This is a genomic window from Bradyrhizobium sp. HKCCYLRH2060 (assembly GCF_051168135.1).
GTDB lineage: Bacteria > Pseudomonadota > Alphaproteobacteria > Rhizobiales > Xanthobacteraceae > Bradyrhizobium.
This window is the reverse complement of record NZ_JBNPUK010000001.1, coordinates 284571-340942: the sequence shown is the minus strand read 5'-3', so window position 1 is coordinate 340942 and position 56372 is coordinate 284571. Positions and strand designations below refer to the sequence as shown.

The 56372-nt window shown below is 65.8% G+C and carries 53 protein-coding genes and 1 tRNA gene (1 of these 54 only partly in view); 29 read left to right on the top strand and 25 right to left on the bottom strand.

What is annotated here, in order from left to right:
• Positions 1-68: 68 nt before the first annotated feature.
• The gene (gene dnaA / locus ACQR10_RS01425; protein ID WP_315803887.1) at positions 69-1508 is read right to left on the bottom strand and encodes a chromosomal replication initiator protein DnaA; all 1440 of its coding nucleotides are present in this window, start codon (positions 1506-1508) and stop codon (positions 69-71) included.
• A gap of 496 nt (positions 1509-2004) precedes the next feature.
• Between dnaA and ACQR10_RS01420 the strand changes: the two genes are divergently transcribed.
• Positions 2005-2325, top strand: coding sequence for a hypothetical protein (locus tag ACQR10_RS01420; protein WP_434911753.1), 321 nt, complete (start codon positions 2005-2007; stop codon positions 2323-2325).
• Between the two features lie 501 nt (positions 2326-2826).
• On the opposite strand, the gene rpsT is transcribed toward ACQR10_RS01420, so the two are convergent.
• Positions 2827-3093 carry a 30S ribosomal protein S20 gene (gene rpsT, locus ACQR10_RS01415; RefSeq protein ID WP_012047584.1) on the bottom strand — a complete coding sequence of 89 codons (267 nt, stop codon included), beginning with the start codon at positions 3091-3093 and terminating at the stop codon, positions 2827-2829.
• Between the two features lie 357 nt (positions 3094-3450).
• On the opposite strand from rpsT, the gene ACQR10_RS01410 reads away from it, so the two are divergent.
• The 3 genes from ACQR10_RS01410 (at position 3451) to ACQR10_RS01400 (ending at position 5501) form a co-directional block, all read left to right on the top strand.
• A complete protein-coding gene (locus ACQR10_RS01410) occupies positions 3451-3768 on the top strand; it encodes a hypothetical protein (RefSeq protein ID WP_315715027.1) in 318 nt (105 codons plus the stop codon).
• Positions 3769-3945: 177 nt separating this feature from the next.
• A complete protein-coding gene (gene msrA / locus ACQR10_RS01405; protein ID WP_315803885.1) occupies positions 3946-4602 on the top strand; it encodes a peptide-methionine (S)-S-oxide reductase MsrA in 657 nt (218 codons plus the stop codon).
• 182 nt (positions 4603-4784) lie between these two features.
• Positions 4785-5501 (top strand): polysaccharide biosynthesis/export family protein, encoded by a 717-nt coding sequence (locus tag ACQR10_RS01400; RefSeq protein WP_315803884.1) that lies wholly within the window; start codon positions 4785-4787, stop codon positions 5499-5501.
• Between the two features lie 194 nt (positions 5502-5695).
• On the opposite strand, the gene ACQR10_RS01395 is transcribed toward ACQR10_RS01400, so the two are convergent.
• The gene (locus ACQR10_RS01395) at positions 5696-6367 is read right to left on the bottom strand and encodes a dienelactone hydrolase family protein (RefSeq protein ID WP_434888071.1); all 672 of its coding nucleotides are present in this window, start codon (positions 6365-6367) and stop codon (positions 5696-5698) included.
• Positions 6368-6399: 32 nt separating this feature from the next.
• Entirely contained in the window at positions 6400-6714 is a 315-nt protein-coding gene (locus tag ACQR10_RS01390; RefSeq protein WP_410051940.1) for a hypothetical protein, read from the bottom strand.
• A 298-nt stretch (positions 6715-7012) separates the two neighbouring features.
• On the opposite strand from ACQR10_RS01390, the gene ACQR10_RS01385 reads away from it, so the two are divergent.
• The 4 genes from ACQR10_RS01385 (at position 7013) to ACQR10_RS01370 (ending at position 12523) form a co-directional block, all read left to right on the top strand.
• Positions 7013-7501 carry a (2Fe-2S)-binding protein gene (locus tag ACQR10_RS01385; protein ID WP_315735504.1) on the top strand — a complete coding sequence of 163 codons (489 nt, stop codon included), beginning with the start codon at positions 7013-7015 and terminating at the stop codon, positions 7499-7501.
• Complete coding sequence (locus ACQR10_RS01380) at positions 7498-9780, top strand: xanthine dehydrogenase family protein molybdopterin-binding subunit (protein ID WP_316215338.1); 2283 nt, start codon at positions 7498-7500, stop codon at positions 9778-9780. Before ACQR10_RS01385 ends, ACQR10_RS01380 begins: the two co-directional genes overlap by 4 nt.
• A 218-nt stretch (positions 9781-9998) precedes the next feature.
• Entirely contained in the window at positions 9999-11108 is a 1110-nt protein-coding gene (locus ACQR10_RS01375) for an HD-GYP domain-containing protein (RefSeq protein ID WP_315803881.1), read from the top strand.
• A gap of 113 nt (positions 11109-11221) precedes the next feature.
• On the top strand, positions 11222-12523 hold the full coding sequence (locus tag ACQR10_RS01370) for a cytochrome P450 (protein WP_434885002.1): 1302 nt from the start codon (positions 11222-11224) through the stop codon (positions 12521-12523).
• Positions 12524-12544: 21 nt separating this feature from the next.
• Here the strand turns inward: ACQR10_RS01370 and ACQR10_RS01365 are convergent, their stop codons facing one another.
• Positions 12545-14119, bottom strand: a complete 1575-nt coding sequence (locus ACQR10_RS01365) for an AMP-binding protein (protein WP_434885003.1) — start codon at positions 14117-14119, stop codon at positions 12545-12547.
• Positions 14120-14274: 155 nt separating this feature from the next.
• Between ACQR10_RS01365 and ACQR10_RS01360 the strand changes: the two genes are divergently transcribed.
• Positions 14275-15099, top strand: coding sequence for an RnfABCDGE type electron transport complex subunit D (locus tag ACQR10_RS01360; RefSeq protein WP_434885004.1), 825 nt, complete (start codon positions 14275-14277; stop codon positions 15097-15099).
• Positions 15096-16421: a DUF2330 domain-containing protein gene (locus ACQR10_RS01355; RefSeq protein ID WP_434885005.1), complete on the top strand. Its 1326-nt coding sequence runs from the start codon at positions 15096-15098 to the stop codon at positions 16419-16421. The genes ACQR10_RS01360 and ACQR10_RS01355 overlap by 4 nt, the downstream gene beginning before the upstream one ends.
• A gap of 18 nt (positions 16422-16439) precedes the next feature.
• Here the strand turns inward: ACQR10_RS01355 and ACQR10_RS01350 are convergent, their stop codons facing one another.
• Complete coding sequence (locus ACQR10_RS01350; protein ID WP_315803876.1) at positions 16440-16850, bottom strand: VOC family protein; 411 nt, start codon at positions 16848-16850, stop codon at positions 16440-16442.
• 123 nt (positions 16851-16973) lie between these two features.
• Here ACQR10_RS01350 and ACQR10_RS01345 point away from each other — a divergent pair, with 123 nt between their 5' ends.
• The 6 genes from ACQR10_RS01345 (at position 16974) to ACQR10_RS01320 (ending at position 22358) form a co-directional block, all read left to right on the top strand.
• Positions 16974-17948 carry a Bug family tripartite tricarboxylate transporter substrate binding protein gene (locus ACQR10_RS01345; protein WP_434911752.1) on the top strand — a complete coding sequence of 325 codons (975 nt, stop codon included), beginning with the start codon at positions 16974-16976 and terminating at the stop codon, positions 17946-17948.
• A gap of 208 nt (positions 17949-18156) precedes the next feature.
• A complete protein-coding gene (locus ACQR10_RS01340; protein ID WP_315803874.1) occupies positions 18157-18450 on the top strand; it encodes a DUF3551 domain-containing protein in 294 nt (97 codons plus the stop codon).
• Positions 18451-18596: 146 nt separating this feature from the next.
• Positions 18597-19214, top strand: a complete 618-nt coding sequence (locus ACQR10_RS01335) for a hypothetical protein (protein ID WP_315715042.1) — start codon at positions 18597-18599, stop codon at positions 19212-19214.
• Positions 19201-19581: a winged helix-turn-helix domain-containing protein gene (locus ACQR10_RS01330; protein WP_315735483.1), complete on the top strand. Its 381-nt coding sequence runs from the start codon at positions 19201-19203 to the stop codon at positions 19579-19581. The genes ACQR10_RS01335 and ACQR10_RS01330 overlap by 14 nt, the downstream gene beginning before the upstream one ends.
• Positions 19582-19619: 38 nt before the next feature.
• Positions 19620-20363 (top strand): di-trans,poly-cis-decaprenylcistransferase, encoded by a 744-nt coding sequence (locus ACQR10_RS01325; RefSeq protein ID WP_316179114.1) that lies wholly within the window; start codon positions 19620-19622, stop codon positions 20361-20363.
• Positions 20364-20432: 69 nt separating this feature from the next.
• The gene (locus ACQR10_RS01320) at positions 20433-22358 is read left to right on the top strand and encodes a tetratricopeptide repeat protein (protein WP_434911751.1); all 1926 of its coding nucleotides are present in this window, start codon (positions 20433-20435) and stop codon (positions 22356-22358) included.
• On the opposite strand, the gene ACQR10_RS01315 is transcribed toward ACQR10_RS01320, so the two are convergent.
• Both ACQR10_RS01315 and ACQR10_RS01310 read right to left on the bottom strand, forming a co-directional pair.
• On the bottom strand, positions 22355-23569 hold the full coding sequence (locus tag ACQR10_RS01315; RefSeq protein ID WP_434911750.1) for a helix-turn-helix transcriptional regulator: 1215 nt from the start codon (positions 23567-23569) through the stop codon (positions 22355-22357). The two genes, ACQR10_RS01320 and ACQR10_RS01315, sit on opposite strands and share 4 nt — an antisense overlap.
• Positions 23570-23917: 348 nt before the next feature.
• The gene (locus ACQR10_RS01310; RefSeq protein ID WP_315803869.1) at positions 23918-24340 is read right to left on the bottom strand and encodes a GFA family protein; all 423 of its coding nucleotides are present in this window, start codon (positions 24338-24340) and stop codon (positions 23918-23920) included.
• Between the two features lie 243 nt (positions 24341-24583).
• Here ACQR10_RS01310 and ACQR10_RS01305 point away from each other — a divergent pair, with 243 nt between their 5' ends.
• The 5 genes from ACQR10_RS01305 (at position 24584) to ACQR10_RS01285 (ending at position 30913) form a co-directional block, all read left to right on the top strand.
• Positions 24584-25603: a helix-turn-helix domain-containing protein gene (locus ACQR10_RS01305; RefSeq protein WP_316179119.1), complete on the top strand. Its 1020-nt coding sequence runs from the start codon at positions 24584-24586 to the stop codon at positions 25601-25603.
• Positions 25600-25812, top strand: a complete 213-nt coding sequence (locus ACQR10_RS01300; protein WP_316179121.1) for a hypothetical protein — start codon at positions 25600-25602, stop codon at positions 25810-25812. The genes ACQR10_RS01305 and ACQR10_RS01300 overlap by 4 nt, the downstream gene beginning before the upstream one ends.
• A gap of 116 nt (positions 25813-25928) precedes the next feature.
• Positions 25929-27029: an HlyD family secretion protein gene (locus ACQR10_RS01295; RefSeq protein ID WP_410051937.1), complete on the top strand. Its 1101-nt coding sequence runs from the start codon at positions 25929-25931 to the stop codon at positions 27027-27029.
• 8 nt (positions 27030-27037) lie between these two features.
• The gene (rbbA, locus tag ACQR10_RS01290) at positions 27038-29785 is read left to right on the top strand and encodes a ribosome-associated ATPase/putative transporter RbbA (protein WP_434911787.1); all 2748 of its coding nucleotides are present in this window, start codon (positions 27038-27040) and stop codon (positions 29783-29785) included.
• Between the two features lie 3 nt (positions 29786-29788).
• Positions 29789-30913, top strand: a complete 1125-nt coding sequence (locus ACQR10_RS01285) for an ABC transporter permease (protein WP_434839951.1) — start codon at positions 29789-29791, stop codon at positions 30911-30913.
• Positions 30914-30995: 82 nt separating this feature from the next.
• Here the strand turns inward: ACQR10_RS01285 and ACQR10_RS01280 are convergent, their stop codons facing one another.
• Positions 30996-31817, bottom strand: a complete 822-nt coding sequence (locus ACQR10_RS01280) for an outer membrane protein (protein ID WP_316215328.1) — start codon at positions 31815-31817, stop codon at positions 30996-30998.
• Between the two features lie 342 nt (positions 31818-32159).
• Here ACQR10_RS01280 and ACQR10_RS01275 point away from each other — a divergent pair, with 342 nt between their 5' ends.
• Positions 32160-32429 (top strand): hypothetical protein, encoded by a 270-nt coding sequence (locus ACQR10_RS01275; protein WP_316215327.1) that lies wholly within the window; start codon positions 32160-32162, stop codon positions 32427-32429.
• Positions 32430-32489: 60 nt separating this feature from the next.
• Here the strand turns inward: ACQR10_RS01275 and ACQR10_RS01270 are convergent, their stop codons facing one another.
• Complete coding sequence (locus tag ACQR10_RS01270) at positions 32490-33050, bottom strand: hypothetical protein (protein ID WP_316215326.1); 561 nt, start codon at positions 33048-33050, stop codon at positions 32490-32492.
• A gap of 95 nt (positions 33051-33145) precedes the next feature.
• Positions 33146-34735 carry an ATP-binding protein gene (locus ACQR10_RS01265; RefSeq protein WP_316215325.1) on the bottom strand — a complete coding sequence of 530 codons (1590 nt, stop codon included), beginning with the start codon at positions 34733-34735 and terminating at the stop codon, positions 33146-33148.
• 277 nt (positions 34736-35012) lie between these two features.
• On the opposite strand from ACQR10_RS01265, the gene ACQR10_RS01260 reads away from it, so the two are divergent.
• The 4 genes from ACQR10_RS01260 (at position 35013) to ACQR10_RS01245 (ending at position 38489) form a co-directional block, all read left to right on the top strand.
• A complete protein-coding gene (locus ACQR10_RS01260) occupies positions 35013-35474 on the top strand; it encodes a nuclear transport factor 2 family protein (protein ID WP_315803861.1) in 462 nt (153 codons plus the stop codon).
• 13 nt (positions 35475-35487) lie between these two features.
• Positions 35488-36051, top strand: coding sequence for a TetR/AcrR family transcriptional regulator (locus tag ACQR10_RS01255; RefSeq protein ID WP_316215324.1), 564 nt, complete (start codon positions 35488-35490; stop codon positions 36049-36051).
• A 132-nt stretch (positions 36052-36183) separates the two neighbouring features.
• The gene (locus ACQR10_RS01250; RefSeq protein WP_316215323.1) at positions 36184-37197 is read left to right on the top strand and encodes a formamidase; all 1014 of its coding nucleotides are present in this window, start codon (positions 36184-36186) and stop codon (positions 37195-37197) included.
• Between the two features lie 95 nt (positions 37198-37292).
• A complete protein-coding gene (locus ACQR10_RS01245; RefSeq protein ID WP_316215322.1) occupies positions 37293-38489 on the top strand; it encodes an acyl-CoA dehydrogenase family protein in 1197 nt (398 codons plus the stop codon).
• Positions 38490-38519: 30 nt separating this feature from the next.
• Here ACQR10_RS01245 and ACQR10_RS01240 read toward each other — a convergent pair.
• From ACQR10_RS01240 to ACQR10_RS01195, 10 genes are all read right to left on the bottom strand, one after another.
• A tRNA-Arg gene (locus tag ACQR10_RS01240) sits at positions 38520-38596 on the bottom strand.
• A gap of 134 nt (positions 38597-38730) precedes the next feature.
• Positions 38731-39135, bottom strand: coding sequence for a YccF domain-containing protein (locus tag ACQR10_RS01235; RefSeq protein WP_315756821.1), 405 nt, complete (start codon positions 39133-39135; stop codon positions 38731-38733).
• Between the two features lie 146 nt (positions 39136-39281).
• On the bottom strand, positions 39282-42380 hold the full coding sequence (locus ACQR10_RS01230) for a bifunctional diguanylate cyclase/phosphodiesterase (RefSeq protein WP_316215321.1): 3099 nt from the start codon (positions 42378-42380) through the stop codon (positions 39282-39284).
• Between the two features lie 204 nt (positions 42381-42584).
• On the bottom strand, positions 42585-43655 hold the full coding sequence (locus ACQR10_RS01225) for a branched-chain amino acid ABC transporter permease (RefSeq protein ID WP_316215320.1): 1071 nt from the start codon (positions 43653-43655) through the stop codon (positions 42585-42587).
• A complete protein-coding gene (locus tag ACQR10_RS01220; RefSeq protein ID WP_315803853.1) occupies positions 43652-44662 on the bottom strand; it encodes a branched-chain amino acid ABC transporter permease in 1011 nt (336 codons plus the stop codon). Before ACQR10_RS01220 ends, ACQR10_RS01225 begins: the two co-directional genes overlap by 4 nt.
• Positions 44659-45381 (bottom strand): ABC transporter ATP-binding protein, encoded by a 723-nt coding sequence (locus ACQR10_RS01215; RefSeq protein WP_316179138.1) that lies wholly within the window; start codon positions 45379-45381, stop codon positions 44659-44661. Before ACQR10_RS01215 ends, ACQR10_RS01220 begins: the two co-directional genes overlap by 4 nt.
• The gene (locus ACQR10_RS01210) at positions 45378-46142 is read right to left on the bottom strand and encodes an ABC transporter ATP-binding protein (RefSeq protein WP_316179140.1); all 765 of its coding nucleotides are present in this window, start codon (positions 46140-46142) and stop codon (positions 45378-45380) included. Before ACQR10_RS01210 ends, ACQR10_RS01215 begins: the two co-directional genes overlap by 4 nt.
• A 66-nt stretch (positions 46143-46208) precedes the next feature.
• Positions 46209-47402, bottom strand: a complete 1194-nt coding sequence (locus ACQR10_RS01205) for a substrate-binding domain-containing protein (RefSeq protein WP_315715117.1) — start codon at positions 47400-47402, stop codon at positions 46209-46211.
• A 132-nt stretch (positions 47403-47534) separates the two neighbouring features.
• A complete protein-coding gene (locus tag ACQR10_RS01200) occupies positions 47535-49313 on the bottom strand; it encodes a putative bifunctional diguanylate cyclase/phosphodiesterase (protein ID WP_315803850.1) in 1779 nt (592 codons plus the stop codon).
• Between the two features lie 191 nt (positions 49314-49504).
• Positions 49505-50473 carry a sensor histidine kinase gene (locus ACQR10_RS01195; protein ID WP_316179143.1) on the bottom strand — a complete coding sequence of 323 codons (969 nt, stop codon included), beginning with the start codon at positions 50471-50473 and terminating at the stop codon, positions 49505-49507.
• A gap of 181 nt (positions 50474-50654) precedes the next feature.
• On the opposite strand from ACQR10_RS01195, the gene ACQR10_RS01190 reads away from it, so the two are divergent.
• Complete coding sequence (locus tag ACQR10_RS01190; protein WP_315803848.1) at positions 50655-51497, top strand: SDR family NAD(P)-dependent oxidoreductase; 843 nt, start codon at positions 50655-50657, stop codon at positions 51495-51497.
• A 212-nt stretch (positions 51498-51709) separates the two neighbouring features.
• On the opposite strand, the gene ACQR10_RS01185 is transcribed toward ACQR10_RS01190, so the two are convergent.
• The 3 genes from ACQR10_RS01185 to ACQR10_RS01175 form a co-directional block, all read right to left on the bottom strand.
• The gene (locus ACQR10_RS01185) at positions 51710-53086 is read right to left on the bottom strand and encodes a cytochrome P450 (protein ID WP_434911749.1); all 1377 of its coding nucleotides are present in this window, start codon (positions 53084-53086) and stop codon (positions 51710-51712) included.
• 897 nt (positions 53087-53983) lie between these two features.
• A complete protein-coding gene (locus tag ACQR10_RS01180) occupies positions 53984-54142 on the bottom strand; it encodes a hypothetical protein (RefSeq protein ID WP_315803846.1) in 159 nt (52 codons plus the stop codon).
• A gap of 373 nt (positions 54143-54515) precedes the next feature.
• Entirely contained in the window at positions 54516-55298 is a 783-nt protein-coding gene (locus tag ACQR10_RS01175) for an outer membrane protein (protein WP_434911748.1), read from the bottom strand.
• Between ACQR10_RS01175 and ACQR10_RS01170 the strand changes: the two genes are divergently transcribed.
• Both ACQR10_RS01170 and ACQR10_RS01165 read left to right on the top strand, forming a co-directional pair.
• The gene (locus tag ACQR10_RS01170) at positions 55288-55647 is read left to right on the top strand and encodes a hypothetical protein (protein WP_434911747.1); all 360 of its coding nucleotides are present in this window, start codon (positions 55288-55290) and stop codon (positions 55645-55647) included. The two genes, ACQR10_RS01175 and ACQR10_RS01170, sit on opposite strands and share 11 nt — an antisense overlap.
• A 47-nt stretch (positions 55648-55694) precedes the next feature.
• A complete protein-coding gene (locus ACQR10_RS01165) occupies positions 55695-56105 on the top strand; it encodes a response regulator (RefSeq protein ID WP_434911746.1) in 411 nt (136 codons plus the stop codon).
• A gap of 135 nt (positions 56106-56240) precedes the next feature.
• Here the strand turns inward: ACQR10_RS01165 and ACQR10_RS01160 are convergent, their stop codons facing one another.
• Positions 56241-56372, bottom strand: the 3' portion of a protein-coding gene (locus tag ACQR10_RS01160) for an LLM class flavin-dependent oxidoreductase (RefSeq protein WP_434911745.1). Its footprint extends 1107 nt past the window's final position; only the last 132 of its 1239 coding nucleotides appear in the window; the start codon falls outside the window, past its right edge; it ends in the stop codon at positions 56241-56243.

Sequence of the window (56372 nt, the reverse complement as noted above, 5' to 3'; positions counted from 1 at the left end):
CGAGCCGCCGGGACAATGGCCCGGCTGGGGGCGAACCTTCTGTCCGCTCCCCTGGCCGTGCGTGCCCTCTAATCCTGCAGCTGGCGCTTCAGCGACTCGACTTCGTCGTTCAGCGTGACGTCCTTGCCGACCAGCGCCTCGATCTTGCGCACGGCGTGCAGCACGGTGGTGTGGTCGCGCCCGCCGAAGCGGCGGCCGATCTCGGGCAGCGAGCGCAGGGTCAGCGTCTTGGCGAGATACATCGCGACCTGGCGCGGGCGCACCACGTTGGCGGTGCGGCGCGACGACAACAGGTCGGAGCGGCTGACGTTGTACTGCCGCGCCACGACGCGCTGGATGTCCTCGATCTTGATCCGCTTCGGCTCCTGCGGGCGGACCAGGTCGCGCACCTCGCGCTCGGCCATGTCGAGCGTGACCGGCTGATTGTTGAGCTTGGAATGCGCCAGCAGGCGGTTGATCGCGCCTTCGAGATCACGGCCGTTATGGGTGATGGAGCGGGCGAGATAGTCGAGCACCGGCTCCGGCACGTCGAAGCTCGCATGATGGGCGCGGGCCGCCGCGACGCGCGACTTGAGAATGCCGAGGCGGAGATCCTCGCCCAAAGTTGCCATCTCGACGACGAGGCCGCCGGCAAGCCGCGAGCGGACGCGATCATCGAGGCTTTCGAGGTCGGACGGCGGCCGGTCGGCTGCGATCACCACCTGGCGCCCCGCGTCGATCAGCGCATTCAGCGTATGGCAGAACTCCGCCTGGGTGGATTTGCCCTGCAGGAACTGCAGGTCGTCGATCACCAGCACGTCGATGCCGCGCAGTGCTTCCTTGAACGCCAGCGCGGTCTGCGATTTCAGCGCCGCGACGAAGCCGTACATGAACTTCTCGGCGGTGAGGTACAGCACCTTGCGCTCGCCGCCGGCGTTGCCGGCCCAGGTGACGGCCTGGAGCAGGTGCGTCTTGCCCAGCCCGACGCCGGCATGGATGTAGAGCGGGTTGAACATCACGGGATCGCCGCGGCGACCGTCGGCGACCTGGCGCGCCGCCGCATGGGCCAGCGTGTTGGCGCGGCCGACGACGAAGCTGGCGAAGGTCAGCCGCGGATCGAGCGGCGAGCCGCCGAGCGCGTCATGGCTGGTGGCGAGCGAAGCCGCAGCCGACGCCGTTCGCGTGTCGGCGCTGGTCGCCGGCTTGGCGTCGCTGCGCTCGGCGCGGCGGGCTTCGACGGCGACGGGGGCTTCCTTGACCGGCGTCGCGCAGCGCATCGCGGTGCGAACGGACAGATCGATACGGTGCACCTCCGGCATCTCGGCCTGCCAGCACGACAGCACGCGCTCGGCGTAGTGCGCCTGGATCCAGCTCTTCAGGAAACGCGTCGGCACCGACAGATGAACGCTTTCGTCCTGGACGGCTTCGAGGTCCATCCGCGCAAACCAGCTCGTATAGACATCCTCGCCGACGGTCGAGCGCAGCCGACCCTTCACGCGAGACCAGCGTTCCTGTTCCGAATTTGTCATGGCAGTCGCAACTTTTCGAATTGAGTGGTGGTGTCGTGTGATCGCCGGGCAGGCGTCCCGTGGAAGGACGCGTCTCCCGCAGCGAGACCTCGAGCGGAGGCTCAACTCCAGACATGGCTTGCCGTTCGGCGCGAGCGCCGTTGGGCTGATCAATGCTGGTGAAGAAAACTACTCCGCGAGGTCAGCGCATACTCGGACGAGCGGGAGGGCCGATGGCCGTGCTGGCGATGGCCGTGCTGGTCGTACCGGTCACTTCAGTGCCGACCGCCAAAGTGCCGACCGCCAAGGGTGCGTGATCCGGAACCAGCTTATGGTGTGTGCCCGCAATTTGTCCGTAAAGCATGCAACCTCCCCGCCCTGCCGTGATTGCTCACGGCAAGTTGTCATCCCAATGCCGCCGCGTCCGAACCCCAAGATTCAGCCGCACCGCCGTACATCCCGTCCAACTTGTCCACTCGGTGAGCGAAGCCGCCACGAGCTCCGGCCGGGTCGACCGATGTCGTATTTCTCTTGTTCAAAGCGGCGCAACGATGATGCTGCGCCCGAGAAATTTCGACAAAGTTCGGTCCTTCCCCATATTGCTATGGGTACAGATCCGGCCATCGCTTTGGAAAGCGTCGCCAACGCGCACACCGCCGCCGATTTGCACGTCCGCCCCGTTTCTAAAACCGCGCTGGTCTCAAGATCGTGGGCGCCGCGAGTGATTAAAGAAATACACGATGCGTCGGGACTCGCAATCCATAAGATCGGAGCACGCGTGACGAGTCTTCGCAGCGGTTGCGACGCGGTGTTGCGCGTTAAGAAAGCAACGTTTTGAATCATCGCGAGGAATCTCGGATGTGACAAACAACATCGTCTGCCCAAAATTTCTTCATAATTTTTTTATGTTTCGACCGGCCTCACCCGCTTTTCCAATCACTTGGTCGCGCTATGCGCTTAAGTCATTTTCGAGACGATGTTTTTCGCGATTGCCGGACGCGGGTAACTCCCGCGATGCGCGGTGCGTGACGTGAACGACGCGCCGCGCTCACTTGACATCGCTGCGCAAGCGCGACGCGCAGAGTCTTCGCTGTTTCAGGTGAGACAATATTGTCACCGCGTAAAACTACGGAACGTCACGTAGGACTACGGAACAATGTCAGGCGCGTATGACGTCGCGCATCCTCCAACACGCGCAGATCGCATTCGCGACGCGATATCGCCATCAAATAGAAGGCGCGGCGAGGAACGAATGTGCTCCGGCGCAATGCGCAAAAAGAAAAGCCCGGCGCGAGCCGGGCTGTTTGCATCTTGATAGTTCGCCAGTGGCGCGGTCGCGTTACTTCGCGAGCTTGGCGATCTGATGCGTGAGGCGCGACACTTTGCGGCTCGCGTTGTTCTTGTGAATGATGTTGCGCTGCGCGGCGCGCATCAGCTGCGGCTCGGCGTTGGCCATCGCCTTCAGCGCAGCCTCGCGGTCGCCCTTCTTGATCGCGTCCTCGACGGAGCGAACGGCGCCGCGCATCTGGGTGCGGCGCGACTTGTTGATGATGGTGCGGCGGGCAATCTTGCGCGTCGCTTTCTTCGCGGAGGTCGTGTTGGCCATGCTCTCAAATATCCTTCGGCGGCGAGCAGTCGCCGCTCTTGCGGGTACGCGCGCGGCCCGCTTGACGCGGCCCCATCGACGCGGTGGGTTGTTCGGACGCCTCTCTGAGAATGCCATGACCGGAGCGGATGCTCGGCGGATCGGCGCTGCTCAAAGAACAGCGGCGGCGGGATTGCGCCCACCGCCAATGGCGACCTTATAGGGGCAGGCCTGCCGAGCGTCAACGGTCTCGGAGCGCCCGCGGCGGCCGGAATCGACCAAAACCCGGTTCTAAGCCCCTGACGAGGTTGAATTTCTGCGGGGGCCCCGCTATGGCCTTGCTGCCCGCAAGGGCGTGCGAGAGAGGGCAGGTGAGGCATGATCCGCGGTTTTTTCCGTCTGGTAGGGCTGTTGCTGCTGGCCGGAAGCTTCATCTTCCTGGTCTATGACGGCGCGCGCTGGGTGGCCGACCAGACCCTTCAGTTCACCCGTTTCGGCCAGCTCTGGAACGACGTCCACCAGGCGAGCCAGGCCGCCTTCAAGGCCTGGATCGAGGCCAAGGCCCCGTTCTTGTGGGAGTGGATCGTCAAGGTGTTTTTGGACCAGCCGGTGTTTGCGGTGCTTGGACTGCTTGGAATCCTGCTGATGCTGCTGTTCCGGCCGCGCAAGCCGCTGATCGGCTATGGACGCGACTGAGCGCGGCGGTTCGTCTCGCTGCGCCGGCAGCTGTATGCTGGCAGCATGCCGCGGGAACCGCTGGCGCGGCGTAACAGCGCTACTGCTGGACCCGTAGAGCCCTATATATTCCCCCTGAGGAGAGGTCATCGTGCCGTGGGCCGTCCCGCGGGCGCTGGCCATGAGCGGAGACATCCCATGTTCTTCATGCGCAAAGCCCCTGTCATGCCGTCTGCCGCCGAGGCGCTGCCCGGCCGCACTCAGCCGATCCCGACCGCCGCCACGCATTTCGTCAACGGTCGCCGCCTGTTGCCGCCCTATCCCGACGGCCTCGCGCAGGCCGTGTTCGGGCTCGGCTGCTTCTGGGGCGCGGAGCGCAAGTTCTGGCAGCTCGGCGACGGCATCCACGTCACCGCCGTCGGCTATGCCGGCGGCCATACGCCGAACCCGACCTACGAGGAGGTGTGCTCGGGGCAGACGGCGCACACGGAGGTCGTGCTGGTGGTGTTCGATCCCAAGGTCATGTCCTACGAGCGGCTCCTGAAGACGTTCTGGGAGAGCCATGACCCGACTCAGGGCATGCGCCAGGGCAACGACGTCGGCACGCAATATCGCTCGGCGATCTACACGTTCAGCGATGCGCAGCGCGAGGCCGCCGAGGCGTCGAAGACGGCCTACGAGTCGGCGCTGCGTGCCAAGGGGCTCGGCGCGATCACGACCGAGATTGCTCCGGCGGGGCCATTCTATTTCGCCGAGGATTATCATCAGCAGTACCTCGCGAAGAATCCGGCCGGCTATTGCGGCCTCGGCGGCACCGGGGTCGCGTGCCCGATCGGTGTCGGCGTGAGCGCCTAGGCCAGCCGCGCGCCGGATCGCGCCGAATATTCTCGGGTCCCTCTCCCACGCGGTGGGAGGGGGATTTTTTTCGAACCGCCTTCACCGCGGCGCGCTTGCGGATGCACGGACTGCACGCGCCAACGGTTTGTTAACCTTAACCGCGCATGACTAACGCACATCCTCATTCAAGGATTGTTCGAGTGCGCGCGTTGTTTGTTCCGGTCATTGCCGTCCTGTCCGCGATCCTGTTGTCGGGCTGCATGCAGACGATCTCCCCCGTCGCTGCCGTCCAGCCGCAGAGCGATCTCGACGCGATGGCCTATGGAACGCCTTCCTCCGGCCCGGTTGCCGCCACCGGGCAGGGCGGGGCGATCCCGGCGCTGCGCAACTCGTTCGCTGCCGCCACTCGCGCGGGCGCCTATGTCGTTCCCGCCGGCTACGTGCCGGCGCGGCGCGACTCCGCCTATCATCTCGACGCCGGCGACAAGCTGCGCGTCGTCGTCTACGGCCAGGAGGGCCTGACCAACACCTATGCGATCGACGCGTCCGGATCGATCACGATGCCGCTGATCGGCAGCGTGCCGGCGCGTGGCCGCACCACCGCCGGCCTCGCCGCCGAGATCACCGCCAAGCTCCGCAACGGCTACATCCGCGAGCCATCGGTGGCGGTCGAGATCGAGGCCTATCGCCCGTTCTTCATCCTCGGCGAGGTGCAGGCGCCCGGCCAATACCCTTACGTGCCCAACATGACGGTGGAGAGCGCAATCGCGATCGCCGGCGGCTTCTCGCCTCGGGCGCGGCGCGACATCGTCACCCTGACGCATACCGATGCGTCCGGAGTCGCGCGCTACGAGGTTCCGCTCGGGACCTCGCTCAAGCCGGGAGATACGATCCAGGTCGGCGAGCGCTGGTTCTGATATCAGCACGTCTCGCCCGGCTACAGGGATACATTGCCGCCGAGTGGCGCGCTGCTCCATCCGCCGTCATTGCGAGCCAACGGGTCCGCGCACATGCGCGGCCCGATGACAGGCTTCCGCGAAGCAATCCAGAGCGTCACGCGCGACTCTGGATTGCTTCGTCGCTTCGCTCCTCGCAATGACGGTGGTGAGGTTCAGCGCAAATGCGTTCCGAGGAACGCGAGGCTACGGGTCCACGCCAGATCCGCGCTCGGCTTGTCGTAGCTCGCACGCTCGTCGCAGCCGAAGCCGTGCTGTGCGCCGGGATAGACGAAGATCTCGACGTCCGGCCGCTTGGCCTTGATGGTCTCGACGTCGCTCAGGGGGATGCCCGCGTCCTTCTCGCCGAAATGGAGCTGGGTCGGCACCGTCGGCTTGTCGTCGGCGAAGCGGACGATGGCGCCGCCGTAGTAGCCGACCGCGGCCTTCAGCCCGGTGAGCTTGGTCGCAGCCGCATAGGCGATGCTGCCGCCGAGGCAGAAACCGATGATGCCGACCGGCCCGACATTCCTCACGCCGTCGATTGCGGCCTGGGTGTCGCGCAAAAAGGCCGCCCAATCCGGATTGGCGACGAACTTGCGCGCGACCGCGATCTCGTCAGGCGAATAGCCCGAGGTGAAGCCGGGCTCGACGCGGTCGAAGATCGCCGGCGCGATGGCAACGTAACCTTCGGCGGCGAGGCGGTCGCAGACGTTACGGATGTGATGGTTGACACCGAAGATCTCCTGGATGACGACCAGCGCGCCCTTTGCAGTTCCCGTCGGATCGACGCGATAGGCGCCGAGCTGGAACCCGTCCGATGCCGTCAGCTTGATGTCCTGTCCCACGTTATGTCCTCTTTGCGGTCGTCAGGCGCCTGTCAGCGCCACATCCAGTTGGTGCCGTAGTCCTCTTTCCAGCCTGTCAGCCGTCCCCTGCGGAATTTCAGGTAGAGGCGGTGATGGTGCGGGACCAGTCCGCTGCCGCCGAGATTGCGCAGTGCCAAAAAGGTCTCGTTGCCGGGCGTGCCGTTCAGATAGATCAACGGCTGCTCCAGCACGCGCGATGTCTCACCGACATCCATGCCGAAGGCAAGCGGCGTGACATTGAATAACGTCGCTGTGAAAGGCGCGTCAGCGACGCCGGGCGTCTGCCCTGCCGCAGAAGGGGTTACGGCCGACAGGCTCGGCAGCATGGCCGCAGCCAGGCACCGCGTCATGCGTATGGATGGTCTCATGGGCTGAAATCTCTTCTCGCTGTCGGCGTTGGCTGCATCTCTTCTTAGCGTGCGCGGCGTCACGAGCCCAGCATCGTTCGCGCTGCACAACGCAAATGCCGTTTCATTTCGCAAGCCGGCGCTCAAATCCCGTTGCGTCGCCGTGGCAACGCGATCATTCTTATGATGGCTGGCATCTATCCGGTGGGTTCCAGCGAATCGATAAAACCGAACTTCGCCGTAAGCGAAGTCGCACGCCGGGCGGGGAAGAAACCACATGCCCAATCTCACCATCAACGGGCGGACCATGTCCGTCGACGCGGCGCACGATACGCCGCTGCTATGGGTCATCCGCGAGCAGTTGCAGATGACCGGCACCAAGTTCGGCTGCGGCGCCGGGCTGTGCGGCGCCTGCACCGTGCATGTCAACGGCGAGGCCGTGCGCTCGTGCCAGACCATGGTCGGCGACGTCGCGAACAAGAAGATCACCACCATCGAGGGGCTGTCGCAGAAGGGCGATCATCCCCTGCAGAAGGCGTGGATCGCCGAGCAGGTGCCGCAATGCGGCTACTGCCAGTCCGGCCAGATCATGCAGGCGGCCTCGCTGCTCGCCAAGACCACGAGCCCGACCAAGGAGGAGATCGTCGCACATATGGACGGCAATCTCTGCCGCTGCATGACCTATTCGCGGATCCAGAAGGCGATCCAGCGCGCCGCGTCCGAGATGCGCACCGCGTCGAACACCAGCGACCGGAGGGCGACATGAACCAGCACGTGAAAGCAGCGCCTTCGATGGCCCCCGATCTCAGCCGCCGCTCGTTCCTGGTCGGCACCGCCGCGACCGGCCTCGTGCTCGGTTACGCCGGCCTCGCCGACAGCGCACTCGCCGCCGCGGCGCCTGCAAACTTCGAGCCCAGCGTGTGGTACGCGATTGCGCCGGACGGCATCGTGACCGTGACCTGCGGCAAGGCCGACATGGGCCAGCACATTGCGTCCACCATGGCGCAGATCGTTTGCGAGGAGCTCGGCGCCGCCTGGAAGGACATGCGGGTCCAGCTCGCCTCCAACGATCCGAAGTTCAACGATCCCGTGCTCGGCGCCCAGATCACCGGCGGCAGCTGGAGCACGATGATGAACTTCGATGCCATGAGCCGCGCCGGCGCAGCTGGCCGCATCGCGCTCACCGAGGCGGCTGCGACCGCGATGGGCGTGCCGGCCAAGGAGCTGGTCGTGCGCGACAGCGTCGTGATGCATCCGAAGTCCAAGAAGCAGATGAGCTATGCCGAGATCGTCAAGAGCGGCAAGATCACCAAGAGCTTCACGGCCGACGAGCTCAAGGCGCTGACGCTCAAGACGCCCGATCAGTACACCATGATCGGCGTCTCGGTGCCGCAGCTCGACATTCCTTCCAAGACCAACGGCACGGCGAAATACGGCATCGATACGATGCTGCCGGGCATGGTCTACGGCAAGGTCGTCACGCCGCCGGTGCGCTTCGGCGCCACGGTCACGGCGGTCGACGATTCCGAGGCCAAGAAGGTGCCGGGCTTCATCAAGGCGGTGACGCTCGACGACAAGACCGGTTCGACCTCGGGCTGGGTGGTGGCGGTCGCCAACACCTATGCCAACGCCAGGAAGGCGGCGGACGCGCTCAAGATCAGCTACGACAAAGGCCCCTACGCCAATGTCAGCACCGACACCATCATCACCGAGGCGATGCGGCTGCAGGCGCAGGACGATGCCGGGCAGTTCTTCGTCAAGGATGGCGATCCCATTGCAGCGCTATCGGGCGCGGCCAAGGTGCTGGAGGCGGAGTACACCACCAGCATCAACATCCATGCGCCGCTGGAGCCGATGAACGCGACCGCCGAGTTCAAGGGCGATATCCTGCACATCTACTCCGGCAATCAGTTCGCGACCCGCTCCGGCGCGATCGCGGCGGGTGCTGCCGGGATCGATCCGAAATATGTCGTGATGCACCAGGCCTGGCTCGGCGGCGGCTTCGGCCGCAGGCTCGACGCCGACATGATGGTGCCGGCGGTGCAGGCGGCCAAGGCCGTGGGCAAGCCGGTCAAGGTGATCTACTCCCGCGAGAACGACATGACGATGGACTACTCGCGGCCGCTCACCTACCAGAAGGTCAAGGCCGGGCTCGACAGCAACGGCAAGCTGATCGCGCTCAGCCACGACGTCGTCTCGGCCTGGCCGACGGCGCGCTGGGGCATCCCGGACTTCCTGTCGCCCTCGGTCGACAAGAAGGGCCCGCTCGACTCGTTCACGGTCAACGGCGCCGACTTCTTCTACACCGTGCCCAACCACCATGTGCGCGCGATCAAGAACGAGCTCGCGCACAATGCGACGCCGTCCGGGCAATTGCGCTCGGTGGCGCCGGGTTGGACGTTCTGGGCGGTCGAGAGCATGATCGACGAGATCGCCGTGGCCTCGGGACAGGACCCGGCGCAGTTCCGCATCGCGCTGCTCGACGGCAAGGGCAAGAACGACGGCGGCGCACAGCGGCTGCGTAACACGCTGCTGGCGGCGATGGGCCTGTCCGGCTACGGCGCGAAGAAGCTGCCGAAGGGCGAGGGCATGGGCGTGTCCTGCGTGTCGTCGCAGGAGCGGGCGACCGCGAGCTGGACGGCGTGCGTCGCCCATGTCGCGGTGGCTGACGACGGCGCGGTCACGGTGAAGAAGCTCACCGTGGCGACCGACGTCGGCACCCAGGTGCATCCCGACAACATCCGCGCCCAGGTCGAGGGCGCGGCGCTGTGGGGGCTGTCGCTGGCGATGTACGAGAAGGCGACGTTGAAGGATGGCGGCATCGAGCAGACCAACTTCGACAGCTACACGCCGCTGCGGATGAGCCAGGTGCCGGAGGTCGCGATCGCCGTGATCGCCAATGGCGAGAAGGCGACCGGCGTCGGCGAGCCCGCGGTGACCGTGGTCGCGCCGGCGCTCGGCAACGCCATCTACAACGCCTGCGGCGCGCGGCTGCGCTCGCTGCCGATCACGTCGGCGGCGGTCAAGGCGGCGATGAAGGCCTAGCATCGTCGCGCGGCCAGCGCCGTATCTGGGAACCGCCGGAGCCAGTCTCCGGCGGTTGCTTTTTGCGCTGCGGTCAGGTCTCCGCGCCGGACGATTTGACCAATTCCCTTAACCTCTCGCTCACCTGAAACGATACAGCTTGAATGATCGGCTTAAGCCGCGACGAACCCGTATCCCGGTAACTTGCATGAGCAGCAAACCGCAGGGGGCGAGCACGTATGAGCGCGACAGCCAAGCAGACCGTGACCCAGACCGCGAACAGGCGCCACCTCCTGCTCGCGTCGGATCGCGGTGACCAGAGCAGCGAGCTGGCGCGCATCCTGCGCTCGGTCGGCGACGTCGACATGATGCCGACCACCGAAATCCCCGAGAACCCCGGCAACCGCTTCTCCGGCGTGATCGTCGACATCAACCTGCGCTCGCCGGAGAGCGTGCAGCGGGTGCGCAAGAAGCTGTCGTCGCGCGCCTATAGCGAGGTGCCCCGGCTGTTCGTGCTGGCCGAGGCGCTGCACCACGCCACCATGCAGGCGTGGGCGCTGGGCGCCACCGACACCATCGCGCGGCCGTTCAGCCCCGCCGATGTGCTGCAGCGCATCCGCTCGGCGCTCCCCGCCGACGACGGCTATGACGAGACTGATCGCGGCAAGCTGCTCAATCGCGGCGTCGAGGCCGCGCAGGCCATCATGGTCAAGATCTTCGAGAAGCTGCCCACCGGCGCGCATCTGACGATGGAGGACATCGTCGCGGCCGAGAACAAGATCCTGAAGGCGATCAAGCACTCGTCCTTGCGCGAATGGATGACCGTGGTCGGCTGTCACCACAACGACACCTACCGGCATTGCCTGTTCGTGACCGGGCTTGCGGTCGGCTTCTCGATTCATCTGGGCATGCGCGACGACGATCAGCGCCGGCTGGTCCGCGCGGCGCTGCTGCACGACGTCGGCAAGGCGTTCATTCCGGTCGCGATCCTCGACAAGCAGGGCAAGCTGACGGCGGAGGAGATCGCGCTGCTGCGCCAGCATCCGCGCCGCGGCTACGAGGCGCTGTGGCGGCAGGGCGGCTTCCCGCCGGAGATGCTCGACGTCATCCTGCATCACCACGAGTTCCTCGACGGCTCCGGATACCCTGACGGGCTGCACAACGAGCAGATCAGCGACATCGTGCGCCTCACCACGATCGTCGATATCTACGCTGCGCTGATCGAGCACCGCGCCTATCGGCCGGCCTTCACCCATGCCCGTGCGTTCCAGATCATGGAGAACATGGGCCCGAAGCTCGACCAGCAACTGCTGCAGGCGTTTCGCCCGGTCGCGATGGGCGCGCATTGACGCGATCGCGCTGAGAGCGCATCCATCGTCCGGCGGTAGCCGCTCGACGCAAGTGCATCTCTGCGGAGGCGCACTATCCTACCCACCAATCGATGAAAGGCGGGAGGAGCAGCATGGGCGCAGCCGAACAGGCCGGCGAGGTCATTCCCGGGCCCATCGCCGCCGCGCTGGTCGATCCGGCCTGCTACGCCGACCACCGCATCCATGATGCCTATCGCTGGCTGCGCGCCAACAACCCGCTCGGGCGGGCCGAGCTCGATGCGTTCGATCCGTTCTGGGTGGTGACGCGGCACGCTGACATTCTCGCCATCAGCCGTCAGAACGATCTGTTCCACAATGCCGACCGTGCGACCACGCTGACCAACAAGGCGGTGCTGGAGCGCGTTCACAAGATTACCGGCCAGCCCAATCTCGTGCGTTCGCTGGTGCAGATGGATGCGCCGGACCATCCGAAATATCGCGCGCTGACGCAGGGCTGGTTCATGCCGGCCAACATCGCCAAATTCGAGCCGCGCATTCGCCAGATCGCGCGTGCGACCGTCGACCGCATGGCGGCGAAGGCCGCGGCCAATGGCGGCGTCTGCGATTTCGTCGCGGACGTCGCGCTCGGCTATCCGCTGCATGTGATCATGGAGATCCTCGGCGTGCCGGAAGAAGATGAGCCGCGCATGCTCAAGCTGACGCAGGAGCTGTTCGGCCCGCAGGATCCGGACACCGCGCGGGTGCGCGAGGCGCTGTCGGCGGAGGTGTTCGCGGCCATGCTGCAGGCCGTGGTCGCGGATTTCGCCGCCTACTTCCAGCGCATCACCGACGACCGCAGGGCCAATCCGCGCGACGATCTCGCCACCGTCATCGCCAATGCCAGGATCAACGGCGAGGACATGCCGCTGCATGACCGCACCAGCTACTACATGATCGTTGCGACCGCAGGCCACGACACGACGTCGTCGTCGACCGCCGGCGCGATCTGGGCGCTGGCGGAAGACCCCGAACAATTCGCGCGCGTCAAGGCCGATCCCGCGCTGATCCCCGGGCTCGTCGACGAGGCGATCCGCTGGATGACGCCGGTCAAGCACTTCATGCGCAGCGCCACCGCCGACACCGAGCTCGGCGGCCGCCATATCGCGAAGGGCGACTGGCTCATGCTGTGCTACGCGTCAGGCAATCGCGACGAAGCCGTGTTCAACGAGCCCGACACGTTCCGTTGCGACCGCAAGCCGAACCGGCACGTCGCCTTCGGCTATGGCGCGCATCTCTGCCTCGGCCAGCATCTCGCCAGGCTCGAGATGCGCATCCTGTTCGAGGAGTTGCTGCCGCGCCTCGCGTCGCTGTCGCCGGCGGGCCCGGTGAAGATGACGCGGGCGACCTTCGTCAACGGGCCGAAGAAGCTGCCGATCCACGTGGAGATGTCTTGAGGTCGAGCCGCTCGATCCTCCTCAATCCAGCAGCTTGCGCAGCTCGGCCTTTGCGACCTTCTCCAGGGTCGAGCGCGGCATCTCGTCGACGAGCTTCACCTCGCGCGGCACCTTGAAGTCGGCGAGGCCGGCGCGGCAGGCGGCCAGCACCTTCCCGGGAAGTTCGTCGCGCGCGATCCCGGGCTGCGGGATCACGAATGCGACCGGCACCTCGTCCAGCATCGGATGCTTCCTGGCGACGACGGCGGTCTCGCGCACGCCGGGCACGGTGATGATCACCTGCTCGATCTCGGACGCCGCGACGTTCTCGCCGCCGACCTTGAGCATGTCCTTGGTGCGATCGCCGAACTTGATGAAGCCGCCGGCCAGGCGCGTGACGCGGTCGCCGGTGAGGAAGAAGCCGTCGGCATCGTAGCTCGTGCGGGTCGCTTCGGCGTTGTAGAGATACTCGGCGAACAGCGACAGGCCGGGCACGCCCTTGATGGCGAGGTTGCCGGTGGCGCCGACCTCGGTGGGCCGGCCGTCATCGTCGGTGATGCGGATGGTGTATTCCGGTGCGGCCCGGCCGATCGACATCGGCGCGTTGGGCTGGTCGATCTCGCCGACGATGCCGTGGGTGATGGTCTCGGTCATGCCCCACCAGCCGATGATCTTGATGCCGAACCTGGCAAACGCAGGCGGCTCGGATACCGCCGTGCCCCACAGCCGGAACTTGTGATGCTTCGGCACCTCCTGGTCGAGCAGCGCCTTCATGCAGAACGGGATGGTCGAGGTCCAGGTGCAGCCATGCTCGAGCGCGACGCTCCAGAAGCGGCTCGCGGAGAAGCGCGGCTGGATCACGCAGGTCGCGCCGACCCAGAGCGTGGCCAGCATCGAATAGGCCAGCGCGTTGGTGTGGAACAGCGGCAGATAGGTCTGGTGCACGTCGCCTTGATGAAGGTCCTCGTGCACGGCATTGACCTTGGCGCCCCATAGCGCGTTGGCATGCGTCCACAGCACCGCCTTCGGCCGCGACGTCGTGCCCGAGGTGTATTGCACGCTGCAAGGCGCCAGCGGGTCGGCCGGCCGCCGCGGCCGGTCGGCACTGTCGGCAAACAGCGCTTCGAAGCGCTGGTCGCGTCCGACGGCCGGCGCCTCCGCCTGACCGGGATCGTGCGAGATCACGGCCATCCACTTGAGACCGCGGCAATGCGCTGCGATCATCTCGGCATAGGCCGGCTGGGTGATCGCCGCCACCGCGCGACAGTGCTCGGCGAAGTAGCTCATTTCGGCGGCTGCCGAGCGCGTGTTGGTCGTGACGGCGAGTGCGCCGAGTTCGACACAGGCGAACCAGGCGAGCATCGCCTCGACGCAATTGTCGAGATGGATCAGCACGGCATCGCCAGGCCGGACGCCGCGCTTGACCAGCCCTGCGGCCAAGGCGCCGACACGGTCGTGAAAGGCGCCATAGGTCCAGCGGCGCGCCGGCGCATCGAATGGGGCGGAGATCAGGAACGGATGGTCGCGCCGGGTCTCGCTGCGCAGCTTCAACAGCCAGGGCACGTCCATGCCGTCGAACGGCGTCACCGTGCCCGCTGCCATCGTCGTTCCGTTCATCTTCGCTCCCGCCATTCTTGAGTACGGCCTGTCTCCGGCCGCTTCGTTCTTGTCGTCATCTTTTGCCACCTCGCGCCGCCGCGATCAAATCGGGATTGAACCCGTCTCCGTCTGCGGGCGACCAATGGCGCGGCAAGACACGCCCGGAGGTTTGCATGCAGGCCGAGCCACGACCATGGCGGCTGCCCGATGCGCGCTATTTCCAGATCGCGGCATTGGCGACGCTGCTGGCGATCAATTTCGCCGCGATCGATTTCGGCGCGCGTCCCGCCGCGAGCGTGATCGCGGTCACCATGGCGCTGCTCACGCAGGTGGTCTGCTGCCGCATCGCCGGCGTGCCGCTCGATCTCAAATCGCCGCTGATCACCGGCCTCTCGCTCAGCCTGCTGTTGCGCGCCGATGCGCTGTGGCTGCATGCGGCGGCGGCCATGATCGCGATCGGCTCCAAATTCGTGCTGCGCATCAACGGCAAGCACATGTTCAACCCGGCCGGGCTCGCGATCGTGGGGCTGCTGCTCGGCTCCAAGAGCGTGTGGATCTCGCCGGGCCAATGGGGTACGGAGATCTGGTTCGCGAGCCTCGCCGGCTTCTTCGCGATCCTCGTGCTCAGCGCGTCCCGCCGGGTGGATATCGCGCTGTATTTCTTCGCAAGTCACGCCGCGCTCCTGCTGCTGCGCGCCGCCTGGCTCGGCGATCCCCTGGCGATTCCGCTGCATCAGCTGCAGAGCGGCTCGCTGCTGATCTTCACCTTCTTCATGATCTCCGACCCGCGCACCTCGCCGGACTCGCGCGTCGGCCGGCTGCTGTTCGCGCTGAGCATTGCGGTCGCGGCGCACTACCTCACCTTCGCCCTGCAGATGCGGCCGGCGCTCTATGTGGCGCTGATCGCGCTGTCGCCGCTCACGCTGCTGCTCGATCGGCTCGTCCCTGAGACCCGCTTTTCCTGGCGTTCATCCGTTCCCGAAGGAGTGTCGACATGACCCCGCGTGACAACAAGCTCTTCCGCACCGGCGTCGCGGCTACCGCGATCCTGGCCAACGCGGCGATGGCGCCGGCGAATGCCTTCTGCGGCTTCTATGTCGCCCAGGCGGATGCAAAACTGTTCAACCAGTCGTCGAAGGTCGTGCTGGCCCGCGACGGCGAGCAGACCGCGATCACGATGGCCAGCGACTTCGAGGGCGACGTGAAGGAGTTCGCGGTCGTCGTTCCCGTGCCGACCTTCATCGAGCGCAAGCAGATCGGTGTGGTCGAGCCGAAGACGATCGATCATCTCGACAAATACACCGCGCCGCGGCTGGTTGAATATCATGATGCCGACCCTTGCGCGCCGGTCGTCGTTGCGGCGCGGGCCATGTCCGCGGCGCCAATGATGGCAGGCGCCGTCTACGAGATGGCCCGGCGGAACTATGGCGTCACCGTCGAGGCCAGCTACGACGTCGCCGAATACGACGTGCTGATCCTGTCGGCGCAGGAGAGCGACGGTCTGACCCGCTGGCTGACCGACAACGACTATCGCATCCCGGCGGGCGCGGAGTCCGTGCTCGGCAGCTACATCAGGCAGGGCATGCGGTTCTTCGTCGCCAAGGTCAATGTCGAGCGGATGAAGGGACTGGGGAACGGCCAGCTCCGGCCCCTGCAGGTACGCTACCGGAGCGCCAAGTTCATGGTGCCGCTGCGGCTCGGCACGGTCAATGCCAGGGGACCGCAGGACCTCATCATCTATGCCCTGACGAGGAGCGGCCGCATCGAGGCGGCCAATTATCGCACGGTGAAGATCCCATCCGATATCGATGTCCCGCTCTATGTGAAGGACGAGTTCGGGCCGTTCTACAAGGCGCTGTTCGAGCGCGCCGTCGCGCGTGAGAACATGCAGGCGGTGTTCGTCGAATATGCCTGGGACATGGGATGGTGCGACCCCTGCGCCGCCGATCCGATGAGCAACAGGGAGCTGGTCGAGCTCGGCGCGCGCTGGATCGGCAGCGACGACGACGCCTCGTTCCGCACCACGCGCCGTGGCGGCTCCGATGCCTACGCGACCCGGCTGCACGTGCGCTACGATGCCAAGACGTTCCCCGAGGACATCGTGTTCATCGAGACCAAGGACCGCAGCAATTTCCAGGGCCGCTATGTCCAGCACCACCCCTGGCGGGGCGAGGCGTCCTGTCCAGCGGCGAAGACCTACCGGGACAATCTCGCCGCACGCTTCGCCAGGGAGGCGACGGATCTCGCGCAACTGACCGGATGGTCGCGCAGGGAGATCGCCGCCAAAATGGAGAAGAGCGGCGAGACCGCGAGGCAATGACCTCGGCGTGGCCCCGGCTCAATCCTGATACGACGAGATCTCGATCAGGCTGCCGTCGGGGTCGCGGCAATACACCGAGCGCAGGGTGCCGCGCGCGCCCTGCTTGGCGACCGGGCCTTCCTCGATGGCGACGCCGAGCGCCCTGAGATGCGCCACAACCTCGTCGGGGGTGCTGGTGGTGAGGAAGCAGAGGTCGTCGCTGCCGGCCACGACGTGGTCGGCCGTGAACCAGTCGACCTTGTCCGCGTCCTTCGGTCGCACGTTGATCTTCTGGTTCCCGAACAGCAGCGACGTGCGCCTCGCCTTGCCTTGTCCGGGATCAAACACCTGGACCGTCATGCCCAGCACTGCTTGATACCACGCAGTCGTGCGCTCGACGTCGGCGACATTGATGACCAGATGATCGAGCGCATCGACCTTGACCGGCATGGGCTCTTCCCTCCTGATGGGACATCGATCTCGCCGCCATCGCGGCACTCTGTTACAATCGATGTTACAATAGATCCTGGCGGCTCGTTGACCGCCGCCCAACGATAATGCCTGAGGAAACGCATGATTTCACGTCGTACCGCGCTTGGTCTGATCGCCTCCGCCGTCCCGTCCATCGCTGCTGTTCGCAACGCCTCCGCGGCCGACTATCCCACCCGTCCCGTCCGCTTCGTGGTGGGGTATCCTCCGGGCGGCGCGACCGACATCCTGGCGCGGCTGATCGGCCAGCGGCTGTCCGAGACGCTCGGTCAGCAGTTCATCGTCGAGAACAAGCCGGGAGCCGGCAACAATATCGGCACCGATGCCGTGGTGAACGCGGCGGCGGACGGCTACACCGTGTTGCTCGTCAATCCGGCCAACTACATCAATGCCAGCCTCTACACCAATCTCAAATTCAACTTCGTCCGCGATATCGCGCCGGTGGCCTCGTTCAACCGCGTCCCCAACGTGATGACCGTCAACAAGGACATCGAGGCCAAGACCGTCGCCGAGTTCATCGCCTATCTCAAGGCGAACCCCGGCAAGGTGAACATGGCCTCGTCCGGCAACGGCACCTCGGTGCATCTGTCGGGCGAGATGTTCATGGCGATGACCGGAACCAAGATGCAGCACGTGCCCTATCGCGGCGCGGCGCCGGCGATCACCGACATGCTCGGCGGCCAGGTGCAGGTCATCTTCGACAACATGCCCTCCATCATCCAGCACATCCGCTCCGGCTCGTTGCGGGCGCTCGGCGTCACCACCCAGCAGCGCTCACCGCAATTGCCGGACGTCCGGGCCGTCGCCGAGACCGTACCCGGTTACGAGGCGAGCGCGCTGTTCGGTATCGGCGCGCCGAAGAACACGCCCAAGGAGATCATCGAGAAGCTCAACAAGCAGGTCAACACCATCCTGGCCGAGCCCGAGATCAAGGCCCGTCTCGTCGATCTCGGCGGCGAGCCGCTGATCCAGTCGCCGGAGCAGTTCGGCGCCCAGATCGTCGCCGAGACCGAGAAGTGGAAGAAGGTCGTCGAGTTCGCCGGCCTGAAGGTCGAATGAGACGACCAGGCGACGCCGCAATCGCTGGTCCGCGCGCCGCAACAGGTCCGCGTTGAGGCGCCAGCCCGCCCGACGGGTGTCGAGGGCTGAAGGTGACGTGCCGCGCATGCGACACGTCACTGCCTTGGTTGGTGATCCGTTCCGCCGATTTGTCGTTTTTTGACCATGCCGGTGTGGTGCAACCCTCCGGCCAGAAGAGGAACAGATCATGCGCAAGGTTATGATGATGGCAGCCGGCCTCGTCGGCGTTGCACTTGGTGGCGGTATCGCGCCGGCCTCCGCAGGCGGTTACGACTATCCCTGGTGTGTGCAGGGCCGAGGCGTCGGTTACCCCGGTGACTGCTCCTACCAGACCTTCGAGCAATGCCGGGCGAGTGCCTCCGGGCGCAATGCAGGCTGCGGCATCAATCCGCGCGTCGCGTTCGATCCTGCCCGCCGCCGCCCCTCGGTCTATGTCGATATGCCGCCGCCGCGCCGCGTGCACCGCTATCAGTATTACTGACACCCTCGACCGAGTGGGTCGGCGTGCGCGACCGATCGGCTGACGCAGGCGCGCTTCCGGGATCGCGCGGGCTTGCATCGACTTTGCGTTCGTATATACTTTGTACCGCAAAGTTAAACGAGTCGGTCACCGGCTTCAGGTGAGACATGCGCGATCTCGATAAGGCGCTGGCGGACATCATCGCGATCCGCAGCCAGCTTGCGGCGGGCACGGCATTTCGCGGCTACGGGCCGGCGACGATGGCCGCGACCTCGGCCGTCGCGCTGGTCACTGCGCTGCTTCAGCAGCTGTTTCTGCGCGACCCGACGGCCGACGCGTGGACGTTCCTGCTCGGATGGGCGGCGGCAGCCTGCGTGTCGCTGACCATGATCTGGTTCGAGATGCGGGCGCGATCGCGCCGGCATCATTCCGGCCTTGCAGATGCGATGATCCATCAGGCGGTCGAGCAGTTCCTGCCAGCGGGCATCGCCGGCGTGCTGCTCGCGGTGCTCTTGTGGAAGTTCGCGCCGGAGGCGCTGTGGATGCTGCCGGGCCTGTGGCAGATCCTGATGTCGCTCGGCGTGTTCGCGTCGGTGCGCTCGCTGCCGCGCACGGTAGCGCTTGCCGGGGCGTTCTATTTCATGGCCGGCTTCGCCGTGTTGCTGGTCGGCAGCGCCACGCATGCGCTGTCGCCGTGGACGATGGGGCTTCCGTTCGCGATCGGACAGGGGCTGATGGCGGGCATTCTGTATTTTGCGACCGGAGAGTCCGATGTCGAAGACTGATGGCAGCGCGCCGTTCTCCTATGACGGCCTCGATCGCGTCATCCACGAGAAGGCAAGGCTCGGCCTGCTCACCTCGCTGATGGCGCACCCGAAGGGTCTCGCCTTTGCCGACCTCAAGCAGCTCTGTGGGCTGACCGACGGCAATCTGTCGCGGCATCTGCAGGTGCTGCAGGAGGCCGGTCTCGTCGAGGTCACCAAGGGCTATGAGGGCAATCGCCCGCATACCACCTGCCGGCTGACGAAGGCGGGACGCCGCCGCTTCCTCGACTATCTCGCCGTGCTCGAGCGCCTCGTCCGCGACGCCGCGGCCGCTGCCGGCAAGGAGCACACGCCATCGTCGGTCGGCCTGATCCCGGGCCGCGTCTGACTCTCGCATCGCGTTTATTTTTGACCTGGAGCTTTGCAATGCAAAGTAGTCTGCAACCTCAATCGCCTGCTGTGGTGGATGGCCTGCATGTTGGCATCATCATGGATGGCAATGGCCGCTGGGCGACGCGCAAGGGCCTGTCGCGGCTGCGCGGGCACGAGGCGGGCGTCGAGGCGATTCGGCGCGTCGTCGAAGCCGCGCCCGACCAGGGCATCGGCACGCTGACGCTGTATGCGTTCTCCAGCGACAATTGGCGACGCCCGCGGGCCGAGGTCGCAGCCCTGATGGCGCTGCTGCGGATCTATCTCGCCAGCGAGGTGGAGGCGCTGGTGCGCAATGGCGTCCGCCTCACCGTGATCGGCCGTCGCGACCGGCTGCCCGGCGGCATCGCCGACGCGATCGGCCGGGCCGAAGCGGCCACCCGCGACGGCAGCACCCTGCATCTGCGCATCGCCGTCGACTATTCGGCGCGCGACGCCATCCTCGCGGCGGCGGCGAAGGCCCGCGACATCGACGGCCTGACGCGTGCGGCGTTCTCCGACCTCGTGACCGGCCAAGCCGGCTTGCGCGACGTCGACCTGATCATCCGCACCTCCGGCGAGCAGCGCCTGTCCGACTTCCTGCTCTGGGAAGGTGCCTATGCCGAGCTGCATTTCACCCAGCGCATGTGGCCCGATTTCGATGCCGCCGATCTGGCCCAGGCGCTCGCCTCCTTCCGCGGCCGCGAGCGCCGCTTCGGCGGCCTCGAGGCGGCGCCGCTGGCACCGGCGCCGGTCGCCTGACGACGGCGCAATCTTTCCGCGCATCGGGGAATCATCTACCGCTTGCAGCACGAGCGCAGAGATCCCCTGATGAAGCACAAGCCCCCGGCCAAATCCGGATCGATGGGCCACAGCGATACGCCTGATGCGCTGTGTGCCGCGGCCTTGCGGCTGCTGCGCGCCGGACAGCTCGCGCAGGCCGAGGATGCGTGCCGCCGCGCGCTGACGCTGGACGCAGCCTCGCTCGACGCGCTGCGTGCGATGGGACAGGTCTGCCTGGCGCTCAAGCGCGCCGATGATGCGATTGAGTGGTTCGCCCGCGCCGTTCGGCAGGACATGTCGGCCGCGGAGTCCTTCGTCGGCCTTGCGCAGGCGCTGCGGCTCGCCGGCCGCACCGATGAAGCGATCAAGGCTTACGATCGCGCGCTGCAGCTGCAGCCGGATGCGGTCGAGAGCTGGGATGCGCTCGGCGAACTGCTGCAGGCGAAGCAACGGCACGCCGAGGCGGCGCTGGCCTGCGATCGGCTGCTGCAGCTCGCGCCCGATCGCGCCGCGACGTGGTTTCGTCTCGGCGAGGTGCTGGAAGCGCAGGGGCGGCGCGACGAGGCGGCCCTGGCCTTCGATCAGGTGGCGCAGCTCAGGCCTGACCACCTCGAGGCGGCCAACAAGGCCGGCGCGCTGCATTTCGATGCCGGTCACTATGAGCAGGCCATCACGCGCTTTGGGCAGTCGCTGGGGCTGATGCCCGATCAGGCGGGCGTGCTGTATCTGAAGGCAATCGCGCTGCGGCGGCTGCGCCGCTACCAGGAAGCCGAGACGTTCGGCCGCCGTGCGCAGGCGCTGGCGCCTGACGATCCCGACGTCGCCAATGGCTATGGCTGCATCCTGCAGAACCTCGGCCGTCACGATGACGCCGTCGCCATGTTCGACAAGGCGATCGCGCTCCGGCCGCAGACCGCGGATTTCCATAATCATCGCGGCACGTCGCTGGCCGAATTGCATCGTTTCGCCGAGGCGTTCGACAGCTTCGATCGCGCCGTCGCGCTGAAGCCGGACCTCGCCGATGCGCATTGGAACGCGGCGCTGTTCCGGCTGCTGACCGGCGACTTCGCCCGTGGCTGGGCGGCGCGCGAATGGGGACGCAAATGTCGCGCCGTCGGCTTCGTCGAGCGCAGCTTCGAGGCGCCGCTGTGGCTTGCCGATGCGCCGCTGGCCGGCAAAACGATCCTGCTGCACAGCGACGAGGGGCTCGGCGACACCGTCCAGTTTTCGCGCTACGCCACCCTGGTGGCGGCGCAGGGCGCGCGCGTTGTGCTCGAGGTCGACGCGCCGCTGCAGCCGCTGTTGTCCGGCCTGGATGGCGTGGCGCAGTGCCTTGCCCGCGGCATCGATGCGCTGCCTTCCATCGACTATCACTGCCCGCTGTCGAGCCTGCCGCTCGCCTTCGCCACCCGGCTCGACACCATCCCTGCCGCGCCGTGCTATCTGCCGCGCCCTCCCGAGGCGCGCCGGGCGATCTGGGAGCAGCGATTAGGTCCGCATGACCGCTTGCGGGTCGGGCTCGTCTGGTCCGGCAACCCCGCGCATCTCAACGATCACAACCGTTCGATTCCGCTGCTGGCGCTCGCGCCGCTGCTCAAGATTGGGGCGCGGTTCGTCAGTCTGCAGAAGGAGCCGCGGCCGTCCGACAAGGCCGCGCTCGCCGCGCGCGACGACATTCTCGATCTCACCGCCGACATCCGTGACTTCGTCGACACGGCTGCGCTGATCGACAGTCTCGACCTCGTCCTCACCGTCGATACCAGCGTGGCGCATCTGGCCGGCGCGCTGGGCAAGCCGACCTGGATCATGCTGCCCTTCACGCCGGACTATCGCTGGCTGCTCGGCCGTGACGACAGTCCCTGGTATCCGAGCGTGCGGCTGTTCCGCCAGGACGCGCAACGTGACTATGCCGACGTCGTCGTGCGCGTGCGCGATGCGCTGGCGCAGCAGGTCGCGGCGTTTTCCGCGACTTAAGGATCGGCATTCAGCAGCCCGATCGAGATCTCGTGGATGCGCCGCGTCAGCTCGGCGACGCTGCGCCATCCCGTCTTCTCCCGGGTGCGCTTGAGATGCGTGTAGACCGTCGTGACCTTGATGCCGCGATGCGCGGCATATTCGACCGCAGTCATGCCGGTACTCAGCGCACAGGCCAGTTGCGCCTCCGCCCTGGTCAGACCATGAAGGTCCTGAAGCAGATGCGCCGCCGGGCTGTCCCGCATCGGATCACGCACCAGCATCACCACCATCGCAGCGGGCCAATCCGAACGGGGGTGTCGTTTGTGCAGGGAGCGCAGCGATATCGTGCAAGGCGGCAAGCCGCCTGGACGAGGCGCCAGGAAATCGAGCGCAGCATCCGTGCCGATCAGGCCGTCGGTACGCGTCGCCGCGCTGAGCGCGCGCGCATAGCGATTGCGCAGATCGGCCGAGGCGAAGGCGATGCCGCGCCTCTCGATCCGGAACATGGCGCCGTCTGCCGAGATGGCTTGCAGGCTCGGATTGAGGTAGACGATCTCGCCTCTCGGATCGAGCAGTGCGACGCCGTCCTTCAGCACATCGAGTGCGGTCGTGCCGATATCGTTGCCATAGGCTGTGACGAGGCTGTTTCGCATTCTAAGTGCGCGCTGCAGATGGGGCGTGAGGCGGTGCATCAGGGCGATGTCGGCCTTGCCGACATGGCCCTGCCGCGGCGTTCGCTGCAGGGTCAGGGCGACCATCCGCTGCGGCGACCGCTCCAGCACCGCTGAGAGGAAATAGCGAAGCCCGGCGCGCGGCAGGAACTCTGCATAGAACGGATCGCGGTTCATGGCGCTCTCGTCCATGACCTGATAGTCCCAGGCCAGTTCGCCGCGCTGTTGGTTCAGCGCCATGCGCAGGCGCGGATTGCGGGGCGCGAAGTAGGCGAGGTAGTCGTCGCCCTCGGCCGCAGCAACACCGCTGCTGTGAAAGGTCAGGGGCTGCCGGACGATCGGGTCGATGACCTCGAAGGTGGCACCCTCGGACCTCGTCAGTTCCCGGACGCAATCCAGTGCGTCCGTGATGCCATCCGGTTCCGCAAAGCCCTGATAGATGGCGTCCAACGCCCGCGAATAGAACTCGCTCTGCACGGTGACCTCGCTGCCATGACCGGGAAAGGGTGCGCCGGTCTGAATAATCAACCCGGGCGCGTGGACGATATTCCCCTTCATGGGTCGGCATGCGGCGCGTGAGGTTCATCGCGCAACGGTCGCGCGAAGCCGCGAGATTGGCAGGCCTGCCCAGGCCGTCGGCTGAGGAGTGGCGCACGATCGGAGCTTCACTTGGCCGGAGATGAGTGATGAGGATCCCTGTGCCGCGCGTGCGGCGACAGTCGCACAGAATTCGACGTCGGATGCGCCGGATGGCGCGGGCCGTGCTCGCCGCGCTTCAGGAGTCGCGGTTGTGCACCGCGCGCCGATTGATCCACGATCATCGGCATCTGCTCGACTGATGAGATATGAGAAGGACGCCGGCCGAGCCCCGGAGCCTGTCATGCTCCGGGGCTCGGCATCGCCAGGCTACTCAGCGACGGCGTCGCCCGAGCCGCCGAACTCGCGCGGAAAGTCCTTCAGCTTCGGCAGGCCGTCGCGCATCGGCAGCACGGTCTCGGCATAGTTCACGTGCACGGCCGGCTTGAAATCGAGATCCGGAAGCGTTGCCGCGAACACGTCGACCAGCCCGAGCGGCGGATGAGTGGTCATCAAATGTCCACCGCATTTGGCGCAGTACTGCCGCTGGCTCAACGGCGTCTTCTGGAACATCGCCACGTGCTCGGTGCCGGCTGCGATCCTGACCGCGTCCGGCTTCCACAGGCTGAAGGCGTTGACAGGGCCGCCCGACCACGAGCGGCACGACCGGCAGTGACAATAGCCCATCGCCTCTGGCGCCCCGGACACCTCGACTTCGACCGCTCCGCAAAAACATCGTCCAGTGAGTGTCATCCTCGTCCTCGTTGGTTGTAAGGCCGCAGACGGCATCACTCCCGAAGCCCTGTGTCTTGGCGCGCGGCGACGATCGGCAGGGCTGGCACGACCGCGCGTGACCCAGTTCACATTCGGCCATCCTCCGACAGGCGACATCCTCTGATCGGAGGACGCCGCGTTTGCGGCGATGACGCTATCGATTCCGCCTTGGATGGAGCGCGCGGCTCCAGGTTTCAGTTTCGGATTGTCTCGGGTGATCGCATGTCAGGTTTCAATTCGCGCATCGTCGAATTCTCGACCGACAACATTCCGGAACCGGAGCGCGCGGCGTTCTGGCGCGAACACTACGGCCAGGTCATGCTGCGTGTCGATTTCGAGCCCGCGCCGGATCTCGCGTTCAAGGCGCGCAATCGGGCCCTGACCCTGCCAGGGCTGCAACTGCTCGATGCCTGGGCCACGCCGGCGCGCATCTCGCGGTCCGGCCGCTATCTTGCCGACGGTGCGGACAATGTGATCCTCGCGATCAATCGCCAGGGAACCGCGTTCGTCGAGTCCGCCGGGCAGATCCGCGAGCTGCGCGAAGGCGAGGCGGCGATCCTCAGCGGCGCCGATGCGAGCGCGTTCCATCGCACCAGCAATGGTCGATCGTTCACGCTGCTGATGCCGCGCGTGATGGTCGAAGCCGCGGATGTCAGCATCGCGGATGCCTTGATGCGGCCGATGCCGGTCGATCGCGGCGCATTGCAGCTGCTCGACCATTATGCGGGCTGGCTCATGGCCAGCAGCGGCGCGATCGATGCGCAACTGCTCAATCTGTCGGTACGCCACGTCCAGGACCTGCTCGCGCTGTCGATCGGGCCGGCCGCCGACCTCGCCGAGACGATGCGCGCGAGAGGATTGCGCGCGGCGCGGCTGAAGCTCGCAAAATCGTTCCTCATCGCCAACAGCCGGCGCCGCGACATGTCGGTGGCGACGATCGCGGCGAAATTGAACGTCACGCCACGCTACGTGCAGCGCCTGTTCGAGATCGACGGCACCACCTTCTCCGCGTTCCTGTCCGGCGTGCGGCTTGCGAACGCGCATCGCATGCTCTGCGACCCGGCCCATGGCCAGCTTGCGATTGCCAGCATCGCCTATGATGTCGGCTTCGGCGATCTCTCGCACTTCAATCGCTCGTTCCGACGCCAGTACGGGCTGACCCCGCGGGAGGTCCGGGGCGATTGCGGAGGCAGCCGCGGGCAGCCGACCGCGCGCGTGTCCTTAACGGGGAGCACGCCATGACGTCCAAGACGATCGTGTTGAGGATCCTCGATGGCATCTTCGTCGCGGCAACCGGCCTTCTCCTGCTCATGCTCGCCGGTCTGCCGATCGAGTGGATGCTCGTCCTGCTCGATATGTCGCCACGTGAATTCCAGGCGTTCGCCTTGTTCGTCATCTTCAGCAGTCTGCTGCTGATCCATGCCATCGCGACGTCGGATTCCGCGCCGTAACCCAAACGTGATCGCAGGCTTCGGCGGCATGCGCGGGGCTGGTTGAGCTGTGTCAACGGATTCTCCCGCGCCTATGGCAAACGAGCGCCATGCTTCAGCGGAGAAGGTTTTTCGGAATGGATCCACAGGACACGCAACTCGCCGGCGACGAACGGCCCGTTCAGCGCGTCCGTGCTGAAACCGCAGCCGTCGTTCCCACGCCGGCGATGCCGGTTCCTGTGTCCCATCAGCCGCGGCGCAGGTGGGCAGTGTGGCCGCTTCTCGTGCTCCTCCTTGCCGTCGGGGCGGCCGGTGGTGGCGGCTACGTCTGGTGGCAGCGGCTGCATCCGCCGCTGCCCCTCGGCATCAGCGTCAGCAATGGCCGCATCGAGGCTGACGAGATCGACATCGCGACCAAATATGCCGGCCGTGTCGCCGAGCTGCGCGCCGATATCGGCGATCGCGTCGAGGCCGGGCAGATCGTGGCGCGGATGGACACGAAGGAGCTGCAGCAGTCGCTGTCGAAGGCGCAGGCCCAGGCCGAGCAGGCGCAGCACGTGGTCGATCAGGCCCGTGCCAATCTCGCGCAACTGCAGGCGCAGAAGACGCTCGCCGAGCAGGAGATGGAGCGCACCCGCAGCCTGCTGCAGAGCGGCTGGACCACACGGGAGCTGGCCGATCAGCGCCAGCAGGCGCTCGACACTGCGACCGCCGGCCTTGCCGGCGCGCAGGCGCGGATTTTCGAAGCCGAACGCGGGCTCGAAGCGGTCCGTCACGACGTCGCGCTCTACACCGTTCAGATCGCCGACAACTCACTGATCGCGCCAAAGCCCGGCCGTATTCAATATCGTCTCGCCAATGTCGGCGAAGTCCTCGCCGCGGGCGGCAAGATCTTCACCATGCTCGACATCGGTTATGTCTACATGGACGTGTTCCTGCCGACCGAGGAGGTCGGCAAGGTCAAGATCGGCACCGACGCGCGGATCGTGCTCGATGCCTATCCGGATCGTCCGATCCCGGCGAAAGTGTCGTTCGTGGCGAGCCAGGCGCAGTTCACGCCGAAGACCGTCGAGACCCGCAGCGAGCGCGACAAGCTGATGTTTCGCATCCGTGTGCGCGTCGATCAGGACAGGCTGGCCGCACATGCCGATGCCGTGAGGAGCGGATTGCCCGGCGTGGCGTATGTCCGGTGGAATCCCGACGTCGCATGGCCGGCGCGCCTGCAAGCAGCGCCATGATGGCCGACATGATCGGCGATGCGTCTCCGGTCGCGATGGTCAGGGACGTCTCGCAGCGCTATCGCGACGTGGTCGCGCTCGACAACGTCTCGATCGACATTCCCGCAGGCCGCGTGGTCGGTCTCATCGGCCCGGACGGCGTCGGCAAGTCGTCGCTGCTGTCGATCCTGGCCGGCGCGCGCGCGATCCAGGACGGGCAGGCGCGCGTGCTCGGCGCCGACATGGCCGACCGGCGCGCCCGCACGCAAGTGTGTCCGCGGATCGCCTACATGCCGCAGGGCCTCGGCAAGAATCTCTATCCCGATCTCAGCGTGCGCGAGAACATCGCGTTCTTCGCCCGGCTGTTCGGCCAGTCGCGGTCCGAGCGCGACTGGCGCATCGCCGAGCTGATGGAGGCGACGGCGCTGTCCGATTTCGCCGACCGGCCGGCGAAAAAGCTGTCCGGCGGCATGAAGCAGAAGCTCGGCCTTTGCTGCTCGCTGATCCATGATCCCGATCTTCTCATCCTCGACGAGCCGACCACCGGCGTCGATCCGCTGTCGCGGCGGCAGTTCTGGGACCTGATCGACCGCCTGCGCGCGCGCAGCGCGGCGGGCATGAGCGTGATCGTCGCCACCGCCTATATGGAGGAGGCCGAGCGTTTCGACTGGCTGATCGCGATGAACGACGGGCGCATCCTCGCGACCGGTACGCCGGCCGAGCTCAAGGCGCAGACGCAGGCCGCCTCGATCGAGGATGCGTTCGTCGCGCTGCTGCCCGACCGCTCGGCGCACGACCGCGCCGAGATGCCGGCCAAGACCGAGCTCGACGGCAGCCACGAGACGGTGATCGTCGCGCGCGACCTGACCTGCCGCTTCGGCGATTTCACCGCGGTCGACGGCGTCAACTTCCAGATCCGCAAGGGCGAGATCTTCGGCTTCGTCGGCTCCAACGGCTGCGGCAAGACCACGACGATGAAGATGCTGACGGGGCTGCTGCCGCCGACCGAAGGCGAGGCACTGATCTTCGGCCGCTCCATGGAGGCCGGCAATCACGAATCACGCAGCCGGGTCGGCTACATGTCGCAGGCGTTCTCGCTGTATGGCGAGCTCACGGTGCGGCAGAACCTGGTGCTGCATGCGCGGTTGTTTCATCTGCCGCGCGACGCCGCCGAGAAGCGCATTGCCGAGCTGGTCGAGCGCTGCGACCTGACCGATCACATCGACGGCCTCGCGGCCGATCTTCCGCTCGGCATCCGCCAGCGCTTGTCGCTCGCGGTGGCGATCGTCCACAGGCCGGATCTTCTGATCCTCGACGAGCCGACGTCGGGCGTCGATCCGGTGGCGCGCAATCAGTTCTGGCGCCTGCTGATCGAGCTGTCCCGCCAGGACGAGATGACGATCTTCGTCTCGACGCATTTCATGAACGAGGCGGCGCGCTGCGACCGGCTGTCGCTGATGCATGAGGGGCGGGTGCTGGCGACCGACACGCCGGACGGCCTGATCCGCGCCAAGGGCGCGCAGACGCTGGAGCAGGCCTTCATCGCCTTCCTCGAGCAGGACGCTGGTGTCGCCGATCCGCCGGTCACACTGACCCAGGCGAGGCCCGATCCAAAGCCCGCCGACCGGCCGCGCGAGGAGCGACGGCGGGGCGCTGTCAGCCTGCGGCGGCTGCTCGCCTACACGATCCGCGAAGGTCTCGAGCTGATCCGCGATCCGATCCGGCTGATGTTCGCGCTGTTCGGAACGGCGTTCCTGATGATCGTGATCGGCTTCGGCATCTCCACGGACGTCAACAACCTGACCTTCGCCGCGCTCGACCGCGATCAGTCGCCTGAGAGCCGCGCCTATCTCGCCGAGCTCAGAGGCTCGCGCTACTTCGTCGAGCGGCCGCCGCTCGCCGACTATGCCGAGCTCGAACGGCGGATGAAGAGCGGCGACATCAAGGCCTCGATCGAGATCCCGCCGAACTTCGGCGTTGACATCAAGCGCGGCCGGCCCGCGTTCGTGTCGGCCTGGATCGACGGCGCGATGCCGTTCCGCGCCGAGACCATCCGGGGCTATCTCGAAGGCACGCATCAGCTCTATCTGTCCGATCCCGCCGTCAAGACGACGCAGCCATTGCCGCCCTCGCCGGTCAATGTCGAGATCAGGTTCAAGTACAACCAGGCGTTCGACAGCATCTACGCCATGGCTCCGAGCACGATCGCGCTGTTGCTGGCGCTGTTTCCAGCCATCCTGATGGCGCTCGCGGTGGTCCGCGAGAAGGAGCTGGGGTCGATCACCAATCTCTATGTCACGCCGGTGACGCGGCTCGAATTCCTGCTCGGCAAGCAGCTGCCCTACATCGCGGTCGCGCTGGCGAACTTCGCGCTGATGTATGTGATGGCGATGGTCCTGTTCCGGGTCCCGCTCAAGGGCGCGTTTCTGCCGCTGATGGTCGGTACCTTGGTCTATGTCATCACCACGACCGGCTTCGGCATGTTGATCTCGACCTTCTGCCGGACCCAGATCGCGGCGCTGTTCGGGACCGCGATCCTCACCGTGCTTCCGGCGACGCAGTTCTCGGGCATGCTGGTCCCGGTGTCGTCGCTGTCCGGCGTGGCCAAGCTGATCGGCATGGTGTTCCCGATGACCTACTACCGCCCGATCGCGGTCGGCACCTTCACCAAGGGGCTTGGCTTTGCCGATGTCGGCGCCGACATCCTGATCCTCTTGATCTTCATTCCCGTCCTGACGGGGTTCAGCCTGGCGATGCTGCCGAAGCAGGAGGCGTAAGCCATGATGCGCTCGCTCTCCAACGTGTTCTGGCTCGGCACCAAGGAGCTGCGCAGCCTGTTCGGCGACGCCGTGCTGATCGGGCTCGTGATCTATTCGTTTACGGTGGCGGTGATCAGCCAGGCGCAGAGCAGCTCGCAGGAGCTGCATCGCGCCTCGATCGCCGTCGTCGACGAGGACAGCTCCGAGCTGTCGCGTCGGATCGCCAGCGTATTCCAGCTGCCTTACTTCCAGCCGCCGGTCTACATCAGCCAGAGCGAGGTGGAGCGGCTGATGAACAACGGCCGCTTCACCTTCGTGCTCGACATCCCGCCGAATTTCCAGCGCGACGTCCTGGCGGGCCGCAAGCCCTCGGTGCAAGTGAACGTCGACGCGACCGCGATGATCCAGGCGGGGATCGGCTCCGGCTATGCGCTGCAGATCATCAACACCGAGGTTGCCTGGTTCGTGGCCCGCTCGGAGACGTCCTCGTCCTCGCCGGTCAACCTGGTGACGCGGATCGCGTTCAATCCCAACGTCACCACCGCCTGGTTCGAAGGCGTGATGGGCATCATCAACAGCGTCACCATGCTCGCGATCATCCTGGCCGGCGCGGCGCTGGTGCGCGAGCGCGAGCATGGCACCATGGACCATCTTCTGGTCATGCCGCTGTCGCCATTGGAGATCGCGATGTCGAAGATCTGGGCCAATGCGCTGGTGATCGCCGTCGCCGTCGCCATCGCGCTCTACGCCGTCGTGCGCTGGTATCTGCGCGTGCCGATCATGGGCTCGATCCCGCTGTTCATGGTGGGCACCGTGCTCTATCTGTTCTTCGCGACCGCCGTCGGGTTGTTTCTCGGCACCATCGCGCGATCGATGCCGCAGCTTGGCCTGCTCTATATCCTCGTCGCCGTGCCGATGAACCTGTTGTCGGGCGGGATGACGCCGGTGGAAAGCCAGCCGGTGTGGCTTGCCACCATCATGAAGGCGTCGCCATCGACCCATTTCGTGTCGTTCGCCCAGTCGATCCTCTACCGCGGTGCCGGCCTCGATGTGGTGTGGCCGCAATTCGTCGCGGTGGCGGCCATCGGCGCGGTGGTCCTGGCGTTGACCTTGCGCCGCTTCCGGGCGGCGATCGCGGCGGCCTGAGCCCGCCCTCGACCCCAACAAAAAAGCCTCGGCACTGCGGCCGAGGCTTTCCCTTGAATGGTGTCGGTATGGATGACGGCGATCAGTAGCGCGCGGCCGCCGGGCCACCAAACTTGTAGTTCACGCCGACCCGGACCGTGTGGAATGAGAAGTCCTGCGACAGGCGCTCGACGTAGTTCGAGCCGGGCGGGGCGAATGTGCTGCCCGGGACGTAGGCCGAGGTGTAGTTGATGCTGCCGAGGTCGGTGTAGAGATATTCCGCCTTGACCGTCCAGTTCGGCGCGAACGCATGCTCGACGCCGGCGCCGACCGTCCAGCCGACCCGCGTCTCGTTGGCAGAGGCGGTCTTTGTGTAGCCATTCGCCGAGGTCAGATCCCAGCTGCCCTTGACATTGCCGACGGCGAGGCCGCCAGTGACGTAGAACAGCGTCGTATCGACCGCGTAACCGGCGCGGCCGCGCAGGGTCATGAACCAGTCGTTCCGGATGCTCTCGTTGAAGGTGCGGGTCGTGGGCGGGTTGGCCGCCGTGTAGACCGTCCGCTTGTTGAGGTCAGATCCGTTGATGTCGGCCTCGATGCCGAAGACGCCGGCGCCGCTCTGCCAGTTGTAGCCGGCCTGCAGACCGCCGAGCACGCCAGCCGGATTGAGCCGGTTGTTGCTGATGTTGACGAACTGATTCTGGAAGGCGGCGCCCTCGACCGCCCAGCTGCTGGTCTGGTCCAGCGTCGTGTTCAAGTTCGACCGGCCCCAGCCATAGCCGACGCTGCCGCCGAAGTAGAAGCCGGTCCAACTGTAGATCACGGCCGGGGGAGGCGCCTTGGTGTAGCGGGCCGGCAGATCCGCGGCGAATGCGCCGAGCGAGCTGGCGAGGAGCAAAGAGACGGCGGAGGCAAGGGTTTTCATCGGTCACAATCCTCAATGAATATCAGCAACATTGAGACAAGGATTTCTCACAATTCGGCCTATTAGGCTGTAGTTCAACTACAACACTCGTGAGCGTAAGTATCTGTGACGACGTCACTTTATGCGAGTGCGTCCTTAACCTTAAGTCGTTGTAAATTCGAGCGTGCGGCGGGGAGGCGGTCGATCGATACCGTCGTCGATCGACGATCCGGACAATTCGACGCACCGCGTTAGTCAACGATTCGCCAACCATCCGCACGCTCCATCGCGCCCGCTAACGATTTCGCAAAGTGCATGCGTGCACCTTCGGCACGTCCTGGGGGACGGAGAGGGGAGAGCATCATGATGATGAATGGGGAAGCGGTTCTCGAGAACGTGCGGCGCTATCGTACCATCGCCTCCTTGTACCGCCAGACCGCGGCGTTCCGTCCGCATCAGCGCGACTCACTGCTGGCGCAGGCTGCCGAATGGGAAAGCCGCGCGGTCGCCGAACTCGAGGATTACTTCCTCGCCCGCCATGCACCGTCACAACCGCCGGCGAACTTGAACTTCAATATCAGCCATCATGGGGCCTCCTACAGGTCGTCGCACCGGCAGATGGCTGCGGCGTAGCGCCAGATCACGGCACCGTTTTTTCGCTGCGCTCATCCGGATGGCGCCTTATGCTGCATCTCACTCCGGTGCCATGCGCGCTGCAGCGAGCAGGCCGATCAGGGCGGACAGCGCGCCCACGCTCATCGCGTTGATTGCGATCAGCGAGGCGTAGTTGAGATCCACGACGCTCATCACCGGCTCGCCGAGCCGGGAATCGATCAGCAGATAGCAAACGAACGGCAACGCGAGCAGCGGCAAGGACCGCAGGCGCTCCGTGGGTGCGAACAGCAGCGCGGCCAGCAACACGCAGGGAATGAGAAACAGCTCGACGCCGCTCTGGGCGCCGAACAGCTTGACGCAGAACACGGTGTTGGCAGTTCCGGCGAGCACCATCAGGGCGCGGCCGGCGAACGGCTGGCGCTTCGCGAGCACAGGCACGGTCGCGAACAACGGCGTCGTGAGCAGCGTCAGCCAGGCCGGCCAGGCCGCCCGGCCTACAATGGCGTGGAGATACAGCGGGTAGAACGGCTGGTTGGAGACGATGACGAGCGCCACTTTGGCGGCAATGTCGGAGCGCGCATCATCGGCCGATGCATAGGCCTGCACGGCGGCCAGCCAGCGTCCGAACGTCTTGCCCATTCAAGTCCCTCAATTCCGCAGGCCGCCGCGCGCGCCTCGGCCTGGAAACGCGCTGGCGTTCAAGGCAGATCATTCGTCTCGGGAATGGGGGCCGATCACGCGTTCAACGCGGTGCGGATCATGCGGGCAAGGTCGGCGCTCTGATAGGGCTTGGTGAGCAGCAGCACGCCGGCATCGAGGCGGCCGTGATGGACGATGGCGTTCTCCGTATAGCCCGACGTGTAGAGCACCTTGAGGTTCGGGCGCCGCTTCAGCGCCTCGATCGCGAGCTGGCGACCATTCATGCCGCCGGGCATGATGATGTCGGTGAACAGCAGGTCGATGCGGGGGTGACTGTCGATCAGCGCCAGCGCCTCGTCGGCCTTGCTGGCGGCGAGCGTCGTGTAGCCGAGCCGCTTGATCTGGGCGATGACATATTCGCGCACCAGCGAATCGTCTTCCACGATCAGGATCGTCTCGTCGCCGCGCTCCATGCCCTCGGCGCTGATGGTCGACAGTGCCGCGTCGGCGTCGGCATTGGCCTGCGGCAGGTACAGCTTGACCGAGGTGCCGTGCCCCGGCTCGCTGTAGATCTTGATGTGCCCGTTGGATTGCTTGACGAAGCCGTAGACCATGCTGAGGCCGAGGCCGACGCCCTTGCCGACGTCCTTGGTGGTGAAGAACGGCTCGAAAACCTTTTCGAGCAGATTGGCGGGAATGCCTTCGCCGGTGTCGCTGACCGCGATCATCACGTAGTTGCCGGGGATCACCTCAGGGTTCATGCGCGCATAGGCGGCGTCGAGCAGGACGTTCTTGGTTTCCAGGGTCAGCTTGCCGCCGTTCGGCATGGCATCGCGCGCGTTGAGCGCGAGGTTCAGGATCGCGGTCGACAGCTGGCTCGGGTCGATCATGGCCGGCGCCGAATCGTGCGCCAGCATGGATTCGATCTCGATCTGCTCGCCGAGCGTCCGGCGCAGCAGGCGCGCGGTGTCGACGACCATGCCGTTGATGTCGACGCTGCGCGGCTGCAGCGGCTGGCGGCGGGCGAAGGCCAGCAGGTGTTTGGTCAGGTCGGCACCGCGCGCTGCGGCCGAGTTGATCAGGCTGGTGATCTGCACCAGCTGCGGACTGTCCTTCACCGCCTCGGCCAGGATCTCGATGGTGCCCGTGATCACGGTGAGGATGTTGTTGAAGTCGTGCGCGACGCCACCGGTGAGCTGGCCGATCGCCTCCATCTTCTGCGCCTGCCGCACCTGCGCCTCGGTGGCCTCGATCTCCTGGAAGCGCTTGACCATGGCTTCCGCGGTGCGGCGCTGCCGCGTCTCCTCCTCGAGCTGTGCATAAGCGTTCCGGAGTTCGGCGCGGGACGGCATGGTCAGGACCCGCGGCAGCATCAACAGCAGCGCCGCGGCGATGCCGACCGACATGAAGGCCAGGAAGCCCTTGGTGGCCGCCTCCAGGCTGTAGGCTGGAACCCAGATCGTGAGCACCTCGATCAGCCGCGTCATCCCACAGAAGGACACCCACAACGCGAAGGCCCAGAAGATGTAGCTGAACTGAAAGTCGCGGCGGCGATAGACGATGAAGGCAAGCACGAACGCAATGGTGAAGAAGGCGAACGAGGTGAGGATGTCGGACACCGTATTCACCCATATCAGCTCAGGTGTCCACAGCAGGCACTCGCCATGCGGCGTGAGCATCGACATGTCCGATTTCCCCAAAACATGTAGCCGACGGACCGTGTCGCCCCCGCGGCTCGGCCGGTTCCCTTAGCAGATCATCGAATTTCCGTTGAGCACACAAGGGTTCTCACTGTCGCGACGTACACATTCGGTAAATGGGCACCGCGAGCATGGTTGGCTCCGCGTCGATCCGATTGCTTACGGCTGAGCGTGTGCCGGGAGCTCTCTTTAACATGCGCGGCTTGACGACCGTGTACCGATCGGTACATAGTATTCCGAATGGTACACAAGGAGATGTCCCGTGAGCACTCTCGCCCCGCCGTTCACGCTGCAGACCGCCACCCAGAAGGTGCGCATGGCCGAGGATGGCTGGAACAGCCGCGACCCCGAGCGGGTGTCGCTGGTCTACACGCCCGACAGCCGGTGGCGGAATCGCGCAGAGTTCATCACCGGCCGCGCCGAGATCGTCGCCTTCCTCACCCGCAAATGGGCCAAGGAGCTCGACTACCGCCTGATCAAGGAGATCTGGGCCCACAGCGACGACCGGATCGCGGTGCGCTTCGCCTATGAGTGGCACGACGACAGCGGCAACTGGTTTCGCTCCTACGGCAACGAGAACTGGGAGTTCGACGCGCAGGGGCTGATGCAGCGTCGCTACGCCTGCATCAATGACCTGCCGATCAAGGCGGCCGATCGCAAATTCCACTGGCCTCTCGGGCGCCGGCCGGACGATCATCCCGGCCTGACCGAATTGGGACTTTGAAGCAGGGAGAGCCATGCGGACGCTCAACGAGCGCGCCGACGTCGTCCCGCTGATTGCCGAGGTGTTCCGCGAATTCGGCTTCGAGGGCACCTCGCTCAGCCGGATCACCGAGACGACGGGACTGGGCAAAGGCAGCCTCTATCACTTCTTTCCAGGCGGAAAGGACGAGATGGCGCGCGCGGTGCTGGCGCATGTCGACGCCTGGTTCGAGCGCGAGATCTATGCGCCGCTGCGCGATGATCCGCCGGAGCAGTCGATCGCGCGGATGTGGCGCGGCGTCGACGACTACTTCCGTTCCGGCCGCCGCGTCTGCCTGGTCGGGGCGTTCGCGCTCGACGAGACGCGGGATCGCTTCGCCGCCGCCATCGCCAGCTACTTCACGCGCTGGATCGAGGCCTTGCGCGATGCGCTGGTCCGCGACGGCTGGCCGGCGGCACAGGCCGCCGACGGCGCCGAGGAGGTGGTGCTCGGCATCCAGGGTGCACTGGTGCTGGCGCGGGCAACCGGTGAGGCGGCCGTTTTCGGCCGCGCGCTGATGCGGTTCCAAGCGCGTCTGCAACGATCATCCGTCGTCTGACTCTCGAAACGCCGGCGGCCGCTGCCTCCGCAAGCGGCAAATGGCGGGCTGAAATATCGGCGCGCGGCTCTCGTGAAATCGTGGTTGTCTTGGGCAACGTCTCGAGCAGCGGCGACACCAGGGAGGTCCGGCATGAACGGGTTAGGCGGTCTCAATAAATCCGACAACGGCGTGGTCATCGGCCTGGTGCAGCTGCAGCTTCCGGTCGTCGTGACCAAGGACGACCTTGCGCGGCAGACCGAGAAGATCGTCTGGACGGTCGGCAAGGCCCGGCGGAATCTCGGCACCATGGATCTCGTGGTGTTCCCGGAATATTCGCTGCACGGGCTGTCGATGGACACCAATCCCGAGATCATGTGCCGGCTCGACGGGCCGGAGGTCGCCGCGTTCAAGCAGGCCTGCATCGACAACAAGATCTGGGGCTGCTTCTCGATCATGGAACACAACCCCGACGGCAATCCCTACAATTCGGGTCTGATCATCGACGACCACGGCGACATCAAGCTGTATTACCGCAAGCTGCATCCATGGATTCCGGTCGAGCCGTGGGAGCCCGGCGATCTCGGCATCCCCGTGATCGAGGGACCGCGCGGCGCCAAGATCGCACTCATCATCTGCCATGACGGCATGTTCCCGGAGATGGCGCGGGAATGCGCCTACAAGGGCGCCGAGATCATGATCCGCACCGCCGGCTACACCGCGCCGATCCGCGACAGCTGGCGCTTCACCAACCAGGCCAACGCGTTCCAGAACCTGATGGTGACGGCCAATGTCTGCATGTGCGGCTCCGACGGTTCGTTCGATTCGATGGGCGAGGGCATGATCGTCAATTTCGACGGCAGCATCATCGCGCACGGCACGACGGGGCGCGCCGACGAGATCATCACCGCCGAGGTGCGCCCCGATCTCGTGCGCGAGGCGCGCATCAACTGGGGCGTCGAGAACAACATCTATCAGCTCTGGCACCGCGGCTATGTCGCGGTGAAGGGCGGCGCGATGGATTGTCCCTACACCTTCATGCATGACATGGTCGCCGGCACCTATCGCTTGCCCTGGGAGGATCAGGTCAAGATCACCGACGGCACCTCCTGCGGCTTCCCGGCGCCGACGCGCGCTTTCGGCAGGCTCGGCAAGGCGGCGGAGTGAGCGAATGCGGCGGCGCGTGCGGCCGCCGCAAGCTTGACAAATCGATCGTCCGCGAATTATTTTATACTTAAAATAATTGGCGGACAGGTTTTGTCATGAGTGCATCGGCGAAGGTGATCCCCCGCGACTGGCTCGACTGGCCGTTCTTCGAGCCGCGTCACCGCGCCCTGTGTGACCAGCTCGACCGCTTCGTCGGCTCGGGCGTTCTCGACGAGGTCGATCACGGCGACGTCGACACCGCCTGCCGCAAGATCGTGCGTGCGCTTGGTGCCGCAGGCTTGCTCGACAGCGCCGTCGTGGCGCCCGATGCGGATGCCGGCGCGATCGACTCGCGCGCGATCTGCCTGTCGCGCGAGACGCTCGCTTATGCCGACGGTCTTGCCGATTTCGCCTTCGCCATGCAGGGCCTCGGCTCCGGCGCCATCGCGCTCGGCGGCTCGCCGGAGCTGCGCGCCAGTGTCTTGCCGAAGGTGCGCGCCGGCGAATGGCTCGCCGCTTTCGCGTTGTCCGAGAAGGAGGCGGGCTCCGACGTCGCCGCGATGGCCTGCGCGGCGCGGCTGGACGGCGATACCTACGTGCTCGATGGCGAGAAGACCTGGATCTCCAACGGCGGCATCGCCGACGTCTACACGCTGTTCGCCCGTACCGGCGAGGCGCCCGGCGCGCGCGGCATCTCCGCCTTCGTCGTGTTTCCCGATGATCCCGGTTTCTCCGTCGCCGAACGCATCGAGGTGATCGCGCCGCACCCGCTGGCAACCTTGCGGCTGCAGAACTGCCGCATCCCGGCCAGCCGGCGCCTCGGTGCGCCCGGCGGCGGCTTCAAGCTGGCGATGCAGACGCTCGACATCTTCCGCGCCTCGGTGGCGGCTGCGGCCCTCGGCTTCGGCCGTCGCGCCCTCGACGAGGCGCAGGCGCATGCCTCGAGCCGGCAGATGTTCGGCGGCGTGCTGGCCGACCTGCAGATGACGCAGGCCGCATTCGGCGAGATGGCGACCGAGACCGACGCCGCGGCGCTCTTGACCTACCGCGCGGCCTGGCGCCGCGACGTGCAGAAGCTGCCGACCACCCGCGAGGCCGCGATGGCCAAGCTCACCGCGACCGAGACCGCGCAGCGCGTCATCGACCGCGCCCTGCAGATGTTCGGCGGCCGCGGCGTCCGCAAAGGCGAGATCGTGGAGAGCCTCTACCGCGAGATCCGAGCGCTGCGCATCTACGAAGGCGCGACCGAGGTGCAGAAGCTGATCGTCGCGCGCGAGTTTCTGAAGGCGCGGGCCGGCGTGGTGCGCGGCTGAGACCAGACGCGGGCGAGACCGGAATAGGGCTGGCGCACCCGACACGATTCGAACGTGTGACCTTTGCCTTCGGAGGGCAACGCTCTATCCAGCTGAGCTACGGGTGCGTACGGCCAATCGTTTAGCCGATTGCCTGGGCGACGGCAACGGCCTTGGATGCTCCCGGACCGGGCGGACGGCCGCTCGCGCCGCGAGGCAATTCCGCGGGGTCGCGCGGCCCAGCCGCTCCTGCCGCCCCGCCTTACGCCGGCACGATGGTCTTGCCGATCGGCCACAATGCCAGCCCGGCGAGCTTCAGATGGGCCCAGGCGAAGGGCAGGCCGATGATGCTCACCGCGAGCACGATTGCGGTCAGGAGGTGGCCGAGCGCCAGCCACCAGCCGGCCAGCACGAACCAGATGATGTTGCCGAGCAGGCCGAGAACGCCGGTTCCGACGTCCTCCATGCCGGTGAGCTCGTCGCGGCGAACCGCGCGCGAGCCGAACGGCAGCAGCGTGTAGGCGGCGATGTTGAAGGCGGCGCGGGACCAGGGCAGGCCGACGATCGTGATCGCCATCACGACCGCGGCGACCAGCCACCCGAACGCCATGTAGGCGCCGCCGCACAGGATCCAGAGGATGTTCAGAAGCATGGAAACCGGCTGCATGACGACCTGCCAACTCCGTTGTTGCCGCTCCGGATATAGGAACGCGGCGCCAAGGCCGGTAGCGGGCCGGGCGTCGAAATCTGCGTGGCCTCGCGCCGCAGGCTCGGCCGGGGCGGCCGGCGCGTTGAGGGAGCCGAAAAGCCGGCTCAGCCGGCGGCCTGCAGGCTCCCTGCCGCCGTTTCCGGAGCGAACAGCTTGCGCAGCTCGGCGGCCGGCTTCGGCGCGCTGAACAGATAGCCCTGCATCTCGGTGCAGCCAAGCTGCCGCAGCGCCGTCTGCTGCGCGCCGGTCTCGACGCCTTCGGCCGTGGTCGTCATGTTGCTGGCGGCGGCGATGCTCACCACCGCCTGGACGATCGCCGACGAGCTGCCGGCGCCGATGTCGCTGACGAAGCAGCGGTCGATCTTGATCTTGTCGAAGGGAAACCGCTTCAGGTAACTTAGCGACGAATAGCCGGTGCCGAAATCGTCGAGCGCGATGCGCACGCCCATGTCGTGCAGCTGGTGCAGGATGCCGAGCGCGACGTCGTCGTCGCTGATCAGCACCGCCTCGGTGATCTCGACCTCGAGTCGTTCGGGCGCAAGGCCGGCCGCCGACAGCGCGCCTGCGATCCGCAGCGCCAGGGTTGGCGATTTGAGCTGCACGGGCGAGACGTTCACGGCGATGCGGATGCCGGCGGGCCAATGCGCGGCCTCGGCGCAGGCGGTGCGCAACACCCAGTCGCCGATCTCGTTGATGAGCCCTGTGTCCTCGGCGAGCGGAATGAAGTCGAGCGGTGGCACCATCCCTCGCTCCGGATGACGCCAGCGCAGCAGCGCCTCGCAGCCGGTCATGACGTTCTCGCTGAAGCCGAGCAGCGGCTGGTAGTGCAGCTCGAACTGGCCTTCCGTGATCGCCCGGCGCAGGTCCTGCTGCAACTGCAGCCGCGCGCGCGCGTTTTCGTCCATCGACGGCTCGAAGAACCGGAAAGTGCGGCGGCCGCCGGCCTTGGCGGCATACATGGCGAGATCGGCATTCTTGGTCAGCTGGTCGCGCTCGACGCCGTCCTGCGGCGCCAGCGCGATGCCGATGCTGGCATCGGTCGACAATTGGTGGCCCAGGCAGCGATAGGGCTTGCGGATGGCCTCGAGGATCTCCTTCACGGCCACGATGACCGCGTCCCGGTCCGCAACGGTGGTCAGCAGCACCGCGAATTCGTCGCCGCCGAGCCGGGCGACCATATCCTCCGGCGCGAGGCAGCCCTCGATGCGGCGCGCGATCGTCTTCAACAGCTCGTCCCCGACATGATGGCCTAGCGAATCGTTGATGCCCTTGAATTCGTCGACATCGATGTAGAGCAGCGCGAAGAAGGTGCCGTGACGCGCGCGCTCCAGCTCTTCGTCGATGCGCTCCCGGAACAGCACGCGGTTCGGCAGCTCGGTCAATGCGTCGAAATGTGCGAGATGGGCGATCTTCTCGTCGGCCAGCCGCCGCTCCGTGGTGTCCTCGATCACATTGATCAGATAGCGCGGCTCGCGCGCATCGTCGGCGACGGCGATGCGCCGCGACGTGATGTAACGCAATCCCAGCCCCGGACTCTGCCAGGGATGTTCGGCGAGAAACAGCCCGTCCGACTGCTCCAGAGCCCGGTCGTCGTCCGCGGTCACCTTTTCCGCGACCGATCGCGGCAGCAGGTCGAACGCCGTCTTGCCGACGATCTCCTCGCGCGGCACACCGAAGCGTTGCTCGGTCGACTGGTTGACCAGGACATAGCGGCGGTCGCGGACGTCCTTGACCATGATGTGCGACGGGATGTGGTCGATGATCTCGCGCAGGAATGCGTAGTTGCGGTCGCGCTCCTGCTCGAGCCTGCGATGTTCGCTGATGTCCTCGATCGTCGTGACCCATCCGCCCGAGGCCAGCGGCTTGTCGATGATGTTGAAGAAGCGGCCGGCTCCGCCCTCCGCGATCATCTGCGACGTGCCGCCTGCCGCGGCTCTGTCGATGATGTCGGCGCAGAAGTCGGTCACGTCGCCGTTGAAGGATCCGCGCGCCTTGCAGTGCGCGATGACCTCGCTGAGGTGGGCGCCGGGCCTGATCACGTCCGTGGACAGGCCGAGCAGGTCGATGAAGCGCTGATTGAACATCACGACGCATGCGTTCGCGTCGAATGAGATCAGCCCCTGCGTCATGTTGTCCAGCGCAGTCTCGACCCTTTCCTTCTCGGTCTCCAGCTGACGCGTTGCCGCACGCCCCTGCCGCACGATCTGTCGGATCATCAGGCTGAACGTCAGGGCGATGACCGCGATCGCAAGCACCGCCGCGCCCACGAGCAGCACCATCTGCGATCGCCAGTCCGCGAGCGCAGCGTCGACCGGCCTGTTGGCCGAGATGACGAGCGGGAAGCGCCCGATCCTGGAAGCCGACGCGATCGTCTCCAGGTTGTCGACGGAGCTCGTGAGCAGGGTCGTGCGCAGGCCACTCTCGGCGACGCCCTTCAGCAACTCGTCGTTCCCGATCCTGGCGCCCATCAGGGATTCGGCGTGCGGGTAGTGCGCCAGCACGGCGCCGTCGGAATGGACCAGCATGATCGACGAGCCCTTCCCGAGGGCCATCGATTCCAGGAACGTCTCGTAAGTGTGCGGATCCACCCGGCGGGTCAGCAAGCCGAGGAATTCCCCGTTCGCGCCGTTCAGGCGATGCGCGACGATGGTCGCCCAGCCGCCGGTGACGCGGCTCATGACCGGCAGGATCACGAAGCTGTCCGGCCGCGATGTCGATTGCAGGTCCTTGAAGTAGGAGCGGTCCGCGACGTTGATGGCCGGCAGCGGGTCGTTGGACGACCAGTTCACGAAATTGCCGTCGACGTCGACGATCGTGAGGTCTCCCATATAGGACAGGCCATTGACCTGAGAGCGCAGCATCTCGCTGATCTCGGGCTTTGCCATCTCGGCCCGGAATGCCTCCGGCGAAGCGATCGACGCGAGCTGCATGCGGCCGATCGCGTGCGATACCGCGGTCTCCGCATCTTCGAACTGCTGCGCGAAATGCCGGCTCAACAGCAGCACGGTGTTCTCGAGTTCGCGCTCGTTGTTGGCGATCGCACGCGCCCGAAAGCCGCTGGCCATGACGATCGTCCCGATGACGATGGCTGCGATGAGAAGCGCTCCGCACGCAATCAGCCATGGCACCGGACCGCGCCAGAGGGACGTGCCAATCCGTTCCGGCTCGCTACCGGTCCCTGACGTATCTGCTGCGCCTTGCATGCCTTGATCGACCCGGGAGGAAATGACTTGTTGCAAGCCAGCTTGATAACAAGGCACTGGTGCCGGACCGGTTAGGAAATGCGGTTAGCCGTCGCTTAAGGCGCGCGCCGAAACTTCGCGGCAAACGATAATTTCTGCATGCGAATACCGTGCGGCAGAGGCTGCGGCGGCGCCGTTGCGCAGAATTTTAAGGGTACTTGCAGCTCAGCGCGCCGCACCCGGTTTGTTGCGAAGGCGGCCGACGACGCCGGTCGGAAAGAAATAGACGCTGGCGATGAACAAGAGGCCGAGCCACAGCAGCCAGCGGTCGGGGTGCAGCAGGCCGGGCAGCAGCGGCACTCCGGCGTCCGCAGCCGCGGTCGAAGCGATCCCCATCAGGGCCTGCAGATAATTCTGCGCCAGGATGAAGATCGCAGCTCCGATGATGGCGCCGTAGATGGTGCCCATGCCGCCGATCACGACCATCAGCAGGATGTCGAGCATGATCGAGAACGCCAGCGACGTGTCGGGCCCGGCATAGCGCAACCACAGCGCGTTCAACATGCCGGCGCAGGCGGCGATCACCGCAGCGATGCAGTTGGCGTAGGTGAGATGGAAGACGGTGCGATAGCCGAGCGCCTCGGCGCGGAAACGGTTCTCGCGGATCGCCTGCAGCACGCGGCCGAATGGCGAGTTGACGACGCGCAGCAGCGCCAGGATCATCAGCGCGCAGGCCGACAGCACCAGGTAATAGGTCAGAATGCGGCCGTTGATCGGAAAGCCGAACCAGTCCTTGCCGATGAACACGGTGCTCGGGCGCAACAGCTCGGGCAGCTGGAAGCTGCGGCCGTCCTCTCCGCCCGTCAGCCACGACAATTGCGACGCCAGTACCAGGAACGCGGAAGCGATGGCGAGCGTGATCATCGCAAAGAAGATCGCCTCGACGCGCAGCGAGAACAGCCCGATCGCGAGCGCGAGCAGCAAAGCGAGCGGCAGCCCGGCGGCGACGGCGACCGCCACCGAGGTCCAGTTTGGGCCGAGGCCGTAGAGCGCGATGGCGATCGCGTAGGAGCCGATGCCGTAGAACATCGTATGCGCGAACGAGACCGAGCCTGTATAGCCGAGCAGGAGATCGTAGGACGCGACCAGCGCCGCGAAGATGCAGATCTTGGCGGCGACGTTGAGCGCCTTGGCGCCGGGGAAGATGAAGGGCGTCGCCAGCAGCGCCAGAATGATGACGACGAGCAGGATCGACAGCGCACGGCTGCGGGGCGGATCGCCGGACAGGATCATCATCGGCTGGTCACCGCATAGAGACCGCGCGGCCGCCACATCAGCACAGCGACCATCAGCAGGATGTTGGAGACGAGGGCGAGCTTGGGCACCAGGAAGCCGCCATAGTTGGCGACCATCGCAACCAGGATCGCGCCGATGAAGCAGCCGGTGATCGAGCCGAGCCCGCCGATGATCACGACGATGAACACCAGCACGGTGAGCTCGTCGCCGAGCGAGGCGTGCACCTGCTCGCGATACAGCCCCCACATCACGCCGCCGAGTCCGGCCAGCGCCGATCCCGTCATGAAGACGCCGAGGAACAGGCGACGGATGCGATAGCCGAGCGCCTCGACCATCTCGCGGTTCTCGACGCCGGCGCGGATCAGGAGACCGAGCTTGGTGCGGTTCAGCACCAGCTCGATGGCGACGAAGATCGCCAGGCCGACCAGCATGGCCAGCAGCCGGTATTTCGAGATCGCGACGTCGCCGATGATGAAGGAGCCACGGAATGCGTTGGGTAGCGGCAGCGGAATGATCTGCGGACCGAACAGCGCATACAGCGTCTGCTCGGCGACGATGAGCCCGCCGGTGGTCATCAGGATCTGCTTGAGGTGCTGGCCGTAGACCGGCAGCACCAGCACGCGCTCGACGACGAGGCCGAGCGCGCCGGTGACGCCCATCGACAGCAGCGCTGCGGGGACGAGGACGGCGAGGTTGGTCAGCAGTGAGTCGGACTGGGCCCAGCTCGCCAGCGGCAGCAGCACCAGCGTCGCGACATAGGCGCCGACGGCGATGAAGGCGCCATGGCCGAAATTGAGCACGTCCATCAGCCCGAAGACGAGCGTCAGGCCGGACGCCATGATGAAGATCATCATGCCCATCGCCAGGCTGGCGACCGTCAGGGTCACCCAGGAGCTCGTCGATCCCACCAGCGGGATCATCAGCAGCGCCAGCACCACCGGCAGCAGCAGGGGCGCAATGTCGCGCTTCGGTTTCGGCAGTGCCTCGGTCGCAGCGATCTCGCTCATTGATGCGCCTCCAGGCTGAGACCGAGCAGGCGCTCCTGCAGCGGCACGTCGGCCGCGAGCGCGGCCATCTCGCCGCGATGGACGATGGTGCCGTTGTCCATCACCAGTACCTGGTCGCCGAGCTCGCGCGCGGCGTGGAAATTCTGCTCGACCAGCAGGATCGTGGCGCCACGGCGCTTGATCTCCTTGAGGCATTCGATCAGCGACACCACGATCGCCGGCGCCAGGCCCTTGGTCGGCTCGTCGATCAGCAGCAGCTTGCGCGGCTCGACGATCGCGCGCGCAATCGACAGCATTTGCTTCTGGCCGCCGGACAGGCTGCCTGCACGAGACAGCCAGAACTTCTTCAGGGCAGGGAAGAAGCCGAAGATCCAGGCGAGCTGGGCATCGTCGAGCGGGCCGTTGCGCGCCGCGAGCACCAGGTTCTCCTTGACGGTGAGGTCCGAGAACACCGCCATGCTCTCGGGTACGTAGCCGACGCCGCGCTGGGCGATGTCGGGCGTCGCCAGTTTTTCGATCGGTTCGCCGGCCAGCGCGATCGTTCCATTCCTAGCCTGCCACAGCCCCATGATGGTGCGCAGCGTCGTGGTCTTGCCCGCGCCATTGCGGCCGAGCAGCATCGTGGTCTGCCCCTCCGGCACTTCGAAATCCACGCCCTGCAGGATGTGATAACGCCCGATATAGGTCTCGACGGCAGACAGCGTCAGTAGCTTGCTCATGCCGCGCTCCGCGGGGCGACGCCCAGATAGGCTTCCTGCACGATCGGCGAGGCGATCACCTCCGCGGGCTTTCCGTCGGCCACCAGCTGGCCGTTATGCAGCACGATGATGCGGTCGGCGAGCGAGCGCACGACGTCCATCTTGTGCTCGACGAGCAGGATGATCTTGCTCTTGTCCTGCTTGAGCCTGCCGATCAGGTCGAGCACGACCGGCACCTCGTCGATGCTCATGCCCGCCGTCGGCTCGTCGAACATGAAAACCTTCGGCTCCAGCGCCATCATCAGCGCGACTTCGAGCTTGCGCTGGTCGCCATGCGACAGCGTCGTTGCGGTGACGCTGCGGCGGCCGCCGAGCGCGACCTGGTCGAGGATCGCGTCCGCTCGCGCAATCAGGTCGCGTCGTGCCATCCAGGGGCGGAGCAGGTCATAGTGCACGCCGCTCTGTGCCTGCACAGCGAGCCGCACGTTCTCCTCGACGCTGAGATTGGGAAAGAGGTTGGTGAGCTGGAACGCGCGTCCCAAGCCGGCGCGGGTGCGCAGGGGTGCCGAGAGACTGGTGATGTCGCGGCCGTCGAACAGGATGGAGCCCGAGGAGGCCGTCAGCTGGCCGGAGATCAGGTTGAAATAGGTGGTCTTGCCGGCCCCGTTGGGGCCGACGATGGCGGTCAGCTCGCCCGGCCTGAAGCTGCAGCTGACGCTGTTGACCGCGACATGACCGCCGAAACGGATGGTGAGGTCGCGGGTTTCGAGGGTAAGGGCCATGTCGCCAGCTTGTCAGTGCCAGTCAGAACGTGCCCGGCGCGAGGGCCGGGCACGCAATTCATCATCTCACCGCTTGTTGCGGATTGGCACCGCCATCTCGTCGATCTTGATCTCTCGCACCGGCTCGTTGACGGCCCAGGCGAGGTTCGGATCGACCTTGACGCGGAAGTGATACATGCTTTGCAGCGCCTGGTGATCTTCTTTCCGGAAGATCATCTTGCCCTTCGGCGTATCGAACTCCATGCCCTCCATCGCCGCGATCAGCTTCTCGGTGTCGGTCGACTTGGCCTTGGTGACGGCGGTGACGACGGCCATCGCGGCCGAGAAGCCGCCAGCGGTGAAGAAGTCCGGCGGCGCGTTGAAGCGCTTCTGGTGCTCGGCCACCAGCCAGTCGTTCACGGGGTTCTTGGGAATGTCATAATAGTAATAGGTGGCGCCTTCCATGCCCGGCAGCCGCTTGTAGGCGGCAAGCGCCGGCAGGATGTTGCCGCCGGTCGACAGCTCGATGCCGTAGCGCTTCGGATCCATGTCCTGCAGCTTTGTCAGTGGATCGCCAGCGCCGGCCCAGATCACCCAGATGATCTTCTTGCCGGGCTTGTCCTTCAGCGCATCGAACAGGCGCTGGCCGACGGCAGTGAAGTCGGTGGTGCTGGTCGGCACATATTCCTCGGCCCCCAGCGTCGCGCCGGTCTTGGCCAGCGCCTCCTTGAAGGCGGCGACGCCGTCGCGTCCGAAGGCATAGTCCTGCGCCAGCGTGGCGACCGTGACGCCCGGTTTGCCGATCGCGACCGCGTTGGAGATCGCATCCTGCGACGAGTTGCGGCCGGTGCGGAAGATGTAGCGGTTCCACTTCTCGCCCGTGATCTGGTCGGCGACCGCCGGCTCGACGATCAGGATCTTCTTGTTCTCCTCGGCGACCGGCAAGTCCGCGAGCGCCGCGGCGGAGGAGGTCGTGCCGATCGCGATGTCGGCGCCGTCATCCTGATAGGCTTCGGACAGTGCGGCCTTCGACAAATCGGGCTTGCCCTGGTCGTCCTTGGTGATGATGACGATCTTGCGACCGTCGATCATGTTGGTGCCCTTGGTGGCATATTCGAAGCCGAGGCGGAGACCCGCTTCGGTCTGCTTGGCGTAGGCCTCGAGCGGGCCGGTCTTGCCGTAGATGAGAGCGATTTTCAGATCGTCGGCCTGGGCGGCGGTGGCCAGCAGGGCGGCAGTCAATGATGAAACAATACCTTTGAGAATATGTGACGTCTTCACGAGCCTTCCTCCCAGCTACCGGCGGCTGTTGCCTGCAACTGATAGTGTGCAGGCTCAGCCTGGGTCAAGGCGCTTTCAGCGGCAGCCGGTGACGCTCATATTTTGTGCTGAAGGGCTCCGTCCTCCGAGAGGTCAACGCCGATAGCGGCTGCTGCGCGCATAGGCCTGGCGATTTTCCTGCACAGGGCGACTGGCGAGACTGATGCGCGCTTCGCTTGCAAGCGGGGCCGCCGGCTTCAGCTCTTCCAGGAAGATCGGACGCGAGAAGTAGTAGCCCTGCGCATAGCGGATCTTGGTCGCGGCCTGCAGATAGGCGAGCTCCTCGAACGACTCGATGCCCTCCGCGATCACCGTCATGCCCAGCGCCTCGCTCAGGGATTCGATCGCGCGCAGGATGCCCTGGCTGCGCGGCCGCTTATGAATGTCGGTGATGAAGGAGCGGTCGATCTTGATCTCGTCCGCCGTGATGTCGGCGAGCGCCGATAGCGACGAATAGCCGATGCCGAAATCGTCGATCGAGATGCCGACGCCGATCCCGCGCAGCAGCGGCACGATCTCATCCTGGAAATGGCTGCGGGTCACGAACGCGTCCTCGGTGACCTCGATCATGAACCGCTTGGGAAAGCCGGTCGCCGCGATCGCCAGCGCGAAGGGCTGCATGAATTCCGGATTCGACGCCTGTTTCGCCGCGACGTTGATGCTGATCGTCGCGTCCGGTCCAAACGCGTCGTTGATCAGATCGATCGATTTGACGATCTCGTCCAGCACGAGATGGGCGAGCTCGTCGATCAGGCCAAGCTCGACAGCGAGATTGATGAAAGAGCCTGGCGCCTGGATCACGCCTTCATTGTCGCGCAGCCGTACCAGCGCCTCGATGCCCTTGATCTCCTCGGTGCGGATGTCGACCTTGGCCTGGAACGCGCAGCAGAAGCGCTTTTCCAGGATCGCGAGCCGCAGCGACTGCTCGACCTTCATGCGCGCCAGCGCCTCGTGCTCCATCGCGCTGGAGAAGAAGGCAAGCGTGCCCTTGCCGCTGTTCTTGACGCGGTACATCGCCAGATCCGCGTTCTGGCGCAGCACGTCGTAGCTTGCGCCATGCTCGGGAAACAGGCTGACTCCGACGGACGCGGAGGCGAACACCTCCGCGCCGTCGATGAAGAAGGGCGCGTTCAGGCGGTCCAGCATGTCGTGCAGGAATTCGGCGACCTCCTCGGCACGCTCGATCGGATGCAGCAGCAGCAGGAACTCGTCACCGCTGATGCGCGACAGCAGGTCCGACTCGCGCAGGTCGCGGCTGATGCGCTTGGCGAGCTCGACCAGCAGCGCATCGCCGGTGGCGTGGCCGTAATAGTCGTTGATGTACTTGAAATTATCGAGGTCGAGAAAGGCGAGCGCGAAGCGTCCGTCGACGCGGCCGCGCCGGACCAGGAGGTCGGCGCGATGCTCGACCACGCGGCGCATCGGCAGGCCGGTCAATTCGTCATAATAGGCGGCGCGAAACAGCTGGTCCTCGAACTCCTTCTGCTCGCTGATGTCGGCCGAGCTGGAGATGAGGACGCTCTGGTCGCCGATGCGAACCGGCCGATGCGCTGTCAGCAGGGTCTGCCCGCCGCGCTCGCCTGCCACCTTTTCCTCGCCGATCACCGTTCGTCCCCGGCCAAGGATCTCGCGGCAGGCCGTGCGCCTGTTGTGGAGATGCGGCGCCGAGAGGCCGTCGATGCTGTTGGCGGCGGCGCCGAGCTGGACGGCGGCCGTATCGTTGACCAGCAGAAAGCGACCGTGCTCGTCCTGGACCGTGACGCCCGAGGGAAGCTGGCTGAGGACGGTGCGCAGGAAGCGCAACTCGGCCTCGGTCGAGCCCAGCCCCTCGTTCGGTCCGGGAGAAAAGTTGAATCGGTCGCTGCTGTACATGCGCCGATTGTGCAAAGTTCCCGCTTCATTTTAGTTAAGCGCTACGTAGAAACCCGGAACGCGCGCGCCAAGTCTTGGAAAGAACGGAGCTTTGTGCCGCGGCGTCATTAACCGTTCCTGAATCGGAAGAACGACGCGACCGGACCCATGCGGCGAAAGTCGCAGGCAGGAATGGCCGCCCGGCGGCCAATTCAATTCGGTGGCACGCGACACTGCAAGGTGCAGTGAAGGCCGGATTCGAGAAAGCTGGTCTCGGTCCTGCCGTCGAACGACGACAACGCGGCCTTGAGCAATTTGCTCCCGAAACCGGGCATGCCGACCGGACCGATCGGCGGACCCGCGGCCTCGTCCCAGGTCAGATGGAGCCGGTCCTCCTGCATCGTCCATGACACTTGCAGGAAGCCGCGCGGCGAGGCGAAGGCGCCGTATTTGCCGGCATTGGTCGCCAGCTCGTGGAAGATCAAAGCGAGGCTGACGGCGAGCTTGGCGGGCAGGAACAGCGGCGGGCCGTGGAGCTCGAAGCGGACTTGGCCATAAGGCCCGAGCTCCGACACCAGCAGGTCCTTGAGGTCGCAGCCCTGTCCTTCGGCGCGCGCGACCAAATCGTCGGCGGTCGCGAGCGCGCGGATGCGCTGGTCGATGCGGCTCCACACCTCCGGCTGGTCGTACAGCACCTGATGCAGCACGGCGTGAATGGTCGAGGTCTTGTTCTTGAGGCGGTGATGCAGCTCGTCGACCAGGAGCTTGCGATACTGCTCCTCCTCGGTGAGCCGCCGGGCGATCTCGCGCTGCTTGCCGGCCAGCCGCCGGTAGTGATCGACGCCCCAGATCACCAGCAGCGCCACGACCATATACATCGCCATCAGCGCGAGCCGGGCGCCATCCGCCGGACCGCCGCCAAAATCGAGCGTCAGGCCGAGCGCTGCGCCCGCGATCGCCGTCGCCAGGCCGACGCCCGATCCGCCCATCGCGGTGGCGAAGAAGACGGCCGGCATGTAGGGCGTGAAGAACACGTCGGGCCGCAGATGCGCCATGCCGTAGCGGATCGCCGTGGCTGCGAGCAGGCACATCGCGGCAAACATGCAGCTCCATGTCAGGGAAGGCTGCTGCTCGCCGCGCCAGATCCGCTTGATGTCGTCGATGAGTCGCGTCATGGACATCCATGAGCCTCAACTGCGCAACCAAATTAAGGCCGACGTGGCGGTAATTTGTCCGGTTGATGGAAGCCGTCTTGCGTGTGTTGCCGTTTGGCGCGCACGATGACGGTTCCGCGGCGGAACTCGGGCGCTTATTATTCCGCCGCCAAGAACGAGCACGTAGCAGCAACGCAAGGAGTAGGGAATGGGACGGTTGGAGGGCAAGGTCGCCGTGATCACGGGCGCGACCAGCGGCATCGGCCTGCGCACGGCGGAAATCTTCGTGGCCGAGGGTGCGAAGGTCGTCGTCGCTGGCCGGCGCAGCGCGGAGGGCGAGGCGCTGGCGAGCCGGCTCGGAGCGAGCTGTGTGTTCCGGCAGACCGACGTCACGGTCGACGCGCAGATGCGGGCATTGATCGATGGCGCGGTCGAGCGCTTCGGCCGGCTCGATTGCGTATTCAACAATGCCGGCGGTCCGGCGCAGACCGGCGGCATCGAAGGCCTCGACGCCGATCGCTTCGACCAGGCCATGGCGGTACTGGTGCGCAGCGTCATGCTGGGCATGAAATACGCCGCGCCCCACATGAAGCGGCAGGGTGCCGGCAGCATCATCAACAACGGCTCGATCGCCGGCCGGCTCGCCGGCTTCTCCACCTCGGTGGTCTACAGCACGGCGAAGGCGGCGGTGATCCATCTGACGAAATGCGTGGCGATGGAGCTTGGCGAATCCGGCGTGCGCGTCAACTCGATCTCGCCCGGACTGATCGCGACCGGCATCTTCGGCAAGGCGCTCGGACTGTCGACCGAGGCGGCCGAGAAGACGCCGGAGACGATCCGCAACGCCTATGCCACGGCGCAGCCGATCCCGCGCGCTGGCCTGCCCGACGACATCGCGCATGCCGCGGTGTTTCTCGCCAGCGACGAATCCAGCTTCATCAACGGCCATGACCTCGTCATCGACGGCGCCATCACCGGCGGCCGCAACTGGAGCCAGCAGCAGCAGGCCTATCAGGCGATGCGCAAGCTGCTCGGGGATGCAGTGGAGTAGGGGATGGTGAAGTAAACACTTCGTCATGCCCGGGCCTGACCCGCCTGCGCGGCCGAAGCCGCTTCGGCGCGGCGAAGGCCCGGGCATCCACGTCTCTCCGTCCGCGGATTGCAGCAGGATGGATGGCCGGGTCAAGCCCGGCCATGACGAGGAGGAAAGAGTCCGCAACAAACCGAGATCCTTGGCGCGTTTGCTGCATCTATGCGGACCGATCACACCGCCTTCAACATCACCTTCAGACCGTCGCGCGGCTTCGGGATCGGCCAGACCTGCCAGTTCGGCTGATAGCCGGGCACAAAGGAAACCTCGAGGTTGGCGAGGAAGTGCCGCGCGAAGCACTTCACCTGCATGTAGGCGAAGTGCAGGCCGAGGCACATGTGCGCGCCGCCGCCGAACGGCACCCAGGCGAAGCGGTGGCGGCCGCGCTGGGCCTCATCGGTGAAGCGCATCGGGTCGAACCGCTCCGGCTCCGGCCAGATCTCCGGCATGTGATGGGTGTACATCGGGTTGATGCCGACGCCGGTGCCGGCGGGAATTGCGTAGCCCTTGAAGGTGAAATCCCGGATCGGCCGGCGCGGCAGCGACGGCACCGGCGGCATCAGCCGCAAGGTCTCCTGGAACGCCATCTCGGTCAGCTTCATCTTCTCCAGATGCTCCGAGGTCATCGGTTCGTCCTTGGCGAGGCCGAGGCTCGTCACCTCGTCGCGCAGCCTCTGCTGCCACTGCGGATGCGCGGCGAGCTGGGCGATGAAGGAGGTCAGCGACGAGGTCAGCGTGTCGTGCGCCGCCATCATCAGGAAGCTCATGTGGTCGACGATGTCCTGTGTCGACAGCAGGGCGCCGTGGTCGTCGGTGGCGCGGCACAGATGCGAGAACAGGTCGTCGCCATCGCCTTTCGCGCGGCGCAGTGGGATCTGCTCGGAGAAATAGGCGACGATGCGCTGGCGACCCTTGACGCCGCGCGCCATCTGCGTGCCCGGCAGCGGCCGCCGGATCGGCGCCACCGAGGCTGCGACCATGTCGACGAAGGCGCGGTTGATGGCGTCGACCTCCGGTCCGATCTCGGTGCCGAGGAAGGACGTCGCGGCGAGGTCGAGCGTGAGCTGCTTGATCGCCGGATAGAACAGCATCTCGCCCGGATTTGCCTTCCACTGCGCGATGCGCGCGGCGATGCCGCGGTCGAGGCCGGCGAGATAGGACTTCATCGGCCCGGCCTTGAAGGCGACCGACAGCGCCTTGCGGTGCATGCGGTGCTCGTCGAAATCGAGCAGCATCAGGCCGCGCGGAAACAGCAAATTGAGGATGTGGCCCCAGCCATGCGCCGAGGAGAACAGCTTGGCCTGGTCGAACAGCACCAGCTCGTTGGCTTCGGGGCCGAGCAGCACGACGTTGACGTCGCCGAACATGTGGGTGCGGTAGACGGGGCCATACTTCCTGGCGTTACGCTCGACGTGACCCTTGGGGTCGGCGAGGGTCTCGAACGTCTTGCCGATGATCGGCCAGCCTTCGTCGCCCGGAATATGGGTCAGCGAGTTGCGCCGCGGCGAGGTCAGGCGGAACGATGGCGTGGCCACACTTTGCATCGACATCAAGGAGGCTCCGTTTTCGGATCGGCGGGGCGCGGCGATGCGCCGGCACATCATTGAAGGGCGGTTGCAGCCATCATGCAATACGCTGCGTTATTTCGTCTCGGTGTAGTTGTGCTGCATCGCACGCGTTCGCGATCTCGCGACGCGCTTCATGCGTCCGAGTCCTGCTGGACTTGCTGCCCTCCTTGGGAAGAGGGCACGGGGAATGCCGGGCGCTGGCCGCACCCATGGCCCGCCTGCAGAAAAAAATGCAGGCGGCAGGTACCACAGGTTCAGCCGAGGCATCCCGGCATTCCCCGCGCGATGGTTTTGACGGCTGCTTCGCGATCTCCTCGGTGCACCGGGCTTGTTGGCCACCGTGCGCGCAACGCGCTTGCGCGCGTTACGCGGGACACCAGCGTCGGGGTGTCAGGACCACGCGACTTGACCGTGCGCATCTCTGCTGTTCGTCGGCGCGGGATCACCCCCACGCTGCAACATCGACGCGCCCACCGCATCCCGCCTCAACGTTCGTGACGACCGCGAAGCGCCCCTCTGATCGAGACGGGACGACGTGACGATATGCGAGATTCGGAAAAACGAAAGCAGAATATTTTTGCGCGCGGGACTGGACAGGGGTGATGTGATTGAGCTGGTTCGTGAAATGAGTTTTTCGGCGCGCATCGCCTTATGGTGATGAGCCTGCGACCGGCAGGCCGTCGCGGTGCGGCTTCGCGTTCTCAAAGGCGCTTTGCTGGAAGCGATTTGCCCGTCGGCCCGGACGGGCGCCATGATTTACTGCTGTCGCTCGCGAGTGATGCCGCGATATCGGCGGTCTATCGACGCAGGATCAGCGGATCATCTTTCGAGGCGAGCAAGCAGAAGCCGCCACGCGTTCCGATCTGGACGCCGAGACCGTCAGCCGCCCGATTTGTTGATCTTCTTCACCTTGGCGTCGGTGGCCTCGATCGAGGCCGCCAGCTCCAGGATCGCCTTTGCCAGGAGATCGGCGGCCTCCTTGGGATCCTGCGACCGTTCGGCGCGCAGCGCGTAGTTCCTGGCTGACGAGAGTGACATTGGCGACCTTTCCCACGGAAAAGCCTGCCGGGTCGAGACGGCGGGCAGTGAGGTGTTCTACTCGCGAGAGGTAGCAGGTCCGGGTTAAGAAAATTTTCGTGACGCTCGCTGCGCCGGTGTCCGCCATGCGGTTGCTGGCGCCTCCATCTCCGGAGATCAGACTGTGACCAAAAGCTGGCAAGTCATAGGTTGATGTCGCCGCGGATCACGCGGCCGTAGGGTAGGCAAAGGCGATCCGTTGATCGCTCCACGGGCTCGCTTTTGGTGGCGCCGTGCCCATCATCTTCTGAGGAGCTCTTAGATCAATAATGGGCACGCTGCCGCCTGCGGCGGCTGCTTTGCCCACCTTGCATTCATCAGGACCGACCGCGCCTCAGAACTTATAGGCGAGTCCCACTGTCGCGGTGTGGGTGCGCGTCGTGACGTGCGCGGTGAAGCGGTCGTCGAATCCGGGGCCGACGCCGCCGGGAACGAAGAAGGTCTGGGTCCAGGTGCCGAAATCCGCGTAGCGATAGTCGGCGCGCACGATCCAGTGGCCGCCGATCATGTGCTCGACGCCGCCGCCGACGGTCCAGCCGACCCTGGTCGATGCCTGGGTCTCGTTGTGCGGATTGCCGAAGCAGAAAGCATTGCCTGGAACAACGGTACAGTTGGCGTTCAGATCGAGGCGCTGCCACGCCACGCCGCCGCTGCCATAGACCAGCGTGTCCGGTGTAACCAGATAGCCGAGCCGGGCGCGCACGCTGCCGTCCCACGTCTCCTTCACGGAGCCTGCGGGAAGGCCGACCAGCGGCGCGCCGAAGAACAGCCCGGTGGTTCCCGGCAGGGGATTCGCGGTCGTCTTGTTGTCGGCCCATCCAAGGTCGCCCTCGAGGCCTGCAACCCATGACGGGGCGAACTGCCAGTTGACGCCGAGATAGCCTCCGATCCTGGCCGCCACGCTGTCCATGGCGCCGCCGGTGCCGGCCGTCGGCACGAACACGCCGGCCCCGAAGTTCGGCGAGATGTCGCTGGTCCGCCAATCATTGTCGGCCCAGCGTGCGCCGACCGACACGCCGGCATAAACGCCGGTCCACGACGGCGCGGCGACAACCGGCGATGCCTTCACGGGCAGGTCGGCCGCCAGCGCTGACCTCGCGAGGACAATGCTCGCCAACGCGGCCGCAATCCCGGCCACTCCAGATTTCGTCATGCTTTGCCCCAGCGCGCGACGTCGATTCGACACGGTTGCGGCAACCATCGCCGGTTGCATCGAACGCGGCAATTGCATCGCGATTGGCTGGATCAAAAAGGTCGCGGTGTTGCTGGCGGGATACGTCGCCTGGTTGAGGCGGCGCTCGACGAGATGGCGCCGAGTCGGCATCCATGACCATACGATCGCTGCGAGCCTGCTCCGGCTGGCCGCACATCGTCAGGTCCGCCTCGCCCCAGGCGGCCCCCGCGTCCCCTTCACCCGTAAATCCACGGATCCGAATGTTTACCACCCGGCCATCGGCCTGATCTAGCAACGGCTCGACCTGACGTCGGGTCAACGTGCGACGAGGGCAAGGGCATGAGCAATCAGTTGCTGGTGATCGAGGATGCCGAGGTGCATCTCTCGATTCTGCGCAAGATCGCCGCGCAGTGCGGCTACGAGGCGACCTGCGTGACGTCGGTCGAGGCGGCGGCCGAGGTGCTGCGCCAGCGGACCTTCGACTGCATCACGCTGGATCTGTCGCTCGGCGATCGCTGCGGCGCCGACATCCTGCTGCTGCTCAACGAGCTGAAATCGCGCACGCCGGTGATCTTCATCAGCGGCGCCGAAGACGCCACGCGCGACGAGCACGTCCGGCTCGCGACCGTGCTCGGGCTCGTGGTCTATCCGCAATTCCAGAAGCCCGTCGACCTGCCGGCGCTGCGCGAGACGCTGAAGCAGATCGCAACGCTTGCTGACTGCGAGAGGCTGGTCGCGGCGGTGAGGTAGCCGTGCGTAGGGCGGATTAGCGCAGCGTAATCCGCCGACAATTACGGGCCTTCTCGATTTGTGCGTCTCAGCGGCTTCATGGATCCGACTACGCCGGATGTGGCGGATTACGCTGCGCTAATCCGCCCTACACTCTCATCCCCTCCGCTTCGCCGCTTCCTGCAGATCCGGCGCATTCACCGCGGGAATCGCGACGCGGCCAGGTCCGGTCTGCGACAGCGCCGCGGCGGCCTTGTCGTTGTCCATGATCTTGGCCATCACGGCCTG

Bases quoted from the DNA above. Each gene is read 5' to 3' on its own strand.
- ACQR10_RS01170 (WP_434911747.1), top strand. From the start codon at position 55,288: ATGCTCGCCAACGCGGCCGCAATCCCGGCCACTCCAGATTTCGTCATG.
- ACQR10_RS01420 (WP_434911753.1), top strand. From the start codon at position 2,005: ATGTCGTATTTCTCTTGTTCAAAGCGGCGCAACGATGATGCTGCGCCC.
- ACQR10_RS01370 (WP_434885002.1), top strand. From the start codon at position 11,222: ATGGGCGCAGCCGAACAGGCCGGCGAGGTCATTCCCGGGCCCATCGCC.
- ACQR10_RS01315 (WP_434911750.1), bottom strand. From the start codon at position 23,569: ATGAAGGGGAATATCGTCCACGCGCCCGGGTTGATTATTCAGACCGGC.
- ACQR10_RS01300 (WP_316179121.1), top strand. From the start codon at position 25,600: ATGACGTCCAAGACGATCGTGTTGAGGATCCTCGATGGCATCTTCGTC.
- dnaA (WP_315803887.1), bottom strand. From the start codon at position 1,508: ATGACAAATTCGGAACAGGAACGCTGGTCTCGCGTGAAGGGTCGGCTG.
- ACQR10_RS01345 (WP_434911752.1), top strand. From the start codon at position 16,974: ATGATTTCACGTCGTACCGCGCTTGGTCTGATCGCCTCCGCCGTCCCG.
- ACQR10_RS01385 (WP_315735504.1), top strand. From the start codon at position 7,013: ATGCCCAATCTCACCATCAACGGGCGGACCATGTCCGTCGACGCGGCG.
- ACQR10_RS01350 (WP_315803876.1), bottom strand. From the start codon at position 16,850: ATGCCGGTCAAGGTCGATGCGCTCGATCATCTGGTCATCAATGTCGCC.
- ACQR10_RS01190 (WP_315803848.1), top strand. From the start codon at position 50,655: ATGGGACGGTTGGAGGGCAAGGTCGCCGTGATCACGGGCGCGACCAGC.
- ACQR10_RS01245 (WP_316215322.1), top strand. From the start codon at position 37,293: ATGAGTGCATCGGCGAAGGTGATCCCCCGCGACTGGCTCGACTGGCCG.
- ACQR10_RS01305 (WP_316179119.1), top strand. From the start codon at position 24,584: ATGTCAGGTTTCAATTCGCGCATCGTCGAATTCTCGACCGACAACATT.
- ACQR10_RS01280 (WP_316215328.1), bottom strand. From the start codon at position 31,817: ATGAAAACCCTTGCCTCCGCCGTCTCTTTGCTCCTCGCCAGCTCGCTC.
- ACQR10_RS01325 (WP_316179114.1), top strand. From the start codon at position 19,620: ATGCAAAGTAGTCTGCAACCTCAATCGCCTGCTGTGGTGGATGGCCTG.
- ACQR10_RS01165 (WP_434911746.1), top strand. From the start codon at position 55,695: ATGAGCAATCAGTTGCTGGTGATCGAGGATGCCGAGGTGCATCTCTCG.
- ACQR10_RS01250 (WP_316215323.1), top strand. From the start codon at position 36,184: ATGAACGGGTTAGGCGGTCTCAATAAATCCGACAACGGCGTGGTCATC.
- ACQR10_RS01270 (WP_316215326.1), bottom strand. From the start codon at position 33,050: ATGGGCAAGACGTTCGGACGCTGGCTGGCCGCCGTGCAGGCCTATGCA.
- ACQR10_RS01185 (WP_434911749.1), bottom strand. From the start codon at position 53,086: ATGTCGATGCAAAGTGTGGCCACGCCATCGTTCCGCCTGACCTCGCCG.
- ACQR10_RS01335 (WP_315715042.1), top strand. From the start codon at position 18,597: ATGCGCGATCTCGATAAGGCGCTGGCGGACATCATCGCGATCCGCAGC.
- rpsT (WP_012047584.1), bottom strand. From the start codon at position 3,093: ATGGCCAACACGACCTCCGCGAAGAAAGCGACGCGCAAGATTGCCCGC.
- ACQR10_RS01230 (WP_316215321.1), bottom strand. From the start codon at position 42,380: ATGCAAGGCGCAGCAGATACGTCAGGGACCGGTAGCGAGCCGGAACGG.
- ACQR10_RS01355 (WP_434885005.1), top strand. From the start codon at position 15,096: ATGACCCCGCGTGACAACAAGCTCTTCCGCACCGGCGTCGCGGCTACC.
- ACQR10_RS01235 (WP_315756821.1), bottom strand. From the start codon at position 39,135: ATGCAGCCGGTTTCCATGCTTCTGAACATCCTCTGGATCCTGTGCGGC.
- ACQR10_RS01375 (WP_315803881.1), top strand. From the start codon at position 9,999: ATGAGCGCGACAGCCAAGCAGACCGTGACCCAGACCGCGAACAGGCGC.
- ACQR10_RS01340 (WP_315803874.1), top strand. From the start codon at position 18,157: ATGCGCAAGGTTATGATGATGGCAGCCGGCCTCGTCGGCGTTGCACTT.
- ACQR10_RS01255 (WP_316215324.1), top strand. From the start codon at position 35,488: ATGCGGACGCTCAACGAGCGCGCCGACGTCGTCCCGCTGATTGCCGAG.
- ACQR10_RS01275 (WP_316215327.1), top strand. From the start codon at position 32,160: ATGATGATGAATGGGGAAGCGGTTCTCGAGAACGTGCGGCGCTATCGT.
- ACQR10_RS01220 (WP_315803853.1), bottom strand. From the start codon at position 44,662: ATGAGCGAGATCGCTGCGACCGAGGCACTGCCGAAACCGAAGCGCGAC.
- ACQR10_RS01320 (WP_434911751.1), top strand. From the start codon at position 20,433: ATGAAGCACAAGCCCCCGGCCAAATCCGGATCGATGGGCCACAGCGAT.
- ACQR10_RS01295 (WP_410051937.1), top strand. From the start codon at position 25,929: ATGGATCCACAGGACACGCAACTCGCCGGCGACGAACGGCCCGTTCAG.
- ACQR10_RS01210 (WP_316179140.1), bottom strand. From the start codon at position 46,142: ATGGCCCTTACCCTCGAAACCCGCGACCTCACCATCCGTTTCGGCGGT.
- ACQR10_RS01285 (WP_434839951.1), top strand. From the start codon at position 29,789: ATGATGCGCTCGCTCTCCAACGTGTTCTGGCTCGGCACCAAGGAGCTG.
- ACQR10_RS01225 (WP_316215320.1), bottom strand. From the start codon at position 43,655: ATGATGATCCTGTCCGGCGATCCGCCCCGCAGCCGTGCGCTGTCGATC.
- ACQR10_RS01390 (WP_410051940.1), bottom strand. From the start codon at position 6,714: ATGCTGCCGAGCCTGTCGGCCGTAACCCCTTCTGCGGCAGGGCAGACG.
- rbbA (WP_434911787.1), top strand. From the start codon at position 27,038: ATGATCGGCGATGCGTCTCCGGTCGCGATGGTCAGGGACGTCTCGCAG.
- ACQR10_RS01330 (WP_315735483.1), top strand. From the start codon at position 19,201: ATGTCGAAGACTGATGGCAGCGCGCCGTTCTCCTATGACGGCCTCGAT.
- ACQR10_RS01215 (WP_316179138.1), bottom strand. From the start codon at position 45,381: ATGAGCAAGCTACTGACGCTGTCTGCCGTCGAGACCTATATCGGGCGT.
- msrA (WP_315803885.1), top strand. From the start codon at position 3,946: ATGTTCTTCATGCGCAAAGCCCCTGTCATGCCGTCTGCCGCCGAGGCG.
- ACQR10_RS01310 (WP_315803869.1), bottom strand. From the start codon at position 24,340: ATGACACTCACTGGACGATGTTTTTGCGGAGCGGTCGAAGTCGAGGTG.
- ACQR10_RS01410 (WP_315715027.1), top strand. From the start codon at position 3,451: ATGATCCGCGGTTTTTTCCGTCTGGTAGGGCTGTTGCTGCTGGCCGGA.
- ACQR10_RS01200 (WP_315803850.1), bottom strand. From the start codon at position 49,313: ATGTACAGCAGCGACCGATTCAACTTTTCTCCCGGACCGAACGAGGGG.
- ACQR10_RS01365 (WP_434885003.1), bottom strand. From the start codon at position 14,119: ATGAACGGAACGACGATGGCAGCGGGCACGGTGACGCCGTTCGACGGC.
- ACQR10_RS01265 (WP_316215325.1), bottom strand. From the start codon at position 34,735: ATGTCGATGCTCACGCCGCATGGCGAGTGCCTGCTGTGGACACCTGAG.
- ACQR10_RS01195 (WP_316179143.1), bottom strand. From the start codon at position 50,473: ATGTCCATGACGCGACTCATCGACGACATCAAGCGGATCTGGCGCGGC.
- ACQR10_RS01180 (WP_315803846.1), bottom strand. From the start codon at position 54,142: ATGTCACTCTCGTCAGCCAGGAACTACGCGCTGCGCGCCGAACGGTCG.
- ACQR10_RS01360 (WP_434885004.1), top strand. From the start codon at position 14,275: ATGCAGGCCGAGCCACGACCATGGCGGCTGCCCGATGCGCGCTATTTC.
- ACQR10_RS01380 (WP_316215338.1), top strand. From the start codon at position 7,498: ATGAACCAGCACGTGAAAGCAGCGCCTTCGATGGCCCCCGATCTCAGC.